Raw genomic sequence first — 45,032 nt, 5'->3', positions numbered from 1 at the left:
CCCGCCGCATCGCGCCTCCCGCGCTCGCCGGGTACCTGGCGGGCGCGGTGGTCTACGTCGCACAGCATGCCGCGCTGCATTGACCCGCGCTCGGGATCCAAAATTAACGCCCGGTTAACGCAATTCTTTAGCTCCTTAAGGCACCTCTTAAGGATTTGTTGCCAGAGATAGACAATGCAGAAGGCTCGCCTCGCGTGGGCAGGAATCGTTGTTGTTCGATGAGTAACCCCGCTGAAAAGCCCGAGGTTGTGCAGCTTCCGGCCGAGCCGGTCAGCGTGCCATCGGCGGCCAGTCGCCGGGCTGCCTTGCAGCGGGTGCGCGAGGCGCGCGACAAGTTAACGTCGACCAGCGGAACCCGGCCGGCCTTCGACGCCGAGCTGCTCCGCCAATATGCCCAGACACGGCTATCGGCCTCCTATGTCGTGATGCTGCTGGTGGTGGCGACCGGCGTGCTGTTCGGGCTGTGGATGCAGCCGATCCCGGCCGCGGCCTGGACCTGCGGCATGCTCTGCATCCACGCCGCGATGATCCGCAGCTGCCGGCGGTTTTTGGCCGAGCCCACCTCGCCTGCCGCGACGCGCACCTGGCGGACGCGCTTCGTCGTGCTCGACCTGCTCTACGGCCTGTGCTGGATGGCAATCCTGATCCATCCCGTGCTCGACATGGTCACTGAAACGCTGATGATGTTCCTGATGCTGCTGGTGATCGCAGTGTCGAGCATGCTGGCCGCCTATTTGCCGATCGCAGCACTTGCCGCCACCGCGCCCGTCGCGGTCGCGATGGCGCTGAGCTTCGCGATGAGCGGCTCGCTGGACAATTTCATCCTGGCGGCGCTCGCGATCGCAGCCGAAGGCTATTTCGTGCTGCTGGCGCATCGGCTGCACTCCTCGACCTTCGCCACGCTGGAAGCGCGCGCGGAGAAGGACGCGCTGATCGGCGAGCTCGAACAGGCCAAGGCGATCTCGGACGAGGCGCGCCACCGCGCCGAATCCGCCAACGTCGCAAAATCGCGCTTCCTCGCGCAGATGAGCCACGAGCTGCGTACGCCGCTGAACGCGATCCTCGGCTTCTCCGAGGTGATGAAGAGCGAGATCTTCGGCGCGCACCAGGTCGCGGTCTACAAGGAGTATTCCGCCGACATCCATAATTCCGGCGTGCACCTGCTCAACCTCATCAACGAGATCCTCGATTTGTCGCGGATCGAGGCGGGCCGCTACGAATTGAACGAGGAAGCGGTGTCGCTGGTCGGCATCGTCGCCGACTGCCATCACCTGATGAAGCTGCGCGCCTCGAGCCGCGGCATCACCATCCACGAGGTGTTCGAGCAGGCGATGCCGCGCCTCTGGGCCGACGAGCGCGCGATCCGTCAGGTCGTGCTCAACCTGCTCTCCAACTCGATCAAATTCACCCCGCAGGGCGGCGAGATCTGGCTCAAGGCCGGCTGGACCGCTTCGGGCGGACAGTATCTCTCGGTGAAGGACTCCGGCTCCGGCATCCCCGAGGACGAGATCCCGGTGGTGCTCGCCTCGTTCGGCCAGGGCTCCAACTCGATCAAGTCGGCCGAACAGGGCGCAGGCCTCGGCCTGCCCATCGCCAAGAACCTGATCGACCTGCACGGCGGCACGTTCACGCTGAAATCGAAGCTGCGCATCGGCACTGAGGTGATCGTCACCTTTCCGCCGGAGCGCGTGATGAGCGCGCTGGCACCGATGTCGGAGGATTCGCCGCCGCTGCAGCCGGAGAGTTCCGTCATACCCGACGAGAAGCGCCGGCCGCGCCACAAACCGATCATGAGCGCCGGCACGGGCTCTTAAACAGATGCTTGCAGAAATGCCCGACGATCCCCCACTATGTCCGAATGAGCAAAGACACGCCGTGCGTCGCCGTCTGTATGATCGATCCCAAGACGAAACTGTGCTTCGGCTGCGGCCGCACGCTGCCGGAGATCGCGCGCTGGCACGCGATGGAGGGCACCGAGCGGCGCGCGGTGATGGCGCTGTTACCGGCGCGCATGGCGGAGGCCGGACTGCAGCCGATCGCGGGATCGTCGCGGCGCACCTGACCGGCGTGCGGGCTTCTGGAGGCGCGCAATGATCCGGTTCCTGCTCGTTCTCATCATGCTCGCGGGCACGGCGGGTGCCGTCGTCGCCTATGGCGATCCCGATCAGATCGTGCGCGCCAGCCACAAGGTCTCGCACATGTTCCGCGGGCAGACCGCCTCGCCCGCCCCCGCCGTGCAGATTCAGCGCGGCCAGGGCGGCGAATTCGCGCTGCGGGCGAAGATCAACGGCGTGACCGCACCGATGGTGATCGATACCGGTGCGACCTCCGTGGTGCTGACCTGGGAAACCGCAAGGGCGATCGGGCTGCCGCTCGAGATGCTCGAATATGACGTCGACCTGGAAACCGCAGGCGGTCACACCAAGGCGGCCCGGCTCACGCTCGACCGTCTCGCGGTCGGACATCTCGTCGAGAAGTCGGTGCCGGCGCTGGTCGTGCAGCGCGGGCAGATGAAAACCAACCTGCTCGGCATGAGCTTCCTCGATCGCCTCGAGAGCTGGGGCGTGCGCGCCGACAAGCTGATGCTCACCGGCTACCCGGATCTCCAGAGCAGTCACCGCCGCGCGCGCACGGCGGTCGACTAGCGCCGAAAAACGGCCCACACCGCAGTCGCCGGCCTGCGCCTGCCGACACGCACGATCGCAGCCGCTCGGCGATCCATAAGCCTCAACGTCCATTCGCCAGCGCCGCGAAATAGCGCGGTGTTGCATTTCTGCTATTTACAAACCGTCCGGTCGGTTTATAGATGAGATCATCCCGGATCGGGGTTGGACCAGTGCTGCGTCCTTACGGGAAGCGGCCGAGTGGGAGATTGAGAGTCATGATTGCCAGAGCCGCCTTACGTCGCACGATGTGCGCCCTGCCCTTCGCGGCATTCACCGCAGGCAGTGCCAGCGCCGCGGACCTGACGCCGCGCCAGACGGCACCCGCCTACACGGCGCCGCAGCCCGTCTATTCGTGGACGGGCCTCTATGCCGGTCTCAATGCGGGCTATGGCACGAGCACCGACGATGCCTTCAACGACCTCGTCGGGACGAGCGGCGGCAAGGTCAAGGGCGCCTTCGGCGGCGTGCAGATCGGCTACAATTATCAGCTCTCGCCGATGTTCGTGGTCGGCATCGAGAACGATTTCGAGGGCGGCGACCTGAAGAACCACGACGCCGTGAGCAGCGCCGCCGTGAGCCTCCCCTGGTACATGACCGGACGCGCCCGCGCCGGCATTGCGACGATGGATTCACGCCTGTTGTTCTTCGGGACCGCGGGCCTTGCCACGGGCGAATTGAAGGACGGCGGCCTCAACAAGATGAAGATGGGCTGGACGGCCGGCGGCGGTGTCGAATGGGCGTTCCTGCCCAAATGGTCGGCCAAGGCCGAGTATCTCTACACCGAGTTCAAGCACGACAATCTGCCGGACTGGAACGCCGCGAAATTCCACACCTTCCGCGTCGGCGTGAACTATCACTTCGACTTGTTTCGCTGATCGATGACACGACGAAGAGCCGGGCTCGCGCTCCGGCTCTTCGCGAAAATTACGCAGCCGCCTCGGCCGGCACACCGCCACCGATGCGCGCGATGGCATCGCGCAGCACACCGATGCCCGCGCCCGGCTTCACCCCCTGCTCGGCAAGATGGCGGCGGAAGGCTCGCGCGCCGGGCACGGCGTGGAATGCGCCGACGAAATGCCGCGTGATCGCGTGCAGCCGCGCGCCGCGCGCGAGCTGCTCTTCGATATAGGGCATCATCGCTTCGAGCGCGTCCTGCATCGTCGCATGCGGCACGACTTCGCCGAAGATCTCGGGATCGACGGCGAGAAGCCGCCACGGCTCCTGATAGGCGGCGCGGCCGAGCATCACGCCATCGACATGATCAAGATGCGCCCTCGCCTCGTCGATGCCCAAAATGCCGCCATTGATGATCACGGGCACATCCGGCATCGCGCGCTTCAGCCGATAGACGCGATCGTAGTCGAGCGGCGGGATGTCGCGGTTCTCCTTCGGCGACAAGCCGTTGAGCCAGGCCTTGCGGGCGTGCACAATCAGCGCATCGGCGCCTGCCGCAACGACGGCACGCGCAAGCACATCGAGCGCGACTTCGGGATCCTGGTCGTCGATGCCGATGCGGCATTTCACGGTGACGGGAACGGCGACCGCGCGCTTCATCGCATCGACGCATGATGCCACGAGCTCCGGCTCCGCCATCAGGCAGGCGCCGAAGCGGCCGTCTTTCACGCGATCGGAGGGACAGCCGACGTTGAGATTGATCTCGTCATAGCCAAAGTCCTCGCCGATCCGCGCGGCCAGCGCGAGATCGCGCGGATCCGAGCCGCCAAGCTGAAGCGCCACCGGATGCTCGACCGCGTCGAACCTGAGCAGCCGTTCCCGGTCGCCGTGAATAATAGCGCCGGTCGTCAGCATCTCCGTATAGAGCAGCGCCCGCCGGGTCAGGTGACGGTGGAACACCCGGCAGTGCCGGTCGGTCCAATCCATCATGGGCGCCACGGAAAAGCGATAGTCTTGCGAATTCAAATGGCTATTCTTTCATCGAACCGACAGCATGGAGGTGCCCTCGCACCAGAACCAGCATTTTGCGGGGCACTACCGCATATCCTTCGCCTGAATGGGCGTCTGGTGCAACCGCAACAATAAAGTGGTGCGGACAAGAGAAAGCAACAATGATCCCGCATGACATCGTCCGAGGCAGCTCTGTCGAATGTGGACACGGCTGGTCCAACGCCTCAATTGTCGGTGAATAACCGGCCCAAATTGGACAAGGGTGCCGTCCAGGAGCCGCATCGGAGTAATTATGGTTGAGAATGCTCATTCGACAGGTCGGCCGCTCGATCCTCGTTCCGCATGGTCCGGGCTGTCCCAGGCAGAACGCGACGCCGCCTATGACAACAACGCGGCCGTCAAGAACAGCACGGCCCTGATTGCCGAACGGAACGAAGCCTCCAGCCGGCTGCGAGACACGCTGAAATCCCATCTCGATCTGGCTTACGGTCAGCGGGCGAACAACAAGATCGATCTCTACCCGGCCGCTAGGCCTGAGGCGCCATGCCTGGTGTTCCTGCATGGCGGCTATTGGCAGCGCAATTCGCGCGAATTGTTCGCAATGCTCGTCGAAGGCATCGCCACCCATGGCTGGTCGGTCGCCATTCCCGGCTATTCGCTGGCGCCGGAGGTGTCCCTCACCGACATCGTCGCCGAAGTCCCGCGCGCCCTCGACTGGCTTGCCGCAAACGGCGCGTCCTATGGCGTTGCCGGACCGGTCGTCTTGTCGGGTTGGTCCGCCGGCGCCCATCTCGTAGCGATGGCGCTGGACCATCCGAGTGTCCATGCGGGACTGGCGATCTCAGGCGTCTACGAGCTAGCACCCATCCGCGATACCGGCCTCAACAACGCGCTGAAGCTGACGGATGAGGAAATCGCCGCGCTGTCGCCGCTGCGCCTGCCCGTCACACCGAAGCGGCTCGACATCGCCTATGGCAGCAACGAGCTACCGGCGCTCGTGTGCGATTCCATCAATCTCCACGACAAGCGCGCGGCGGCGAAGGCGCCCGGCAAGCTCATTCCGGTCGACGGCGCCGACCATTTCACCATTCTCGAGGCCCTGCGCGGGCCAAACGGTGTCCTCGTCGACGCTGTCCGCCGCTTGCTGGACTAAAAACGCGAAAACAACCCCATGCACAGTAGAATGCCGTTGTTTTCAAAGATGAATTTTGCAGGCAAGTCCACACCATCGATCCTTTTGACTCGTCGGGCAAAACAGGGGCATGATGCCATCATCGCCGCGCTTGCTACTCTCGCGCTTCCACGCAGATTTGTGCGCCCGTGATCCGTATTGCGTAAAGCCGCAACGGCGGGCTCGGCCATCCCGGATTGATTGCCCCGTCGCGCAAATCGAACGATGCCGCGTGACGCGGACAGAACAGCCGGCCGGCTCTCACCTCTCCGAGAGCCAGATCCGCCTGTTCATGCGGACACGCGCGGTCGCATGCGACGACATCGCCTTCGTTCCAGATCACCAGCAGGTCGAGGCCGGCGGAATGTACGCGAATGATCGTCTCGGCTCTCAGGCGGTCGAGATTGCAGACCGGCGTCCAGCCGAAGCCAGCTGAACCGACAGCATCGTCATCCACCGAGATAGGCCTTGCGCACATGCTCGTTCTCGATCAGCTCGGAGCCCGCGCCTGACAGCACGATGCGGCCGTTCTCGAGCAGATAGGCGTGGTCGCACATCTCGAGCGCGTCGAACGCATTCTGCTCGACCAGCAGCACCGTCGTGCCGGCATCGCGGATGCCGCGGATGATCGCAAAGGTGCGCTCGACGATGTTGGGCGCGAGCCCGAGCGACGGCTCGTCGAACATGATCAACCGCGGCCGCGACATCAGGGCCCGCCCGATCGCGAGCATCTGCTGCTCGCCGCCCGACAGCGTGCCCGCGGCCTGCCGGCGCCGCTCGGCGAGCCGCGGAAACTCCGCGTAGATGCGGTCGCGGTCGGCCGAGATCTCGCCCGAACCACGACGGAGGTAAGCCCCCATGTCGAGATTTTCCTCGACGCTCATGTGCGGAAATACGCGCCGGCCTTCCGGACAATGTGCGATCCCGCTGGCGAGAACGCGCGGCGGTCTCGCCCCGGTGATGTCGATGCCCTCGAACCGCATTCGCCCTGCGCGCGGCGGCACGAGGCCGGAAATCGCGCGCAGCGTCGTGCTCTTGCCGGCGCCGTTGGCCCCGATCAGGGCGACGAGCTGACCGGCCTTCACGTCGAGCGAGATGCCGCGCAGCGCGGTGACGCCGCCATAGCCGCACACCATGTCGCGAATCTCAAGCACGTCCCGCTCCATGTCCGAGATAGGCCTCGATGACCGCCGGATCGTTGCGGATCACATCCGGGGTTCCCTCGGCAATGATCCGGCCATAGTTCAGCACCACGATGCGGTCCGAGACGGTCATCACCATCGGCATGTCGTGCTCCACCAGCAGGATGGTGATGCCGCGGTCGCGGATGCTGCGGATCAGCTCGACGAAGCGGTGGGTTTCCGAGGCGTTCATGCCCGAGACGGGCTCGTCGAGCAGCAGCATCGAGGGCTCTGCCGCCAGCGCCAGCGCGACGCCGACAAGACGCTGCTCGCCATAGGACAGCGAGCCGGCCGCATCATGGGCGCGGCGTTCGAGGCCGACCCATTCGATCAACTCACTCGCGCGCTGCCGCAGCCTGCGCTCCGAGGCGCGCGCGCCCGGCAGCCCGAGGATGGCATCGAGCAGCCGGACCCGGCCCTGACGATGCAGGCCGATCAGGAGATTGTCATAGACGGTGTCGTTGGGAAACACGCCGGTGCGCTGAAAGGTGCGTATCAGGCCGAGATCGGCGATCTCGTGCGGCTTCAACCCGGTCAGCGTCGTACCCTGATAGGTGACCTGGCCTGCGCTCGGCGTCAGGAAACCGGTCATGACGTTGAAGGCGGTGGTCTTGCCGGCGCCATTCGGCCCAATCAGGCTGACGATCTCGCCCTCGCCGACCGTGAAGCTCATGTCGGAGATCGCGACCAGCCCGCCGAAGCGGACGGCGACCTGCTCGATGTTCATGGCAATGCTGCGCGCGGTCATCACGCCGGCTCCTTTGCACCGGTTTCGGTGAGCGCAACTGGTGCCAGCGCCGGCGCGCCGCTGCGCGGTCGGATGAAGCGCTGTGCGAGCGACGGCACGATGCCGCGCGGCAGCACGAACAGGATGGCGATCAGCACGCCGCCATAGGCGATCCACTGCGCCTCCGGCGCCATGACCGGCCGCAGCGCAACCGGCAGCAGCCCGAAGATCAGGCCTCCGATCACGGGCCCGGCCAGCGAGCCCTTGCCGCCGCTGATCACCATGATGACCATGGTGACGGTGTTGATGAAGGCGAACACTTCGGGGTCGATGATCCGGATGTAGTGCGCATAGAGGCTGCCGGCCGCGCCCGCGATCGCGGCCGAGATCACGGCTGCCAGCGTCAGCGTCCTGGTGACGTCGATGCCGACGGAGACGGCGAGCGTTTCGTTCTCCATCAGCCCCCGCATCGCACGGCCGAAATGGGAATGAACGAGGCGTGCGATCAAGAGATAGGCGACCAGCGCTACGACCAGCACGAGATAGTAGTTCTGCATCTTGGTGCGCAGCGTCAGCTCACCAATGCCAGGCAAGGGCAGCGCGATGGATGGAATGTTGGTCAGCGCCAGCGGTCCTTGCGTCAGCTCGACCCAGTTCAGCGCGACCAGCCGGACCACCTCGGCAAAGGAGATCGTCACGATGACGAAATAGGCGCCGCGGACGCGGAAGGAGAGCAATCCGACGAAATAGCCGCACAATCCGGCGACCAGGATTGCCAGCAAAAAGCCTGCAATCGGCGGCCATGGCGCGTGAACCAGGCGGACGCCTCCGGGCAGGCCGACGTCGAAGCCGAGCGATGTCAGCGCGCTGACATAGGCACCGATACCGAAGAAGGCGATGTGGCCGAGGCTGAGCTGGCCGGTGAAGCCGAGCAGCAGGTTGAGGCTCATCGCGCCGACGACGAAAATGCCGGTCGTGATCAGCGCGTTGAGGAGATAGGGATCGCGCAGCCAGAGCGGCACCGAGGCAAGCGCAGCGACCACGAGGATGGTGACGGCTGCTCTCATCCAACCCGCTCCGCGCGCGCAAACAGGCCGGTCGGCCGGAAGATCAGGACCGCGATGATGATCACGAATCCCATGGCATCGCGGTAGCCTGACGAGACGTAGCCCGCACCCAGTTCCTCGGCCAGCGCCAGGATGAAGCCGCCGATCACCGCGCCCGTGATGTTGCCGAGGCCCCCGAGGATGACGATGGCGAAGGCCTTGACGGCGGCAAGATCGCCCATTTGCGGGAAGATCACGTAGACAGGCCCGAGCAGAGCGCCGGCGGCGGCGGCAAGGCTGGAGCCGATCGCGAAGGTCGAGGTGTAGATCATGTCCACGTTGACACCCATCAGCGACGCCGTGTCGTGGTCCTGGAACGTCGCCCGCATCGCGCGTCCGAGGCTGGTCTTGTTGATAAGTAGATACGTCACCAGGATCAGCAGCGCCGCTGCGGCGAGCACGAACAGGCGCAGCCATGACACCGACACCGGCCCGAGCACCAGTGGCGCCTCGGGCAACGGTGTCGCCACCGATTTGGCGACGCCGCCCCAGATCCACAGCGTGCCCGACTGCATCGCGATCCAGGCGCCGATCATGACCAGCATCGTGGTGTCGATGTCGGAGCCGCGCAGCGGTCGCAGCAATGTCAGCTCGATAGCTGCCCCGAGCAGCCACCCGGCAAGCACCGCGACGGGCAATGCCAGGAAGAAATTCAGCCCGAGCTGCTGCACCACGATGAACATGATGTAGGCGCCGAACGTGTAGAGCACGCCGTGCGTGAAGTTCACGACGTTCATGATGCCGAAGATCAACGTCAGCCCGATGCCCAGCAGCGCATAGGTGCCGCCGAGCACGAGCATGTTGACAAGATGTTGGAAAAATTCGCTCAAGACCGTTCCCGAATGATCCGTAATCCGGCGAGAGCGGCGCCGCACCGCCCTCGCCTTACGTGATGTCAGAGCGTCTTCATCTCGACCTTGCCGTCGTTGATTTCGATGAGATAGACGTTCGGCTGGCTCTGCCCGCTCTCCTTGCCCTCCGGACCGGACTTGCGGAACACGACATCGCCGTTCAGTCCCTTGATATTGATGTCCCAGAGCGCCGCCTTGATTGCGGCGGGCTCGGCCTTGCCGGCCTTCTCGATCGCCGCCGCCGCAGTGCGGATGCCGTCATAGCCGCGAAAACTCTCCGTGCAGCCGGCGAACTCGAAACCGCGCTTCTTCCATTCCGTGATGAAATAGTTGGTGGCTTCCGGGTTCGGCGTCTTGTCCGGGAACCAGGGCAGGAAGGTCGTCAGATGCATGGTGCCATTGGCCGCGGCGCCCGCCTGGGCGATGATCTGGTCCGGGTTCTGCGAGCCGCCGGTGGTGATGATGCGCTTCTTCAGGCCCAACGCGGCCGCCTGCTTGAAAATCAACGTCAATTGATCGACCGCTGTCGTCACGATCACCGTCTCGGAATCCGAGCTCTTGATCTTGGAAAGCTGCGCGCTCATGTCCTGCGCGCCCTGGTCCATGGTCTCGACCAGGCCGATGCTGATGCCCTTGTCCTTCATCATCTTGCTGAAGTCCTCGGCGGTGCCCCGGCCCCAGTCGTTGTTGATGACGAGGAAATCGACCTTCTTGAGCGCGAGCTTGTCGACGATGCCCTTGAACGCCGCGGCCTCGACCGCCGAGGGCGGCGAGATGCGGAAGATGAAGGGGTTGCCCGTCGTCGTGATCTTGCCGGATGACGAAGTCTCCACCACCATCGGCGTCTCGTATTCGATCAGCTTCGGCATCACCGCGAGCGTCAGGCTCGAGCCCCAGGCGCCCATCAGCACCGGCACCTTGTCGCTGGTGATGAGCTTTTCGGCGACGGCGGCAGCTTCCGTCGGGTTGCTCTTGTTGTCCTCGATGACGAGCTCGATCTTCTTGCCTAGGATGCCGCCTTTGGCATTGATCTCGTCGGCTGCGATCTTCGCGCCGTTGACGACATAGGTGCCGGAGGCCGCGAAGGCGCCGGTGAGCGGCTCGTTGACGCCGATCTTGATGGTCTGCGCCTGTGCGGCGGCGCCGACCAAGGCCGTTGCCAGCGCAATTGCCGGAACCAGTCCGAGTGCTCGTGTCATATCATCTCTCCAAATCCAACGCTGTTGATCGTTATGGCAGTCCAGGCTTCGTCACTCCGCGGCGCCGGCGCGCCGATCACTCCGCGCCACTTTTTCCGGTGACACGGCTAAACATGCGCGCGAGCCGCGCTCGCAAAACATCCGATGCAACCGACCGGAAGCTGAGCTCCGCCGGAGCTGCCCGCCCCGACGACGCGCCGGACATGTGGCGGTCGAGATTTGCGGCGAACTCCGCAACCAGACGTTTGGCGAGATCCCGCACGAGGCCTGGCCGGCCGACTTGCGCGAGCAACCCGGTGAGCGTGTAGCCGATCGAAAGTTCGACCACGGTCGCCGCGCCGCCTTCGAGTGGAAGCAGACGATAGCGGATCTCGCCCTGCGTCGCCGAATGGCTGCGCTGATCGGTGCCGATGCCGAGAATGCGGCCGGAGAGCGTCGCAGGATCACGTTCGACGCGTGCCGCCCCCTGGAACGCCGCCGAGATCGGCCCGAGCCTGACACGAAACTCGCCTTCGACGCGTTCGGAGCTGGGTATCCCCGTCAGCGACACGCCCGGAAGGCAGGATGCAACACCCGCAATATCGTCGAACATCGCGAACACCTTGGCCAGCGGGTGTGCCAGCGTAAAGCTCTGGTCGAGGACAGTGGCCGGGGTGAAGTCGGGAATGATGCCGCGTGCGACGCTGTCAGGCGCCGGAGCCGACACCGTGCGCGCAGGTCGCGGCTCACTTCCGCCGGGCGCAGCTCGCCCCGAGCCGGCGGGGCCAAGAATGGTCCGGCCGCCGTCGGCCAGCGGTGCGATGTTGCGCGCGCGCCTCGCTTCGATCACGGACTGCACCGCCCGCACGATCCCGACATAGCCGGTGCAGCGGCAAAGATTGCCGCTGAGGCCGACGCGGATGCGTTGCTCGTCAGCGTCGGGCAGACGCAGCACCAGGTCGCGCGCCGAGACCAGCATGCCGGGCGTACAATATCCGCATTGGAGCGCATGCTCCCGGGTGAACGCCGCGCGCAGCTCGGTCGTGACCTCATCGTCGTCGAGGCCCTCGATGGTGGTGACGTCGGCGCCCTGGCAGGCCGCCGCATAGGTGATACAGGAGCGCGCCGGAACGCCATCGAGCAGGACGGTGCAGGCACCGCAGACGCCGTGCTCGCAGCCGAGATGAGTGCCGGTCAAATCGAGCCTGTCGCGGACGAAATCGGCAAGGCTGGTGCGGGGTTCGGCCGATGCCTCCACTGCACGTCGATTGATCTGAAGCGCGATCGTATTCATGCCGCGGCCTCCAGAACCGCGCGCTTCAACACGCTGACATGGATGTGCCGCTGCGCAGCGTCGTCGATGCCGGCCTTGGCAAGAAGCGCATCGGCCACGCGCACGTCGAAACGCTGCTTGTAGTCGGCAGCAATCTGTCCGCCGAACAGCTCCCTGGCGTCGGTCACCACGATCGGCGCCGTGTCGATCGCGCCGATCACGACGCGCGCCGAAGCGTCGGCGGGATCGACCAGCACCGCGCCGATGGCGCGCGCAAACTCGCCCGTCTTGCGGCAGCTCTTGGCGTAACCCCAATGGGACGATGCCGTGCGCGTCGGCACGTGAATCGCCTCGACGATCTCACCGACATGCAGCGCCGGCTCCAGCGCGCCGACGACGAATGCCTCGACGGCCAACGTGCGCGCACCGGCAAGGGTCCGCAGCTTGACCCGGGCGCCCAAAGCAGCGAGCGCCGAAACCCAGTCCGCGGCGGGATCAGCGTGGCTGAGCGAGCCGCCGATCGTGCCGCGGTTGCGCACCGCGCGATAGGCGATGTTGGCGGCGACGTTGCGCATGGCGCCGCGGGTCACGTCGGCGGTTCGCCCGTCCTCGATATCGGCATGGGTGACGAGAGCGCCGAGCACGAGCTCGTTGCCCGAGACCTGCGCGAGCTTGAGCTCGGCAAGGCCGGAGATGTCGACGATCAGCTCCGGCTGCACCAGCCGCAGATTGAGCATCGGCCCAAGCGACTGGCCGCCGGCGATGATCTTTGTCGAGCCGCGGCTTGCGGCCAGCAGCGACAGTGCCGCATCGAGATCGCGCGGGCGTTCGTAAGCGAAGGGCGCCGGTTTCATGCCGCACTCCTTTCGGCCGCACGCGCGGCCAGCACGGCCTCGACGATCCGATGTGGCGTGAGCGGCGATTGCATCAACGCGACGCCGAGCGGGCGTAGCGCGTCGTTGACGGCATTGGCGATCGCTGCGGGCGGCGCAATCGCACCGCCCTCGCCGATGCCCTTCACCCCGAACTGTGTATAAGGTGACGGCGTCTCCATGTGATCGAGGCGCGCTGCCGGAACTTCGGTCGGGCCAGGAAGCAGATAGTCGGCAAGTGTCGTCGCCAACGGCTGGCCGGACGCGTCGAAGAGCATTTCTTCGTAGAGCGCGGTGCCGATGCCTTGCGCGAGGCCGCCATAGATCTGGCCGTCGACCACCAGCGGATTGACCAGCACGCCGCCGTCCTCGACGATCACATAGTCGAGGATTTCCACCTCGCCGAGATCAGGATCGACCGCGACCACGGCCGCGTGCGCGGCATAGCTGAAGCTCCCGCTGTCGCGCACGGGCTTGTAGCCTTGCGTCACCTCGAGCCCGCCGGGATCGACATCGGCCGGCAGATCCTGCGGGCGGCGATACCAGGTATGGGCGATCGCCCCCAGGCTGACGCTGCCATTGACGCCGCGCACTTCGCCATTCTGCAACACCACGGCGGCCGGATCGTGCTGCAACAGCTTGGCGCCGATGCGCCGCGCACGCTCGCCGAGCTCGCGGCAGGCGGAGGCAACGGCGCCGCCTGCCATCACCATCGAGCGCGAGCCCCAGGTGCCGGTCGAATAAGGCGTCATCGCGGTGTCGCCGAGGATAATCCGGACCTTCGCGACGTCAACGCCAAGGATCTCGTGCGCGACCTGGGCGAGCGTCGTCTCCATGCCCTGCCCGTGCGAATGCACGCCGACGCGCAGCTCGAGGCCGCCATCCGGCGTGAGCCGTGCCGACGCCTGTTCATGACCCGGCACCATCGGGATGCCCCACCCGGAATAGACCGAGGTGCCGTGCGCGGCCTGCTCGCAATAGATGGAGACGCCGACACCGATGCGGCGGGCGTCGGCCTCGCCCCGCTTTTGCCTGGCGCGGATGGCGTCGAGGTCGATCGCAGCGAGCGCGCGACGCATGGCTTGCGGATAGTCGCCGCTGTCGAAGTGTTTCTTGGTGATGTTGTCGAACGGCATCTGCTCCGGCAGCACCAGATTGCGCAACCGCACCTCGCCCGGTTCGAGCCCTGCCTCGGCTGCCACGAGATCGAGCATCAGCTCCAGTGCAAAGCAGACGCCTGTGCGCGCCACGCCGCGATAAGGCAGGATCGGACATTTGTTGGTGGCGACCGAGAAGGTGCGGCAGCGATAGGCCGGCATCTTGTAGGGACCCGGCAGGATGCTGGCGACCTGCGCGGCTTCGAGACAGGCCGAGAACGGATAGGACGAGTAGGCACCGGAATCCACGGTGGCCTCGCAATCGATGCCGCGCAGCATGCCGTCACTGTTGGCGTAGACCGTGATCTTGTAATGGTGCTCGCGGCAGTTGGAGCTGGCGACGAGGTGCTCGCGGCGATCTTCCAGCCAGCGCACCGGATGGCCACAGCGCATGGTCAGCCAGGACAGGCAGACCTCTTCGGGCAGCAAAATGCCCTTGTGACCGAAACCGCCGCCGACATCGGGCGAGATGACGCGAATCTGGCCCTCCTCCATGCCGAGGCATTCGGCAAGGCCGCTGCGCGTGATGTGCGGCATCTGCGCCGCCGAATGCAGCGTGAGCTGGTCGAGCCTGGGATCGAAGGTCGCGACCACGCCGCGGCCCTCGAGCGGCGACATGCATTGCCGTGCTGTCGAGATCTCGCGCGTCACCTTGATCGGCGCGTCGAGCGCGGCGGAGATGTCGACCTCGTAGCTGGTTTCGAGAAAGACGTTGTCGCCCCAATGCTCATGCACCAGCGCCGAGCCGGGCTCGCGCGCCTTCAGCATGTCGGTGATCGCGGGCAACTCCTCCAGATCGAGCGTCACGGAGGCCGCGATGTCCTCCGCCTCGGCCCGCGTCGGCGCGAGGCACATCGCGACGAGCTCGCCGACCTGGCGCACCTTGCCTGTCGCCAGCACCGGCTGCTCGGAGATCTTGAAGCCCGGAAGCCCCGACACCGCGCGGATCGGCTTGATGCCGACGAGGTCCGCCGCCGTGAACACGCTGCCGCGATAGGCTTCAGGCACGTGGATGCCGCGGATGCGCGCATGCGCGAGCGGGCTGCGCACGAAGGCGACATCCTGAAGACCGGCGAGCCTGATGTCACCGACGTACTGGCCACGGCCGCGCATCAGGCGGTCGTCCTCCTTCCGCGGCAGCCGTGCACCCACGCCCTGCCCGGACTTGCCAGAAGGAAACTCTCGCTCGTTGCGCAACTCGGCGTTCTCCTTCACCGCCCGGCCCTACGCCGCAACGGCCTGCGGCAGGATCGGGGCGACCGCGTCGAAGCGCGTGCCGGCGCGCAAGCAGAAGGCCGGCTGCAGCAAACGCTCGGCGATCACCTCGTTCTTCTCGTTGTCCTTGAGGACGAAGCGGCCGTTCTGCTCCGTGAGCACGGAGACGTCGGCATCCATGCCGACCTTGAGGGCCCCGATCTCGGAGCTTCGGCCGAGCATCTTGGCGGGATTGGAGGTGACCATCGGCACCACCTGCTCCAGCGACAGGCCGAGCGCCATCATCGAGCTCATCGCCTGAACCAGGCTGAACTTGGCCTGCCCGGCGAACGGATGGTTCTCGTCATCCTCATGCTGGCCCGGCGTTCCCGCCGGCGCGGGAACATGGGTGTTATAGCCGTGAATGTCGGCACCCAGCGTGTTCGGAATGATGCCGGCAGCGATCGCCTTCTTCGCGAGTCGGTACGAAAAATGACTGCCGTGCCCGACATCGACCTTCAGGCCGCGATCGAGCGCCGCCTGGATCACCGGATGCACCTCGCCGTCGCGGTTGACGAAGCCGCCGGGATGACGCGTGAAGGGATGAGCGAGAATGTCGCCCTCGCGCAGCAGTGGAATGACGCGCGTGAGGATGGTGTCGGCATCCTCGCCATTGGCGCCGCTCTCGGGCAGGCCCCAGAGCTGGCCGAAATGCACATAAACCGGCAGGTCGGCGCGCTTGCCGATCTCCGCCGCCATCTCGATGACGCGGATGCCCCAGCGCGCGAAGCCGCCGATCTCGGCATGCGCCTTGATGCCGCGCACGATGTCGAGATTGGCCGTCGCCGCCTTGACCGTGGCGTCGATGTCGACGCCATCGGGACTGTAGAGCTGCGGATAGAAGTGCCCTTCGAGGCCGCCGACGAGGTAGGCGGACAGAAAGGCATAAACTCGTGAGGCCGCGGGCTCCGCGATGAAGTGACGAAAGCCGGGCAACGTCATGCAGGACGGGCCGCCCTGGTCGACCAGCGTCGTCACGCCCGACTGCACGCCGACCATGTCGGGATTCATGCCGAAGCGGCCGGAGACATATTGATAGACATGTGCATGGGTGTCGATCAGCCCGGGCAGCACCAGCTTGCCGCTGAGGTCAACGACCTCCTTGGCGCTGGTCGGCAGAATGTCGGGCGCGACGGCTGCAATCCTGCCGTTGCGGATGGCGACGTCCTTGATGCCATCAACGCCCGAGGCCGGACAGATCACGCGACCGCCTCGCAGCAGAAGGTCGAAGCTGGCAGTAACGGACATGGGCGCTCTCCTCTCCTTGAACGAGCGACAGCATCGCCCGAATTACGAAGCATGCTTCGCATTTCGACCGAAGCAAGCTCCGTGCCATGATCCGGAGGTGGCGGGCGGGTTCGAATCGAGCTAAGCGCGGCAGGGGTTTGGATTGGGAGAGTGTGCATTGCGGCAGGCGAAGACACGTCGCGGCGGGAGCAGGCACCGCCCCTGGCCCTTGTCGCAACGACCCGGATATCTGATCCGCCGGCTGCACCAGATTCACGTCGCACTGTTTCAGGAAGCCTGCGGCGCGTTCGAGGTCACGCCGCTGCAATACAGCCTCCTCTCGGCCCTGGCGGTGCGCGAAACCGCCGATCAGACCACTCTGGCGGCCGATATAGCCCTCGATCGCACCACCACGACCGGCGCATTGAAGCGTCTCGCGGCACGAAACCTGGTCGAGCGCGCGGTCAACAAGGACGATCGCCGGGCGCGCCTGTGCCGATTGACGCCGGCCGGCGCAGCCTTGCTGGTCAAGATCGAGGGCGCGGCGCGACGGGCGCATCGCGCAACGCTGGGGGATCTCAGCGAGCGGGAACAGGCGCAGTTCATCGAAATGATGCAGCGCATCGTGGCCGGCCACCCCAGTCGCGACAGTGCCACTGCCTTATTCGACTAGACGCAGCTGCTGCGCTTTTGAGTTGGGCTGCTCAATTTATCATCGTACCGCTGCTCAGCCATGCAACGTCCTTTGCCTCTCGCCACCGGCTCGCGGAGAGGATCGCCACCTCGTGGTTGCGGCGGCCAGTTCACACGCGAGGTCGAAGCGCGCTTGAGAATCCAACGGCAATCCGACGCAAGCGGCGCTGCATCCGGCATCGATGCAGGCCCTGCTCCGGCCGGCCACAACCGATGGCACGATTTATGCTGCGATGATGCGAAGCGTGCTTCGTATTGGGGGATGTCATGACAGATTCCGAGCTTCGCACTGATCTTCACAGCATCGAGCCAATTCCCGATGCGGACCGGGACTCAACCGGGCCACAGCAGATGTGGATCTGGGCCGGCGCAAACATCGCGCCGGTGAACTGGGCGCTCGGCGCGCTCGGCATCATCCTCAAGCTCGGCCTGATGGAAACAATCGCGGTCATCGTGCTCGGCAATATCGTCGGCTGCGCGATCTTCGCGACCTTCACGGTGATGGGACACAAGACCGGCGTCAACCAGATGGTGTTGAGCCGGTCCGCGTTCGGCGTCCGCGGCGCCTACCTGCCCAGCATCCTGATGTTCCTGATGACGCTGGGCTGGATCGGCGTGAACACCTACTTCCCGGTGAAGGTGTCAATGGGCATCCTCGGCCAGTTCGGCGTGCCCGATACCTGGTTCATCGAGATCGTCGTCATCACGCTGGTGATGGCCGTGCAGGTGCTGATCGGCATCTACGGCTTCTACGCGATCCGCACCTTCGAGAAATACACGGTGCCGCCGACCATCGCCATCATGGTGCTGATGAGCGTGCTCGCGTGGACGCGACCCGGCGTCGTCAACTGGAGCCTGACGACCTCGCTGCCGCCGGGCGCGCATCTGGCGATGCTGACGTTGCTGATGACCGCGATCGGCGTCGGCTGGGGCATCTCCTGGGTGACCTGGGCCTCCGACTATTCGCGCTTCGTGCCGAAAAGTGTGCCGTCGAAATCAGTGTTCTGGTACAGCTATGTCGGCATGTTCGTGCCGACGGTCTGGCTCGGCATTCTCGGCGCGACCATCGCCTCGACGACGCTGGATACCGATCCCGCCAAGATGGTCAGCGCGGTGTTCGGCGGACCGGTCAGCATCCTCGTGCTCTTGATGGTGCTGCACGGCCCGATCGCGACCAACATCCTCAACGTCTACTCAGCGACGCTGGCGGCGCTGAGCGCGGGACTGAAATTCTCGCGCTTCTGGCTCACCGTCATCGTCGGCATCGCCGGCTATCTGGTTACGCTGTATTTCATCTTCGCGCCGTCTTTCGCGAAAGCGTTCGACAACTGGATGATCAGCCTGTTGCTGTGGATGAGCCCGTGGGCCGGCGTCGTGCTCGCGGACTACTTCATCAAGCGCAAAGGCAAGATCGACGTCGCCGAGCTCTATCGCTCGCCGGAGACCAGCGCTTATGGCGACGTCAACTGGGCCGGCATGGTCGCGTTCTTCGCGGGCCTCGTTGCGGGATGGCTGGTGGAGGACGGCCTCGTCGGCGCGCTCCAGGGTCCGATCTCGATCAACCTGCTCGGCGGCGCAGATCTGAGCTGGCTGTTTGGCATCGGGGTTGCGGGCCTCGTCTATCTTGGGCTCGGCAAGCTCGTGACGTCGCCCTCCTCGATCGTCGCGAGCAGCGCAGGCAGCTAGCGGCGAGCAAATCGATGGACCACGTTCTGCGATCCACGCCCGGCAACGTCCAGTGGGGACTGTGGGATGGACGACTGAAACCGGTGCTCCGGATCACATCCGGAGACCGGGTGACCATCGAGACGCTCTCAGGCGAGCCGGACGATCTGCCCGATCCGTCGCTCGGCTACGACATCGTTCCCGGACATGCGGAGGTGCTGGCAAGCGCCTTCCGCGGTCCGGGACCGCATCTTCTCACCGGGCCTGTCTACATCGAGGGCACGGAGCCCGGCGACGTCCTTGAAGTGCGCGTCCTCGATATCGAGCTGCGCTGCAATTGGGGCTGGAATCTCCAGGTACCGACGCTCGGCACGCTGCCGGAAGACTTTCCGGAGTTCCGCCGCATCCACATTCCGCTCGACCGTGCGCGCAACTTTGCAAAGCTGCCGTGGGGACAGGAGCTGCCGCTCAGCCCCTTCTTCGGCAATTTTGGCGTAGCACCGCCGCTGGGCTGGGGCCGGCTGTCCTCGAAGGAGCCGCGGGCGTTCGGCGGCAACATGGACAACAAGGAGCTCGGCGCTGGCAGCACGCTCTATTTTCCCGTCTTTGTGGCGGGCGCGCTCTTCTCCGCCGGCGACGGCCATGCGCTCCAGGGCGATGGCGAGGTCTGCCTGACGGCGATCGAGGCCGCGCTCACCGGCACCTTCGAATTCCACGTCCGGCGCGATCTTCGCCTCGCCTCCCCGCGCGCGGAAACGGCGGCCGACTGGATCACGATGGGATTCGATGAAGACCTCGACGATGCGGCCAAGGCGGCGCTGCGCGACATGATCACGCTGATCCGCGAGAGGAGCGGCCTCAGCGCGCAGGACGCCTATACGCTTTGCTCGATTGCCGCCGACCTCAGGGTTACGCAGATGGTCGACGGCAACAAGGGCGTCCACTGCGTCCTGGCAAAATCCCGCATGCCGCAGCGAACGTAAGGTTCAAGCCCCCAACCGTTGGGCGACCTCTTCGCAGGTCAGGAAAGCAACACCATCGAGACCGCGCAGCCAGCTCAGCAGGCCGTCGAGCGCGGCAACGCGGCTGGCCCGCGCGCTGCCGTAGTCGCCGCGCGGATGCAGCGTCGGCCAGCGCTCGCTCGTCAATCCGTAGAGCGTCGAGGGCACGCTGTGCCGCGTGAACACGTCGACGAATCGATGCCGTAGAGCGCTTCCCAGACCATCGCGGCCGCATTGCGCACGACATATTGGGTGCCCCAGATCGGATCGAAATTGGCGAGATTAGCTTGGGGCGCAAAGCGCAGGGTGCGCGCAGCGGCTGCCTCGGCGATCGCCGGGACCGAGAGGCCGCCCGTCAATACCAGACTGCCCGCGCCAGCCAGTCCCTTCAACCGACTTTTTGGCTGACCCACGTTGACTTGCACGGCATTAGAGGGCCGCCGCGAGCACCTCGCCCGTCTCGATATGCGGAATCGCCTCGACCAGCTTGCGGGTGTAGTCGGTCTTCGGATTATCGAACAGCGCCCGGCTCTCCCCCTGCTCCACGATGCCGCCATTGCGCAGCACGATGGTGCGGTCGCACAGCATGCGCACCACGTTGAGATCGTGGCTGACAAACAGCAGCGCGATGTCATTTTCGCGCCTGAGGCGATCGAGCAGCTGCAGCACAACCGCCTGTACCGAGACGTCGAGCGCAGCGGTCGGCTCGTCCAGCACGAGGAGCCGCGGCCGGCAGGCGACGGCACGGGCAATGCCGACGCGGGCCTTCTGGCCGCCGGAGAGCTGATGAGGGAAACGCGGCAAGAGATCGAGCGGCAACCCGACGCGCTCGGCGCATTCCTCGACGCGCTGGCGCAGCGCGTCGCCCGCCCGCATGCCATCGAGCCGCATCAAGGGATGGGCGATGCAGTCGAAGGCGGTGAAGCGCGGGTTGAGGCTCTCGTTCGGGTCCTGGAATACCATCTGGATGTCTTTACGCAGGGGCGAGCGGTGAAAGTCGCGCGACGCCACATGGCCGATCGACTGCCCGTCGAACACGATGTCGCCTTCGCTCGGATCGATCAGGCGGCAGATCATGCGCGAGGTCGTGCTCTTGCCTGAGCCGGATTCGCCGACGAGCCCGACACTCTCGCCGCCGGCCATCGTCATGGAGAAGTCGGCGACCGCAGCAGAGCCCTGGTCGAAACGCTTCGCGAGCTTGCGCACCTCGAGCAGCGGCGGCGTCCCGTGTGCGGGTTCCTGCCTGGGCTTGCTGACGACAGTCGCGTAACGCTCCCGCTCCTCCTCGGTCACGAGATCCTCGATCCGGGACGTCGCGGTCGGCGATGCCGCGACGAGGCGCTTCGTATAGGCGTGCTTCGGCGCGCTGAAGAGTGTCCTCGCGCTCGCCTCCTCGACGATGCGGCCGCGCTCCATCACCGCGATGCGGCGGCAATAGCGCGCCGCGAGCCCGAGATCATGCGTGATCAGGATCGTCGCCATGCCGCGCGCGGCGGCGATGTCCGCCAGGAGATCCATCACCACCTTCTGCGTGGTAACGTCGAGACCGGTGGTCGGCTCGTCCGCAATCAGGAGCGCGGGATTGCAGGAGATCGCGATCGCGATCATGACGCGCTGGCACATGCCGCCCGAGAGCTCGTGCGGATAGGCATTCATCCGCGCCTCGGGATCGCGGATATGAACCGCACGCAGCAGATCGAGCGCTTCGGCGCGCGCAGCGTCCTTCGATATCCGCTTGTGAGTGAGGATCGCATCCGCGATCTGCAGACCGATCGCGCGGATGGGATTCAGCGCCGCCCGCGGGTTCTGAAAGATCATCGACATCGCGGCGCCCTGGAGATGACGGAGGTCATCGCCCCGGAGCTTCGTCACGTCCTGGCCGCGAAACAGGACCTTGCCGCCGGTAACGCGCCCGGCGGCATCGAGCAGCCGCGTCGTTGCAAAGCCGGTCACCGACTTGCCCGAGCCGCTCTCGCCGACGAGACCGAGCATCTCGCCGGCCTCCACCGTGAGCGTCAGGCCGCGCACGGCCTCGACCATGCCACGCCGCGTCGAGAACGCGACGTGGAGGTCGTCGATCCTGAGCAGTTCCTTGCTCATGTGCGCATGCGGGGATCGAGAATATCCCGCATCCCATCCCCGAGGAGATTGAAGCACAGCACGGCCAGCATCAGTGCGAGGCCTGGAAAGGCCACCAGCCACCACCGTCCGGTCGAGATGAAGCGCGCGCCCTCCGCGACCATGATGCCCCATTCCGGCGTCGGCGGCTTGACGCCAAGGCCGATGAAGGACAGGCCGGCCGCGTTCAATATGGCCCAGCCGAGATTGAGCGAGATCTGCACCGCCATCGCCGGCAGGATGTTCGGCAGCAGGAAACGCAGCACCACCGAGAAATGGCTCTCGCCGCAGGCGCGCGCGGCCTCGACCCAGCCGACATTGCGGCGGACATTCACTTCGGCGCGCGCGAAGCGGATGTAGAAGGGAAGATTGATGATCGCGGTCGCGATCACGATGTTCTCGATGCGGTTGCCGAGGGCCGCGACCATCGCCATCGCCAGCACGAACAGCGGAAAGGCCATCATCACGTCGACGAAGCGGCCGACGGCGCGATCGAGCCGGCCGCCGGCATAGCCGCAGAACGAGCCGACGACGGCGCCGATCACGAAGGAGATGCCGACCGCAGACACCGCAATGGCGAGATCGAGCCGCGCGGCGATGATGAGGCGGCTGAACACGTCGCGCCCGAGCTGGTCGGTGCCGGCGAGATGGGCCGCGCTCGGCGGCTGCAACGCCTCCGACACGTTGGAGACCACGGGATCATAGGGCACGATCCAGGGCCCGAAGATCGCGAGCAGGATGAACAGCGTCACCCCGGCCGCCGCCACCGCCGTGAGCGGATTGCCGCGCAAAATCCAGACCGAATGGCGGAGGGTTGCGCTGGTCATTCGATGGAGACCCTGGGATCGGCGATGCCGTAGCAGATATCGACCATGAGATTGACCAGCACGAACAGGCTCGCCATCAGCAGCACGAAGCCTTGTACCGGGGCATAGTCTGACGACAGCAGCGCATCGAGCGCATAGGAGGCGACGCCCGGCCAGGAGAACACCTTCTCCACCAGCACATTGGCGCCCAGCATGGTCGAGAACACGATGCCGGCGATGGTGATGACGGGCAGGATCGCGTTCCGTAGCGCATAGGTGACGACGACCTTGCGCCAGGACAAACCGACGGAACGTGCAGTGCGCACGAAATCGCTGCCGAGCGACACCAGCATCGAGGCGCGCGTGATCCGCGCCAGCGGCGCGATTACGAACAGCGCCATGCTCACCGCCGGCAGGATCAGCTGCTTGCAGGCCGCCCACCAGCCCTCGAAGTCGCCGGCAAGCAGGAAATCGATGGAGAGGAAGCCGGTACGCTGCAGCGGCAATGACGTGAACACATCAATCCGCCCCGTGGGATCGGGCGCAAGCCCGAGCAGATAATAGAAGACGTAGATCAAGAGCAGGCCCGAGACGAAGGTCGGCACGCAGACGCCGAGGGCGCAGAACAGCCGCACCCCGTGATCGACGACTGACCCCGGCCGCAGCGCCGCGATCACGCCGAGCGGCACCGCCGCGATCAGCGCGATCAGGAGCGCGGTGAAGGTGAGCTCCAGCGACGCCGGCAGCCGCTCGCGCAGATCCTTCAGCACCGGCTGCCCGGTCATCATGGAGCGGCCGAGATTGCCGTGGCCGATGTCGGAGAGATGGAACACGAGCTGCTCCGGCACCGACTTGTCGAGCCCCATCTGCTTGCGGATCAGCTCGATCTCCTCCTTGCCCGCATTGGGCCCCGAGGCGAAAAACACCGCGGGGTCCCCGGGCAGGACGCGCATCAGCAGGAAGGTGAAGACCAGGACACCGAACAGCGCCGGCAGCGACGACAGCAGCCGCCTGCCCGCCCGCACCATCGTTGCGCCAAGACCGGTCGTCACCTTTCAGAGCCTCCCTCGCTTCCCGATATCACTTGCGGCTGACGTCGCGATAGTCGACCTGGCGGTGGAACTCGTAGGTGTAGCCTTCGATCGATGGCGCCATGACGGCATCCTGGTTCGGCTGCCACAACATGATCTGCGGCATCAGATCAAAGTGCATCGCGTTGAGCTTGCGGCCGGCTTCCTCATATTTGGCCTTATCCGGCTCGAAGCGGGCTTCCTGCGCGATCGCGGCAAGGTCCGGGTTGTTGATCGAGCTGTAGTTCCAGCGCTGATTGCCGGTGTAGAAGTTGCGGTAGAAGTAATCAGTCGACGGCAGCCAGGCGACGATGCCTTCGGTGTAGAAAGGAAGCTTCTTCTCGTTGATCTGCGTCGACATCTGCGCGTCCGGCAGCTTCTGGATGTCGACCTTGATTCCGATCTTGCCGAGCGATTCCTTCACGAGAGCCGCCATCGGCTCCGCGGTCGAGGCCTGGCCGACGTTGAAGCTGAAGGTGGTCGAGAAACCCTCCGGGAGACCGGCGGCCTTCAGATATTCCCTGGCCTTGTCGAGGTCGAGCTTCACCGGCTGCTGGAACGGATAGATTCCATTCGCCGGCTTGCCGTCCGGCCAGCTCGCGCCGAACAGCGGCGAACCGCGGCCGAACAGAGCGGCCTTGAACATGTCCTCATAGGGCAGCGCGTAAGCGATGGCGCGGCGGACATTGACGTTGTCGAAGGGCGGGATCTGGTTGTTCATCGAGACGAAGGTGATCGCATTGTATTGCGGTGTCGAGATCACCTTGAGCTTGCCCTTGCCCTCCAGCGATTGCACGTCGCTGGCCTGCAGATCGAGCACGAGATCAGCATCGCCGCGCTCGACGAGGTTGGCGCGGGTCGCGGGCTCCGGCACCGATTGCACGATCACGCGCTTGAAGAACGCGGGCTTGTTGGCCGAGCCGCGGTTCCAGCTCTCGTCGCGCTTGAGGATCACCTGCTCGCCGGGCTTGAAGCTCTCGACCACATAGGCGCCGCTGCCGGCGGCGTGCTCCTTCAGCCAGGCTGTTGCCCAGGGATCGTCCGCGGTCGCGTGCTCTTTTGCCACTTTCGAGTTGATGATCATCGGGTAGACGGTGGCGAGATTGGGCAGCGCAAGCTTGTCAGGTTTTGGAAGTGTCACCTCGATCGTGAGGGGATCGATCACCTGGAACTGATCGGCGGACGTCAACGAGCCGGTGAGCAGCTGCGCTTTGCCGAGGATCGGCGCGGTGACGCAGCGATCGAGCGACCATTTGACGTCCTCGGCGGTCACCGGCGAGCCGTCCTGGAATTTTGCATCCTTACGCAGGCGGAAGGTGAGCTTCAAGCCGTCGGGGCTGACCTCGTAGGATTCGGCGAGCTCGCCCGTGATCGTGTCGAGATCGAACACCCATTTGCCGTTGAGCTGCTTGCGGCCGAACGCCACCAGGCGGTCATAGGTGCTCATGCTCAGCGCGAAGGACTCGCGGGTCGAGCCGGGGATGTTGGGATCGAGCGTGTTGACGGATGCGCCCGTCACATAGCGCAATGTCTCCGCCCTGGTCTGCGCTTGCGACGGCGCGGTGGCGATGAGCAACAGCGCAGTGGTAGCGAGGACGCAGGTCGCCGGCCTGAAAGACACAAAACGCATTGGTTTTTCCCTGAATTTCGAACGAGAACGCCAGCAAGGCAGGTTAAGAAAGAAGCAAGTTGCGCGCCAGTCTCATGGGGCGTTTTCGGGGACGCATCGTCGCGGCGGCGCATGGATGATCACGGCGATTCCTCCGTCTTTCGCGCCGGCCGCGTGACCACGGCCTGCGGCACATCATAGGCGCTGAGCGAGGCCCAGTGGCGCGCGATATCGGCGCGGAACAGGCCGCGCGTCAGGCCATGGACCAGCTTTGGAACGGCGGTCGTCATCGCATTGATCGACGATCCGGACGGCCCGAAGCTCATGGTGGAGGCGATGGCGAAGAGATGGATGTCGGAGATCCAGGGCGTCTTTCCGGGCACACGTTCGGTGAAGGCATAGTCGTCGGCGAGATAGGGAAAGCGGCCGAGCCGTTCGTTGCGCTCGTTTTCCGGCGGATGATAGCGGTCGGCCCAGGTGGCGATGTTGCCGGCGAACCTGGAGAGTTCGCTGCGTCCGGCAAAGTCCATGTCGATGCCGGTGCCACAGATGACGACATCGGCGGAGACGGCGCCGCGTGGCGTCAGCAATTCAACGCCGTCAACCGTCTGACGCGCGGCTTCGACCGGCGCGCCCTCGTGCAATTTGAAATTGGCGTGACGCGCGCAGCGATCGTAGGTCGGTTGCGGAAATCCCTCGCGCATTTCGAGGATTTTTCGCATGAACCGCCAACGCCAGGCGTCGTCGAGGTCGCTGAGATGGCGCAGGAAGCCGCGAAACGTTAGCCAGCGATAGGGCTGGATCACCTGAATCTGGGCACGGCGGCACAGCAGGTGCACCTCGGCGGCCCCCGCCTCCAGCGCGGTCGCCGCATTATCGAAAGCGGATGCGCCGGCACCGATCACGGCGACGCGCTTGCCGCGAAGGCCTTCGAAATCGATGTCGTCGGCGACGGTCGCGACCGAACGCGCCGGCAGATCGCGCAACTGCTCCGGGATCACCCAGTCGCCCATGCCCTCCTGCCCCGTCGCGAGCACGATCTTGCGGGCGTAGAGCGTGTCGACCTCGCCTGCCCGTTTCACGCGCGCGGCGAGCAGGCCGTCAGATGCAGGCGCGATCTCCAGGAGCTCGCAAGCGTTGCGCACCGGCAAGCCGATCGTGCGTCGCAGCCACAGCAGATACTCCGCCCAACGGCCGCGTTCGATCAGGCCGAGCTGTTGCCAGCTGTCCTTGCCGAAGCGGGCTTCGTGCCAGGACTGGTAGGTCAGGCTCGGGATATCGAGGTCCGGGCCGGTGTAGTCCTTCGGGCTGCGCAGCGTCGGCATCCTGGCATAGGTGAGCCACGGGCCCTCCTGCCCCTCCTCGGCCTTGTCGAGCAGCAGGAAGTTGCTGACGCGGGAGCGCGTCAGACCAAAGCCGATCGCGATGCCGGATTGGCCGGCGCCGACGATGAGGACATCCAGCGCCGGCTTGCCGTCGGGTCCCGTTTTCGGTTCGAGCCACGCGGCGCAGGGATGCGCGATCATCGCGAGATCGGCGCGAATATCGGCTTCAAGCTGGGTGAGCGCCTCACTCATGCCGCGAGCCAGCCTCCGTCGACCACCATCACGGTGCCGGTCGTGAACGAGGACGCATCGCTGGCGAGATGCAGCGCGGTCTGCGCGATCTCTTCCGCCCGGCCGAACCGCTTCATGGCGTGGCGGTTGCGGGAGGCTTCGCGCACCTCGTCCGAATTGGCGTGACGGGCAAAGCTGCGGCGAAGCATCGGCGTGTCGATCGCGCCCGGCGCAATCGCGTTGACGCGAATGCCGTCGGTGGCGAAATCCACCGCCATCGTCCGCGTCAGGCTGACTATCGCGCCCTTGGCGGCGATATAGGCGCTGTTGCCCTTGCCGCCGGCCATCGCGAGCTGCGATGCCAACGTGATGATCGAGCCGCTGTTCTGCCGCTGCATGTGAGGCACGGCAGCCCGCGCCCACAGCCAGGTGCCGCCGACATTGGTGCGAAACACCGCGTCCCAGTCGTCCGGGCTCGTCGTCAGCACCGTCCCGCCGCAGGAGAAGCCCGCCGCCGTCATCAGGATATCGAGCCGGCCATGCCGCTCCAAGAGGTCATTGACGACAGCGTCGGCGAAGGCAGCGTCGCCGACGTCACCGACATGCGTCGTTCCTTCGCCCACCAGCTTCAATATTTCCTGGAGACCCGCAGCGTCCCGATCGACGAGCGCGACATGCGCGCCCTCCTCTGCAAAGAGCTTTGCACTGGCGCGGCCAATGCCCGAGCCCGCTCCCGTGATGATGGCTGTGCGCCCCTGCAGCCGCATATCAGACGTTCTCCCGGTGTTTCATCCACCAACCGCTCATGGCAGCAGCGGACTCGGCACAGCCGAACCGTGCGCGCCAGCCGAACTCGTTCGCCATCCGTGCGACCGCGAGCGGCGCGCGATCCGGCCCATGCAGCTTGATCGATGTCGTCTCTCCGGGCGCAGCCGACCGGCATTGCAGGCCGGGATGCAACGCCGCGAAGGCCTCGCCCCATTTCAGCGCCGACCAGGCTGCGCCACAGGAGATGTTGTAGAGTCGATGTCGCGGTCGCTCGGCTTCGAGCAGTACCGCCACAGCCTCGGCGGCGTCCGGCGCGTAGATCCAGTCCTTCATGCCCGAACCCGGCACGGTCGCCGGTTCACCGCGGCCAAATGCGGCCAAAATCTGAAACTGAAGGCTCGGCGTATCGCGCACCGAACCGGTCCGTTCCCACGGACCGAACACGGCGCTCAGCCGCACACTCAAAAAGTCGCCGCCAAAGAGCTCGGCGTGGCGCGCGACCGATCGCTCGGAGGTGAACTTGCTGATCGCGTAGAACGAGACGGGATCGCAGGGTGTTTCCTCGTCGAGGATCTCGAACCGCTGGCCCGCGGCGCCATAGGCCGACGCCGACGACAGATTGACGACACGGCGCACACCATGACGGATCGCGGCCAGCAAAATCGGGATCTGCGCCATCACGTTGACTTCGAGAACGCGCGCGGTCGACACCCGCTCGAGCTCGTCTCCGGCGGTGATCGCGGCGCCGAGCACGATCGCATCAACGCCTTTGGCGATGAGGGCGTCGATGCCCATCGCATCGGTAATGTCGCCCCGCACGACCTTGAGCCGTGCCCCATGATCCGCCAGCGCGCGCCCCGCGGACGGAGGCAGATCAGCGCGGTCATACAGTGTCACGTCATGGCCACGCGCGAGCAGCACCTCGGCGAGATTGAGGCCGACAAAGCCGGTGCCGCCGAAGATGATGATCTTCATCGCGCGCAATCCACCATCACAGCAGTTTTGCTCCGAAATTCCGTTCCGGATCCATGTCCGCGACCAGTCGGCCGGTGGGCTTTGCCGCCTCTCCGCCGCTGCGCGCCAGGAATTTTCCGCTGCCCGCGCTCGCGAGACACTTGTCGCCGTCGACGATCACCCGGCCGCGCGAGAGCACCGAAACCGGCCAGCCCTTCAGCTTGCGGCCTGCGAACGGCGTGTAGCCGGCGAGATCGTGCATCATCTCGTCGGCGATCGTGACCTCGCGGTTGAGATCCCAGATCGCAATATCGGCGTCCGCCCCGACCGCGATTGATCCCTTGCGCGGATGCAGATTGTAGATCTTTGCCGGCGCCGTCGCCGTGAGCTCGACGAACTTTTCGAGTCCCAGCCGGCCCCTCGACACCATCGCATCGAACAGCAGCGGCAGCCGCAACTCCAGCCCCGGCAGGCCGTTCGCGACCTGCTTGAAGTTCGGATTGGGACCAGCGCGCAGCTTGCCGGCCTCATCAAGGCGATAGGGCGCGTGATCCGACGAGATGGTCTGGAGATCGCCGAGCGACAGCGCCTGCCACAGCGCCTCCTGGTCCGAATGCGTGCGCGGCGGCGGGCTGCACATCCACTTGGCGCCTTCCGCACCCGGCTTGTCGAGATCGGCGGCGGTCAGGAACAGATATTGCGGACAGGTCTCGGCGAAGACCTTCAACCCCTGTCCGCGCGCGTCGCGGATCACCTTGGCGCCTTCGGCGGTCGAGACATGGAAGATCATGATCGGCTGGTCGATCAGCGCAGCCATGCCGATCAGCCGGGTGAAGGCTTCGGCTTCCGACACGCGGGCGTGGCTGACGGCATGATATTTCGGCATCGTGTAACCACGCGCGAGCAGACGCTTCACCATCCAGGCGATGATGCCGTGGTTCTCGGCATGGGCGCACAGCATCGCGCCGGACTGGCGCGCGGCGAGGAGGATGTCGAGCAGCGGCTCGTCATCGACCTTGAGCCTGTCATAGGTCATGAAGATCTTGATCGAGGCATGCCCCTGCTTCACCAGCGCGGGAATGTGCTCCTCGACCGTCTCCTCGGTCGCATCCGCGATGATCATGTGAAAGGCGTAGTCGATCACCGCGCCCTTCTTCGCCAGCGCGTGATAGTCCTCCACCACCTGCGGCAGCTTCATGCCGACATGCTGAGCCGCGAACGGGATCACCGTGGTGGTGCCGCCGAACGCCGCCGAGACGGTCGCGCTCTCGAACGTGTCGGCGTTCATGATGCCAGCCGCGGAGAGCTGCTCAATATGGGCGTGGCTGTCGACGCCGCCGGGCAGCAGCAGCTTGCCGCGCGCGTCGATCTCGCGCTTGGCTGCCGGAAGGCCGCGGCCGACGGCTGCGATGGTCTCGCCGGATATGGCGACGTCGGCCTCGAAGACGTCGGTGGTGGTGGCGACGCGGCCGCCGCGGATGATCAGGTCGTAAGCGGGTTCAGTCATGAGGCACTCCGTGATAGGCTCAAGGCACGTAATCGTCGTTTCGCAGGAAGACCACCATGTCCCGGCCGCGCATTCTCGTCATCAACCCGAACTCCAACCACAAAGTCACGCAAGGGCTGGAGGACGCGTTGAAGCCGCTCGGTTTCGAGGGCGGGCCGGAGCTGGTCTGCCAGACGCTGACCGAGGGTCCGTTCGGCATTGAAAGTCAGGCGGATGTCGATAGCGTCGCAATGCCGCTGCGCCGGCTGGTCGAAAGCGACAACAGCTCGGCCGCCTTCGTCATCGCCTGCTACAGCGATCCCGGGCTTCAGGTCTGCCGCGAAGGCACCGACCGTCCCGTGTTCGGCATTGCCGAGTGCGGCGTGCTGACGGCGCTCGCGCGCGCCGAGACCTTCGGCGTGATTGCGATTGCCCAGCGCTCGATCCCGCGGCATATGCGCTATCTCAGGCAGATGGGGCTGACCGACCGCCTCGCCGGCGAAAGGCCGCTGAACATGAGCGTTGCGGAGACGGCGTCCGGCGAAGGGACGCTCGCCAAGATGATCGAGGTCGGCCGCGCGCTGCGCGACGAGGACGGCGCCCGCGCCATTGTGATGGGCTGCGCCGGCATGGCGCGCCACCGCCGCCCGTTGGAGGACGCGCTGCGCATTCCCGTGATCGACCCGACACAGGCGGCCGTCACCATGGCGCTGGGTACGGTGCAGTTCTCGGCTCACTAGGCGTCCTTCAGCTCTTTCTTGTCCTGACGAGCGAGCCATTGCGCATGGCTCTCGCGCGTCAAAGCAAACCTATCCCGCTGGGTGGTGTAGAGATTGCCGAACATGCGGCCGATCGGCCGGTAGACCTCTAGATCGACGTACATGTTGGCGGTGTCGACGAGGCCCTCGCGGGCGTGCACCCTGAGCACTTCGCCGACCAGAATCTCGCGATCCGGTGAGAAGTTCAGCACGACATGGCGGCGACATTCCAGCGCGAACGGCGCCGCGGCGAGGCGCGGCACTTTCACGTCGACGGAGGAAAGCGTCGCAAGCCCGGTCGCGGTGACCTCGCTGTCGCCGGAGGGAAAATCGACCGCGCAGTCGTTCATCGCCACCGACAACGCTTCGTCCACCATGTGCACCACGAACTCGCCGTCGCGATGGATGTTGCGGGTGGTGTCCTTCGGCGAGTGATCCGGCTTGTGCTGGAGCCCGAGCACGATCAGCGCGGGACTTTCCGAAAACACGTTGAAGAAGCTGAAGGGCGCGGCATTGACCGCGCCGTTCTCATCCAGCGTCGTCACCAGCGCGATCGGCCGCGGCACCACCACGCCGCAGAGCAGCTTGTAGCGATCGCGCGGATCCAGCTCACGCAGTGATATGCCTTTGTCCGCCATCGGCGTCACTTCTCCGGCGGCGGCACCGCGCCGGTCTGGCTGGTGATCAGGCCATAGTGCTCGATGCGGCGGTGCCGGGCGAAATCGAAGATCGTGGTCTTGCCGAAGGTGGTGGCATCGAGGTCGCAGGCGTGAACCAGAACCTCGTCGTCCTCGGTCTTGGCCTCGGCGACGATTTCGCCATTGGGATCGACGATCAGGCTGCCGCCGAACAGCGGGTGGCCGTCCTCGACGCCGGCCTTGGCAACCGCGACCACCCAGGTCGCGTTCTGATAGGCGCCGGCCTGCACCGAGAGGCGATTGTGGAACAGGCGCTTCTCGACGCCCTCCTCGCTCTTCTCCGCGTTGACCGACGGCGTGTTGTAGCCGATCAGCACCATCTCGACGCCCTGCAGGCCCATGACGCGATAGGTCTCCGGCCAGCGGCGATCGTTGCAGATCGCCATGCCGATGATGCCGCCGAGCTCGCGCCAGACGTTGAAGCCGAGATCGCCCGGCTCGAAATAGCGCTTCTCCAGGTGCTGGTGCGAACGCTTGGTGTCGTATTCCACATGGCCGGGCAGATGGACCTTTCGGTATTTGCCGACGATCTTACCGGACTTGTCCGTGAGAATGGCGGTGTTGAAATGATGACCGTCCGGCGTCAGCTCGGCATAGCCGAAGTTCATCGCCATCCGGTGCTGCGCCGCGCGCTCGAACAGCGGCTTGGTCGCTGCGTTCGGCATTTCACGCTCGAACCAGATGTCGAACTCGGAGCGGTCCTCGACGTACCAGCGCGGGAAGAACGTCGTCAGCGCCAGCTCGGGATAGACGATCAGGTCGGCGCCCTTGCTCTTGGCCTCGTCCATCAGCTCGATCATGCGCTTGACCACGGCCTCGCGGCTGTCGGCTTTCTGGATCGGGCCCATCTGGGCGGCGGCGACATTGACGATGCGCATCAGCGAATTCCTGGTGATCTCTCGGGGGAACCGGCGGCTTCAAGGATGTTCCGGCGCGTGCAGCATATCGCAGCCTCGCACCGCTTTTCCAGCCAAGCACCTTTCATGCCGTCCGCCCCCATTCGGCGTCCTGCAAAAGCCGCCAGTTGATCTTGTTGCTGGCGGTGCGCGGCAGGGACTCGACGAAGACGACCGCGCGCGGCGCCTTGTAGCTCGCCATCGCGCCGCGTGCCCAGCCGACGATGTCGGCGGCGGACGTCGTCGCGCGCGCGGCCTCATCGAGCACCACCAGCGCCTTGACGGTCTCGCCGCGGTATTCGTCCGGCGCCGAAACGATGCAGCACTCCCGGACGGCCCGGTTCTGGTACATCGCCGCCTCGACCTCGGCCGGCCACACCTTGAAGCCGCTGACATTGATCATCCGCTTCAAGCGGTCGACGGCGAAGAAATAGCCTTCAGCATCGCGGTAACCGAGATCGCCCGTGCGCAGGAACCGCTTGCCATCGAGCTGGATGAAGGCATCGGCATCCGCCTGCGGCCTGTTCCAATAACCCTGCAGCACTTGCGGCCCGTGCACGACGATCTCGCCGACAACATTGTCGTCGAGCTCGATCAGGCTCTCGGAATCGACCACCCGCGCATCGGTCTCCTGCACAGCGATGCCAAGGCACTGCCGCTTCGGCGCTGCCATCGGGTTGAGATGCGTCGGCGACATCGTCTCGGTCATGCCGTAGCCCTCGACAAAATCGAGGCCGAAGCGCGCCTTCAGCCGTTCAGCGACCGCCGTCGGCATCGCCGCGCCGCCGCCGGTCAGCACCTTGAGTTTCGCAAAGCATTTGTCGCGGAAGCTGGCGCTGGCGAGCACATCCACGATCATGGTCGGCGCGGCGTTCCAGAACGTCACGCCGTAGGTCTCGAACAGGTCCGGGAGCAGATCCTTGTCCCAGCGCGCCATCAGCAGCAGCGTAGCGCCGGTGACGATGGCGGCATTCATCGAACCCTGCATGCCCGCGACGTGGAACAGCGGCATGAAGCCGGTCATCACGTCGCTGCCGTCGAGCCCGTACCAGCGTGCCTGCAACACGGCGGTGAACAGCGCGCTGCGATGCGTATGCATGCAGGCCTTGGGCTTGCCTGTGGTCCCCGAGGTATAGGGCAGAATCATGAGATCGTCCGGCCCTGCCTCCATGGCATCCGGCTGCAAGCCTTGCGCGATCGCGGCCGGCCAGGAATGCCAGCCCGGCGACGACGGCACCTCCGACGGCGCTTCGGTCACGCATGACGGCAGCGTGTAGGGCGTCGCGGCTGGAACCTCGTCGCGATATTGCGCGACGATCGTATGGGTGATCGCCTCGCCCGCCAGCGGAGCAAACACATCGCTCAGCTCGCAGCCGATGATCGCGACCCTGGCGCCGCTATCTGCGGCGAGATATGCGATCTCCGCCGTCTTGTTCATGGGATTGACGGGCACGATCACGGCGTCCGCCCGCATCACCGCATAGTAAGCGATGACATATTGCGGCGAGTTCTGCAGCGCGATCATCACGCGGTCGCCGCGCGCAACGCCGCAAACGCCTTGCAGGAAACCGGCCATGGCATCGACACGGTCGCGCAGCCCGGCGTAACTCAGGCTCGCGCCATAAAACACCGTCGCCGGATGAGAAGGCTTTGCGTGTGCAGCCCGCGCCAGTGCGTCGTACAGCGTCCCCTCCGGCATCGCGAGATACCAGGGCTCGTTCGCCGGCCAAACCGGCGAGCGACGAGGTGCTGCGTAGTCGGCGGTCACCCGTGCTCCCTGTCGGCGATGTCGAGGCCGTGGTCGAGCGCATCGAGCAGCAGCGTAGCCTCGCGCTCGGAGATCACCAGCGGCGGCGCCAGAAACAGCGAGGTCTGCTCGCCGCTGGTGCCGATCACCGCGCCGGCCTCCAGCGCGCGCTCCGCGACGCGCGAAGCGATTGGCACCTCGGTCGTGTCGGCGTGCCAGGTGCGCCAGTCAGGGCCATGCAACTCCACCGTCCAGTGCAGCCCCTGGCCGGCCACGCGCTGCACGCTCGGATGCTTTTGCGCGATCGCCAGCAGGCGGCGGGCAAACAGCCCCTCCAGATTTTGCACGTGCTCCAGAATCTTGTCGCCGGTGACGACCTTCAGATAGGCGCTGACGGCGGCCATGCTGATCGGATGACCGCGCAGCGTGCCGTAGTTCTGCCAGCTCGTGCCCTTGAGCCGCTCGACGATGTTCTTGGACACCACGACCGCGGCCACCGCCGCTGCGCCGCCGCCGAGCGACTTGCCGAGGGTCACGATGTCTGGCCGGCTCTCTGCGCCCTGAAACGCGAGCCAGCGGCCCGCGCGGCCCGCGCCGGTGACGACCTCGTCCGCGATCCAGTACGAGCCCGCCTGCCGCGCACAACGCGCCACCTCGTCCTGATAGGCGCCGTCGTAGTAGATGCCGCCCTGAGTGTAGTCGATGATCGTCGCCGCGGTGTCCGACAGCAGGCGCGTGGCATCGGCGAGATATTCGCTGGGCGGCGTATTGTTGGCCGGCGCGCCATAGATCGCGCCATCCGGCGCCGGCAAGATCCGCACCGGTGCCATCGGCGCCGGCAGTTTTGAGCCGCCGGCGTGCACGGCGAGACCGCCGTGCCATTGCGGCTGCACTGTCATGCTGCGCGACAGGCCGGTGATGCCGTGATAGGCGCGCTCGCGCGTCGCCAGCGCGGAACGCTGCGTCAGTGCCTGGCAGAGTGACAGCGCCATGTCATTGGCTTCGCTGCCGCTGATGCAGAAGCGCACCGCGCCGACCCAGTCCTCCTCGCCTTTGAATGCGGTGGCCGTCAGATCGTCGGCCGCCTGCTCGCGGCCGATCCAGGTCCAGCCCTCGTTGACGACGGGCGTATCCGCCGCACGGCGGATCGCCTCCACCATTGCGGGATGGCGATGGCCGAGACCGCCGCCGGTGTTGCTGCCGTCAATGAGCTTGCGGCCATCGGACAGGTGAAAATAGACGCCCTCGCCGCCGACCACGACCATCGGCGCGGCCTCGCCCGCATTCAGTCCGGTTCGCAACAATCTGCTCATCGCAATGCCCTCACCTTGCGGCCGCGGCGCCGTAGCCGCCGCCGCCACACATTTCGATCGTGACGAGATCGCCCTGCTGCAACACCAGGTTCGACTTGCCGTCGATCACGACGTTCGCGCCCTGCCTAACCAGCGAGATGCGGCAGGCCTTGCCGGACTGGCCGCCCTGCATGCCCCAGGGCCCAATCACCATCCGTTCGATGCAGGTGGTCAGGTGCATCGATGGCGCCAGGATACGATAGGTGCGGACGGAACCGTCACCGCCGCGATGGACGCCCACGCCGCCGGAATTCCGGCGAATGGCCTGCTGCTCGAGGCGAATCGCGTAATTCGCCTCGATCACCTCGACCGGCGTGTTCGACGTGTTGGAAAGATGTACGCGGGTCGCGGAAGTCCCAGCCCGATCGTGACGCGCGCCTTCGCCGCCGCCATGGACCTCGTAGAGCATCTTCCAGGAACCGTTCGGCCGCGGCTCGGCGAAGAACAGAACGCCCGCGGTGGTGGCGCCGCCGGCCGACAGACGCTCGGGGATGGTGTCCTGCATCGCACGGAAGATTGCGTCGACGATACGCATGGACGTCTCGTGGTTGCCGGCGGCAACCGATGCGGTCCAGCCCGGCTCCAGGATCGAGCCCGGGCGCGTGATGATGGTCAGAGGCCGCAGCGCGCCGGCGTTCTGCTGCATGTCGCGTCCGCTCATGATGCGCGCGGCATAGGCCACCGCCGAGCGCGCCATGAACGGCGTCGTGTTGCAGAAATTGGAGACCCGGTCGCAGCTTCCGGAGAGGTCGAAGGTCGCTTCGTCGCCGCGAATGGTGATCTTCACATGGATGCGCGCCGGCGCGTTGTTTTCGCTGCCGTCGTCGAGGTGGTCCTCGCCCTCATAGACGCCGTCCGGAAGGTCGCGCAGCGCCTCGCGCATCTCGATTTCGGAGAGATCGTGCAAGCGCGACTGCGCCGCCATGAAGACCGCCTTGCCGTGTTCGCGGCAGAGCTCGACGATGCGCTTCTTGCCGGCTTTGGTCGCCGCGATTTGCGCCAGAAGATCGCCCTCGCAGGACTCGGCATCGCGAACGTTGGCCTTGAGCAGCTGCACGATCGGCGTGTTGAGGCCGGCTGCGGTTGCGATCAGCACCGGCGGAATGCGCAACGCCTCCTGGAACGTGTCGACGGCCTTGGCGAAATAGCTGCCGGGCCAGGTGCCGCCGATATCGGGCCAGTGCGCGAGGCTGACCGCGAAGGCCACGATCTCGCCGTCGACGAAGACGGGACGCACAACCTTCACGTCGTTGAGATGGTTGCCGCCGAGCGCGCCGACATTATAGATCACCACGTCGCCGTCGTTCAGGCTGTCGCATGGCATCACCTTCAGCAACTCGGGGATGGTGTAGGCCATCGCGCCGAGATGGATCGGAATGTCGCGGCCCTGCCCGACCAGGCCGCCGTGGCCGTCCGTGATCGCGGACGACAGGTCGCCCGCTTCGCGCAAGAGCGGCGAGCGCGCCGAGCGCGTCATCACAAGGCTCATCTCCTCGGCCGCGGCGGAAAGCCCATGCCGGATAACCTCGACGACGAACGGATCGAGCTTCATGCGGCCCTCCGCGTCAGGAACAGGTTTCCGGCCTCGTCTGGCTTCGCCTGCCAGCCGGGCGGTACCACGACGGTCGACCACGCGTCCTCGATGACGGCGGGCCCGTTGACGGTCTCCGTGAGTGCGGCGCGGTCGATGATTGCGGTTGCGATGTCGTGGCAACCGTCGAACGAGCAGATACGCGTACCTGACGACACGGCCCTCACCGCGGTCGCCGGCCGACTGACGACGGTTGTCGACGGGCGGCGGGCCTGCACACGCACGGACTCGATGACGCAGGGCTCGCCGGTCGCATAGCCGAACAGCTCCTGATGCCGCGTCAGGAAATCCTGCTTCAGCCTGGCGACGTCGAGCGGCAGCGTGAAGGATACCGGGATGGCATCGTTCTGGGCCGCGTAGCGCATCAAGGCCACCAGCTCGACCTGGATCTCCGCCTTCGCAACGCCATTGGCGATCAGCGGCGCAGATGCATCGGCGATCAACGCCTCGATCCGCTCCGAGACGCGAGCAAGGTCAATCCCGTCGAGCGCAGCGCGAAGAGTCTGCTGCTGGAGGAAGCTGAAATCGGCTGTGAGGCAGCCCAGCGCCGAGAACGCGCTCGATGCGCTGGGCACGACGACCTCTGCGATCCCATAGAGATCGGCGAGACCCGCAGCGTGCATCGGGCCGCCACCGCCGAAGGCAAGCAGCGTGCAGTCGCGCCCGTCGATGCCGCGCTCGACCGTGACGCGGCGGAGCGCGCGGGCCATGGTCGCATTCGCGACCTTGATGATGCCTAGCGCTGTTTCGGTGAGGCTCAGTCCGAGCGCGCGCGCGATCGGTTCGATCACGCGCTTTGTAGCCTCGATGTCGATGCCGATGCGGTCGCCGAGTTTCGTCGCGGGATTGAGATAGCCGAGCACGGCATTGGCATCGGTGATCGTCGGCTCATGGCCGCCGCGGCCGTAGCAGGCCGGCCCCGGCTCGGAGCCGGCACTCTCAGGGCCGACCGTGAGGCCGCCGGGGCCGCTGCGTACGATTGATCCACCGCCCGCGCCGATCGAATGCACCGCGAGCATCGGCTGGCGCAACGGCTTGTCGCCGAGCATGCGGCCGTCCGTCATCTCGGCCTGGCCGTCCACGATCAGGCAGACATCCGTGGTGGTGCCGCCCATGTCGAAGGTCAGCATGCGCGAGGCGCCCAGCTGGCGCGCGATGGTGACGGAAGCGGAGACGCCGGCGGCAGGCCCCGACATCGCCATCACCAGCGGCCGCCGTTTCACCGCCGAAATCGGGATCATGGCGCCGGCGGAATGAAACACCTGCAGGCCGGGGCCGATTGGCAGCCGCTGCTCCAGCTCGCTGAGATATTCCACCGCGATCGGCATCGCGGCCGCGTTGAACACGGTTGCCGAGGTCCGCTCATATTCGCGCGCCTCGGGATTGACCTCGTGCGAGAGCGAGACATGAGCGACGACTTCCTTGAGCCGCTCGCCGAGCATTTTTTCGTGCACGGGATTGGCATAGGCGTGAAGCAAGGCCACGGCGACGCTCTGCACGCCGGTCTGCTTGAGCCAGGCCACCAGACGCTCGATCTCCGCTTCCTCCAGCGCCTTCAGCACCCGGCCCTCGTGATCGAGGCGCTCGGCGAGCCCAAAGCATCGTTCCGGCGGCACCAAGGACGGCGATTTCGGCGGGATGTCGAGACGATAGAGATCGCGGCGGCGATAGCGCGCGATCTCCAGCACGTCGGCAAAGCCCTCGGTCGCGACCAGCGCCGCCTTCGGCAACCGGCCCTCGACGATGGCGTTGGTGACGCGCGTGGTGCCGTGGACGAAGCGTTTGACCTCGCTTTTGCGCAGGCCAACCGCCTCGATGGCCTCCAGCATCGCCTGAACGGGTGCTTCGGGGCGCGACGGCACCTTCGCGATCCGCGCTTCCGCGGAATCGCGCCGGATCGCGATGATGTCGGTGAAGGTACCACCGATATCGGTGCCGACCTCCCAGTGATCGCCGGAATCGCTCATCTGCACAGTCAGCTACGCGTGACGTGCAGACCGGACGCCGGGTGCTTCCCGTCCATCGCAAGGTCCAATGCCAAACCGAGAGCGCTCATTATGCATCCTCTGTCATGCCACCGACCGGGAGCGTGCGACAGAGCGATGGGCGCAGGATAGGGCCAGAGTTGTCGCAATCCGCTAGACCAGCGCGACCCTAGCCGCGCGCCGCGCCACCTGCTGCACGTTTTGGTGCAGCGCTGCCCGCGCTGACGGCACGCGAGCGCGGACCGTTCCACGGGGGAAAAGTGCAGCGCACCACGGATTTCTCCGCGCAAATCGCGATATCCGCTGCACTGCAATCCGAACCCTTCAAATCGTCTGTCTAATTTGCAGGCGATCGATCGGCACTGCGGGATATTCGCCCTATGAGCTATGCATGGCGATCGGCTCAGCCTCTCTTTATTGTACGAGCCGTAAGGGAGGAGATTGCCGGTTTGGATGGTGCGTTGCGGGAGCCGCTGCCGATGCAAGCTGCGATTCTCGCAAGCAGCGGCGAGGCATCCTCGACGTGCAGACGTCCGTAGCCGAACACCAGGCCCTGTCGCGTCGGTTGCTCCAGAAAATTCTGCGACAGCGGCTGGACGTGGATGCCGGCCTGTTTCAGGGTAGCCGCCGCTTCGCGATCACTCATCCGCGCTTGCATCGACTCGGTGAACAGCGCGACGAGATGCAGCCCGGTGACGGCGGAGGACACGGTCAGATCATCCGGCGTCTGCGCTGCGATCGCTTCGATCAGCGCCTTTCGCCTGCTCGTATAGACCCGGCGCATCGCACGGAGATGTCGCAGCAGGTGCCCTTCCCGCATGAACTCGGCCAAAGCGAGCTGTCCGATGCCGGAGGTGTGCACGTCGATCCGCGCGCGGCCCTTGGAAAATCCTGCGATGAAATGCCTGTTGGCGACCATGTAGCCGAGCCGCAGGTTCGGCATCATGATCTTGGAGAAGGTGCCGAAATAGATCACCCGTCCCTCGCGATCGAGCGAACGCAAGGAGGCGATCATGCTGTCCTGATGCCTGAACTCCGAATTGTAATCGTCCTCGATCACCCAGACATCGTTCCTGTTGGCCCAGTCGAGCAGCTCGAGGCGCCGCTCCAGGCCCATGCTGACGCCGAGCGGATATTGATGCGACGGCGTGACCACGATCAACTTCGCGCGTGGTGCACGCCGGATGCCTTCCGAAACGACGAGGCCCTTGTCATCGACGGGAATTGGAACGAGCTTCGCGCCGGCCGCCGTCAGCGCCCATCGGGCCTCGACGAAGCCGGGCTCCTCGACCCAGACCTCGTCTCCGGGATCGAGGATCATCCGGCTGCAGAAATCCAGCGCACCCGATGTGCCTGGCGTGACAACGACCTCCTCCGGCGAGCAGACCAGCCCGCGCACCGAGCCGAGAAAGTTCGCGATCTCGCTCCGCAGCCGCGGGTGGCCTTCGGCGGGAAGGTCGAGGCACTCCTGCTCCCTCGGATTTTGCCAGGTCTGGCGCAGCAGGCGTGACCATTCCTTGAAGGGAAACGTCGAGATGTCGGGCGCGCCGGGTGCGAACATGGACGGCCAATTGGTCTCGTAATCCAGACCAAGCAGCGATCGCCAGCGCTTCGACATATGGGCGGGCGCAGCCCCGGGCGACGCAGCCGGCGGCGGCTCCGCATGCGACGTCGCGACGGACGCCACCATCACGCTGCCGCGTGGCGTCGATTCCAGATAGCCCTCGGCGTAAAGCAGATCCCACGCGGTCAGCACCACCGTGCGCGAGCAGCCCAATTCCCGCGCGATCTCCCGCGAGCCCAGGAATTGCGTTCCGGCCGGAAAGGTACCGCGCAGAATGCAGCCGCGGATGTGGGCCGCAATCTGCAAATGCAGCGACACGGCCGACGTCCGGTCGATATGCATTCCCGCAAGGGATACGCGCTTGCTCGGGTGATGATCTCTGTCCATCGCGTGGAGGCGGCTGTTGGAACGGCCGGCGATGGCCGCCAGCGTCCCTTCAGGATGGGCCAGAAGCGGATTCGGGTCCAGCCTCGGCGGGATCGGTCACCCCGACCGTGTGATAGGCGCGGCCGAAATAGATCAGATTGTCGGTGCAGCCGGATCTCTGCAGCGCGACCACGCGGCAGAACAGCACATCATGGCTGCCGACATTGACGACATGGGCAATCCGGCAGTCGAACGCGGCGGTACAGTCGGCCAGCACCGGCGCGCCGGTCGCGAGTGTCGACCACGCCGCGGCGGCAAACCGCTCTTCGGCAGGCACCTTGCCGCCGAACAGGCGGGATAGCTGCTCGTGCCGCGCCGAGAGCACGTTGACGCACACCACCTTGTTGCGTGTTACGCTGCCATAGGCGGACGAGCTGCGATTGATGCAGACCAGAAGCGTCGGCGGATCATCAGTGACGCTGCAAATCGCGGAGGCCGTAAATCCCGCGCGGCCCGCAGCGCCGTCGGTCGTGACGATGTTGACCGCCGCGCCGAGACAGGCCATCGCGTCGCGGTAGTCCCGAGGGGCCACATCCTGCATCGATGTCCTCACGCCTCGATGCCAGGGGCGAAGGCGAGTTCGCGCAGCACCTGTGCCAGCACGGCGGCGCCGGCACCGACATGATCGGGTTCAGCCCATTCGTGTTCGACATGGCTCGCCCCGTCGCGGCACGGGATGAAGATCATCGCGGCCGGGCAGACCTTGGCGAGATGACGCGCGTCGTGCCCCGCTGCGGAGAGGATCGCCATGGCGGCATGCCCCTGCTCACGCGCGGCCTTCGCGATGCTCGCACGCAGGCGCGGATCGAAGACGTTTGACGGCGCATCCACGAGCGGCGTCACCGTAACCGAGCACGGCGGCGCATTCTCCTGGCAAAGAGCCTTGATGCGTGCGCCCGCTACATCGAGCACGGTATTATCAGGATGACGCAGATCGATGCTGAAGCTGACGCGCGACGGCACCACCGACGGCGCGTTCGGCACGACGGCAACTCGGCCGATGGTGAACTTGATGTCGGCATCGATGGCGCCGATCTCGGCATGGAGTGCGTTCGCGACCTGCGCAAAGGCCGCGAGCGCATCGCGCCGCTCCCGCTGCGCCAGGGTGCCGGCATGGCCCTCGGCGCCCTCGACCACGACCTGAAAGGTCTTCTTGCCCTGGATGCCGGTGACGACGCCGATGGTGCAGCCGGCGGCCTCGAGCAATGGTCCCTGCTCGATGTGCAATTCGAGATAGGCCCCGGCCGCAAAGCCGAGCGGCCTGTGCGGCATATCAGGGAAAGCCTGATGAAGGCGATCGAGCGCTTCGCCGACGTTGACGCCGTCTGCATCGCGCACAGCGCGGATCGCGTCCATGCCGCGCCCCCCGGTAAAGGCCTCGGAGCCCATCATGCCCGGCGCGAAACGCGAGCCCTCCTCGTTCATCCAGGCGACGACGATGACGTCCCGCGCGGGCTTGTCGCTTTGCTCGACCAGTGAAACGACCGCTTCGAGCGCGGCCATCACGCCGGCCGCGCCGTCGAATTTGCCACCGGTCGGCTGGCTATCAAGATGACTGCCAAGGAGAAGCGGCGGCGCGGCGCGGTCGCGCCCGGCCAGCGTCAGGAACAGGTTTCCCGCGGCATCCGTCGACGGCGTCAATCCCACCTCGCGCGCCCAGCCGATGACTCGTCGCCACGCCGCGATCTCGCCATCGCTCAGCGCCTGGCGGTTGACCCCGCCGGCCGGCGTCGCGCCGATCTCGGCGAGCGCCATCAAGCGGATCCAGAGCCGATCGGCATTGATCAGGGGCTGGCGCGTCATCGGCCTACGTCGTGCGCATGATCTGGCCCGGCAGCGCGCGCGGATCGCGCGGCAGCCAGCGTCCGGCTTCGACCTGGGCGATGAACTCGGCGAGCAACGCGTTGAACGCCGCCGGCTCTTCCAGATTGAGCGTGTGGCCGGTCTTGGGAAAGACCGAGAGGCCGCAGGCCGGAATGGTCTTCTTCAGGAAGATGCCGGGCTGGAGGCAGTGATCGTCCTCATCGCCGACGACGACCAGAGTCGGCACCATCATCTTTTTCAGGCCGTCCTCGATATCGTAGAAAGAAGGACGCCGCGCCTGGACGCCGCGCATGGTGTTGGCGGCGCCGCGGTCGGAGTGCGTGGCGAGCCGATCGGCGAATTCCTGCCAGCCGCGCGGATCCTTGTTCTGGAACTGCACCCGGCTCGCGCCGAGCGCATAGATCTTGGAAAACTCCTTCGCGCCCTGCTTCTCGAAATTGTCAGCGACTTCGAGCGAGACGCCGCGAAAATACTCCTCGAATTCCTTCTCGCAGCCATAGCCGGCACCGGCCACCGTGAGCGACAGCGAGCGCTCCGGCGTGCGCAGGCCGAAATGCACCGTGCAGAAGCCGCCCATGGAGAGGCCGACGATATGCGCCTTGTCGATCTTCAGTGCGTCGAGCACGGCAATCGCATCATCAGCGGCAATCGCCTGCGAATAGGCCTCCAGGCTGTCGGGCACATCCGACGGCGGATAGCCGCGCGCGGCGTAGCTGATGCAATGGTGGCGCCGGCTGAAATAGCGCAGCTGCGGCTCCCAGCTTGCGTGATTGCCGCCGAATTCATGGATGAACAGGATCGGCGTGCCCTCACCCGCCTCCTCCACATGGAGCTTCACGCCGTCCTTCGTCGTGATCATCGTCATCGGCATCGTCCCTTAGAATTGCGGCGGCAGGTCGTTGAGCGTGCGCGCCTGTGCGACCATGTCGGGCAGCAGCGTGCAGAGCTTTTCGACCCAGACTTGCGGCACGGAGGTGCTGATCTTCACAAAGCGGTCACCGAAGCGCTGGGTGTGGTAGGTGCCCTGGCGGATCATGATGCCCTGGCGGCGGTAGCACTCGACCAACGCCTCGGGACGGATGCCCGCCGCGATGGTTTCCAGCACCAGGAAGTTGCCGTGCGAGGGCATGATGGGCAGCGCCAATCCGTCGATCGCGGCCGCCGCCTCCTGGATCATCGCCTTGTTGGCGCGGTCGGTGCTGCGGACCTTCTTCATCCATTCGGCCTTGACCGACAAGCCCGCCTGCGCCGCGCGCTGGGCGATGACGCTGGCGCCGAGCACGCTGGTAGAGGTCTGCGCCAGTTCCTCGAACAGATCGGGCGCGGCGACGAGCGCACCGATGCGCAGGCCTGCGAGCCCGAGCCATTTCGAGAAGCTGGTCGAGACCACAGAGCCCTTCGGCGCCACATGAAGCGCCGGCGTGTGGCCGTCGGCGAAATCGCGATAGGTGCAGTCGTGCACCAGCATGGCGCCGCAATCGCGCGCGATCTCGGCAAAGCTCTCGATCTCCTCGCGGGAATAGCGAATGCCGAGCGGATTGTTGGGATCTACAAGATAGATGATCGCGGCGCGCTCATCGACATTTGCCTTCAAGGCCTCAGGCGCCAGACGGTAGTTGCAGGCGGGATCGTAGATCGGGATCTCGATCACCTCGGCCCCCTGCTGGCGCGCGAACAGGCACGGCCATTTCCAGGTCGGATCGGTGGTGACCAGCGTGGTGCCGGGCTTGCAGCGTGCACGGCAGATCATCGCCAGCGCGTTGACGCCTCCCTCGGTCACCAGCGCCTCCGCGTCCGGCGTGCCGAGATCGGCGACGATCGCCGCGCGCAACGCCTCGAAGCCGAGCGGCGGGGCATAGGCGTTGAACTCGCCCGCCTCGATCGAGCGCAGCATGGC

40 protein-coding genes and 1 pseudogene are annotated in these 45,032 nt (G+C 65.7%); 9 read left to right on the top strand and 32 right to left on the bottom strand.

The features are described from left to right. Positions 1-218: 218 nt before the first annotated feature. The 4 genes from AYJ54_RS42860 to AYJ54_RS42845 all read left to right on the top strand — a co-directional run bounded on the left by AYJ54_RS42860 (position 219) and on the right by AYJ54_RS42845 (position 3,541). Positions 219-1,814, top strand: coding sequence for a sensor histidine kinase (locus AYJ54_RS42860; protein ID WP_063708500.1), 1,596 nt, complete (start codon positions 219-221; stop codon positions 1,812-1,814). A 44-nt stretch (positions 1,815-1,858) separates the two neighbouring features. After that, positions 1,859-2,062 (top strand): DUF1289 domain-containing protein, encoded by a 204-nt coding sequence (locus tag AYJ54_RS42855; RefSeq protein ID WP_063708499.1) that lies wholly within the window; start codon positions 1,859-1,861, stop codon positions 2,060-2,062. Positions 2,063-2,090: 28 nt separating this feature from the next. After that, positions 2,091-2,645: a TIGR02281 family clan AA aspartic protease gene (locus AYJ54_RS42850; RefSeq protein ID WP_063708498.1), complete on the top strand. Its 555-nt coding sequence runs from the start codon at positions 2,091-2,093 to the stop codon at positions 2,643-2,645. A gap of 236 nt (positions 2,646-2,881) precedes the next feature. After that, positions 2,882-3,541, top strand: a complete 660-nt coding sequence (locus AYJ54_RS42845; protein WP_063708497.1) for an outer membrane protein — start codon at positions 2,882-2,884, stop codon at positions 3,539-3,541. 49 nt (positions 3,542-3,590) lie between these two features. Here AYJ54_RS42845 and dusA read toward each other — a convergent pair whose 3' ends face one another. Next, a complete protein-coding gene (gene dusA, locus AYJ54_RS42840) occupies positions 3,591-4,586 on the bottom strand; it encodes a tRNA dihydrouridine(20/20a) synthase DusA (RefSeq protein ID WP_082906118.1) in 996 nt (331 codons plus the stop codon). Between the two features lie 277 nt (positions 4,587-4,863). Between dusA and AYJ54_RS42835 the strand changes: the two genes are divergently transcribed. Then, entirely contained in the window at positions 4,864-5,724 is an 861-nt protein-coding gene (locus AYJ54_RS42835; RefSeq protein WP_063708495.1) for an alpha/beta hydrolase, read from the top strand. Positions 5,725-5,857: 133 nt separating this feature from the next. Here AYJ54_RS42835 and AYJ54_RS42830 read toward each other — a convergent pair whose 3' ends face one another. From AYJ54_RS42830 to AYJ54_RS42785, 10 genes are all read right to left on the bottom strand, one after another. Continuing rightward, positions 5,858-6,220: a Rieske (2Fe-2S) protein gene (locus AYJ54_RS42830; protein ID WP_082906117.1), complete on the bottom strand. Its 363-nt coding sequence runs from the start codon at positions 6,218-6,220 to the stop codon at positions 5,858-5,860. After that, entirely contained in the window at positions 6,192-6,896 is a 705-nt protein-coding gene (locus tag AYJ54_RS42825; protein WP_063708528.1) for an ABC transporter ATP-binding protein, read from the bottom strand. Before AYJ54_RS42825 ends, AYJ54_RS42830 begins: the two co-directional genes overlap by 29 nt. Beyond that, on the bottom strand, positions 6,889-7,671 hold the full coding sequence (locus AYJ54_RS42820) for an ABC transporter ATP-binding protein (protein WP_063708493.1): 783 nt from the start codon (positions 7,669-7,671) through the stop codon (positions 6,889-6,891). The genes AYJ54_RS42825 and AYJ54_RS42820 overlap by 8 nt, the downstream gene beginning before the upstream one ends. Then, a complete protein-coding gene (locus AYJ54_RS42815) occupies positions 7,671-8,717 on the bottom strand; it encodes a branched-chain amino acid ABC transporter permease (RefSeq protein ID WP_063708492.1) in 1,047 nt (348 codons plus the stop codon). Before AYJ54_RS42815 ends, AYJ54_RS42820 begins: the two co-directional genes overlap by 1 nt. Then, complete coding sequence (locus AYJ54_RS42810) at positions 8,714-9,586, bottom strand: branched-chain amino acid ABC transporter permease (protein WP_063708491.1); 873 nt, start codon at positions 9,584-9,586, stop codon at positions 8,714-8,716. The genes AYJ54_RS42815 and AYJ54_RS42810 overlap by 4 nt, the downstream gene beginning before the upstream one ends. 65 nt (positions 9,587-9,651) lie before the next feature. Further along, positions 9,652-10,806: an ABC transporter substrate-binding protein gene (locus AYJ54_RS42805; protein WP_063708490.1), complete on the bottom strand. Its 1,155-nt coding sequence runs from the start codon at positions 10,804-10,806 to the stop codon at positions 9,652-9,654. Between the two features lie 76 nt (positions 10,807-10,882). After that, positions 10,883-12,079 (bottom strand): xanthine dehydrogenase family Fe-S subunit, encoded by a 1,197-nt coding sequence (locus tag AYJ54_RS42800; protein ID WP_063708489.1) that lies wholly within the window; start codon positions 12,077-12,079, stop codon positions 10,883-10,885. Beyond that, the gene (locus AYJ54_RS42795; protein WP_063708488.1) at positions 12,076-12,912 is read right to left on the bottom strand and encodes an FAD binding domain-containing protein; all 837 of its coding nucleotides are present in this window, start codon (positions 12,910-12,912) and stop codon (positions 12,076-12,078) included. The genes AYJ54_RS42800 and AYJ54_RS42795 overlap by 4 nt, the downstream gene beginning before the upstream one ends. Next, positions 12,909-15,302 (bottom strand): xanthine dehydrogenase family protein molybdopterin-binding subunit, encoded by a 2,394-nt coding sequence (locus tag AYJ54_RS42790; RefSeq protein ID WP_063708487.1) that lies wholly within the window; start codon positions 15,300-15,302, stop codon positions 12,909-12,911. The genes AYJ54_RS42795 and AYJ54_RS42790 overlap by 4 nt, the downstream gene beginning before the upstream one ends. Positions 15,303-15,311: 9 nt before the next feature. Then, positions 15,312-16,589, bottom strand: a complete 1,278-nt coding sequence (locus tag AYJ54_RS42785) for an amidohydrolase/deacetylase family metallohydrolase (RefSeq protein WP_063708486.1) — start codon at positions 16,587-16,589, stop codon at positions 15,312-15,314. 157 nt (positions 16,590-16,746) lie between these two features. Here AYJ54_RS42785 and AYJ54_RS42780 point away from each other — a divergent pair, with 157 nt between their 5' ends. The 3 genes from AYJ54_RS42780 (at position 16,747) to AYJ54_RS42770 (ending at position 19,909) form a co-directional block, all read left to right on the top strand. Beyond that, positions 16,747-17,241 carry a MarR family winged helix-turn-helix transcriptional regulator gene (locus AYJ54_RS42780; RefSeq protein WP_063708485.1) on the top strand — a complete coding sequence of 165 codons (495 nt, stop codon included), beginning with the start codon at positions 16,747-16,749 and terminating at the stop codon, positions 17,239-17,241. Between the two features lie 287 nt (positions 17,242-17,528). Beyond that, on the top strand, positions 17,529-18,947 hold the full coding sequence (locus tag AYJ54_RS42775; protein ID WP_063708484.1) for a cytosine permease: 1,419 nt from the start codon (positions 17,529-17,531) through the stop codon (positions 18,945-18,947). 14 nt (positions 18,948-18,961) lie between these two features. Continuing rightward, positions 18,962-19,909, top strand: a complete 948-nt coding sequence (locus AYJ54_RS42770) for an acetamidase/formamidase family protein (RefSeq protein ID WP_063708483.1) — start codon at positions 18,962-18,964, stop codon at positions 19,907-19,909. A 3-nt stretch (positions 19,910-19,912) separates the two neighbouring features. Here the strand turns inward: AYJ54_RS42770 and AYJ54_RS48550 are convergent, their stop codons facing one another. The 10 genes and pseudogenes from AYJ54_RS48550 to hydA form a co-directional block, all read right to left on the bottom strand. Then, positions 19,913-20,113: a hypothetical protein gene (locus AYJ54_RS48550; RefSeq protein WP_245329308.1), complete on the bottom strand. Its 201-nt coding sequence runs from the start codon at positions 20,111-20,113 to the stop codon at positions 19,913-19,915. 5 nt (positions 20,114-20,118) lie between these two features. Beyond that, positions 20,119-20,340: pseudogene (locus AYJ54_RS53245) on the bottom strand (ABC transporter substrate-binding protein); the annotation flags it as partial. Positions 20,341-20,356: 16 nt separating this feature from the next. Beyond that, positions 20,357-22,027: a nickel ABC transporter ATP-binding protein NikE gene (gene nikE, locus AYJ54_RS42760; protein WP_063708481.1), complete on the bottom strand. Its 1,671-nt coding sequence runs from the start codon at positions 22,025-22,027 to the stop codon at positions 20,357-20,359. After that, the gene (locus AYJ54_RS42755) at positions 22,024-22,872 is read right to left on the bottom strand and encodes an ABC transporter permease (protein WP_063708480.1); all 849 of its coding nucleotides are present in this window, start codon (positions 22,870-22,872) and stop codon (positions 22,024-22,026) included. Before AYJ54_RS42755 ends, nikE begins: the two co-directional genes overlap by 4 nt. Then, the gene (locus tag AYJ54_RS42750) at positions 22,869-23,903 is read right to left on the bottom strand and encodes an ABC transporter permease (protein ID WP_063708479.1); all 1,035 of its coding nucleotides are present in this window, start codon (positions 23,901-23,903) and stop codon (positions 22,869-22,871) included. The genes AYJ54_RS42755 and AYJ54_RS42750 overlap by 4 nt, the downstream gene beginning before the upstream one ends. Before the next feature lie 28 nt (positions 23,904-23,931). Beyond that, on the bottom strand, positions 23,932-25,551 hold the full coding sequence (locus AYJ54_RS42745) for an ABC transporter substrate-binding protein (protein WP_063708478.1): 1,620 nt from the start codon (positions 25,549-25,551) through the stop codon (positions 23,932-23,934). Positions 25,552-25,670: 119 nt separating this feature from the next. Next, a complete protein-coding gene (locus AYJ54_RS42740; RefSeq protein ID WP_063708477.1) occupies positions 25,671-27,107 on the bottom strand; it encodes an NAD(P)-binding domain-containing protein in 1,437 nt (478 codons plus the stop codon). Beyond that, positions 27,104-27,853 carry an SDR family oxidoreductase gene (locus AYJ54_RS42735; RefSeq protein ID WP_063708476.1) on the bottom strand — a complete coding sequence of 250 codons (750 nt, stop codon included), beginning with the start codon at positions 27,851-27,853 and terminating at the stop codon, positions 27,104-27,106. The genes AYJ54_RS42740 and AYJ54_RS42735 overlap by 4 nt, the downstream gene beginning before the upstream one ends. A 1-nt stretch (position 27,854) precedes the next feature. After that, complete coding sequence (locus AYJ54_RS42730; protein ID WP_063708475.1) at positions 27,855-28,829, bottom strand: NAD-dependent epimerase/dehydratase family protein; 975 nt, start codon at positions 28,827-28,829, stop codon at positions 27,855-27,857. A 16-nt stretch (positions 28,830-28,845) separates the two neighbouring features. After that, positions 28,846-30,315 (bottom strand): dihydropyrimidinase, encoded by a 1,470-nt coding sequence (gene hydA / locus AYJ54_RS42725; RefSeq protein WP_063708474.1) that lies wholly within the window; start codon positions 30,313-30,315, stop codon positions 28,846-28,848. A 56-nt stretch (positions 30,316-30,371) separates the two neighbouring features. On the opposite strand from hydA, the gene AYJ54_RS42720 reads away from it, so the two are divergent. After that, on the top strand, positions 30,372-31,034 hold the full coding sequence (locus AYJ54_RS42720; protein ID WP_063708473.1) for an aspartate/glutamate racemase family protein: 663 nt from the start codon (positions 30,372-30,374) through the stop codon (positions 31,032-31,034). On the opposite strand, the gene AYJ54_RS42715 is transcribed toward AYJ54_RS42720, so the two are convergent. From AYJ54_RS42715 to AYJ54_RS42665, 11 genes are all read right to left on the bottom strand, one after another. Then, positions 31,031-31,690: a flavin reductase family protein gene (locus AYJ54_RS42715; RefSeq protein WP_201724330.1), complete on the bottom strand. Its 660-nt coding sequence runs from the start codon at positions 31,688-31,690 to the stop codon at positions 31,031-31,033. The two genes, AYJ54_RS42720 and AYJ54_RS42715, sit on opposite strands and share 4 nt — an antisense overlap. Positions 31,691-31,695: 5 nt before the next feature. Next, positions 31,696-32,628 (bottom strand): N-carbamoyl-D-amino-acid hydrolase, encoded by a 933-nt coding sequence (locus AYJ54_RS42710; protein WP_063708471.1) that lies wholly within the window; start codon positions 32,626-32,628, stop codon positions 31,696-31,698. Between the two features lie 103 nt (positions 32,629-32,731). After that, the gene (locus AYJ54_RS42705; RefSeq protein WP_063708470.1) at positions 32,732-34,414 is read right to left on the bottom strand and encodes a long-chain-fatty-acid--CoA ligase; all 1,683 of its coding nucleotides are present in this window, start codon (positions 34,412-34,414) and stop codon (positions 32,732-32,734) included. Next, complete coding sequence (locus AYJ54_RS42700) at positions 34,411-35,706, bottom strand: aminotransferase class III-fold pyridoxal phosphate-dependent enzyme (protein ID WP_063708527.1); 1,296 nt, start codon at positions 35,704-35,706, stop codon at positions 34,411-34,413. The genes AYJ54_RS42705 and AYJ54_RS42700 overlap by 4 nt, the downstream gene beginning before the upstream one ends. A gap of 10 nt (positions 35,707-35,716) precedes the next feature. Next, positions 35,717-37,297 (bottom strand): hydantoinase B/oxoprolinase family protein, encoded by a 1,581-nt coding sequence (locus tag AYJ54_RS42695; RefSeq protein ID WP_063708469.1) that lies wholly within the window; start codon positions 37,295-37,297, stop codon positions 35,717-35,719. Next, positions 37,294-39,303 (bottom strand): hydantoinase/oxoprolinase family protein, encoded by a 2,010-nt coding sequence (locus tag AYJ54_RS42690; RefSeq protein ID WP_063708468.1) that lies wholly within the window; start codon positions 39,301-39,303, stop codon positions 37,294-37,296. The genes AYJ54_RS42695 and AYJ54_RS42690 overlap by 4 nt, the downstream gene beginning before the upstream one ends. A gap of 421 nt (positions 39,304-39,724) precedes the next feature. After that, positions 39,725-41,203, bottom strand: coding sequence for a MocR-like pyridoxine biosynthesis transcription factor PdxR (gene pdxR / locus AYJ54_RS42685; RefSeq protein WP_245329301.1), 1,479 nt, complete (start codon positions 41,201-41,203; stop codon positions 39,725-39,727). Positions 41,204-41,321: 118 nt separating this feature from the next. Continuing rightward, positions 41,322-41,852 (bottom strand): flavin reductase, encoded by a 531-nt coding sequence (locus AYJ54_RS42680; RefSeq protein WP_063708466.1) that lies wholly within the window; start codon positions 41,850-41,852, stop codon positions 41,322-41,324. Between the two features lie 8 nt (positions 41,853-41,860). Next, entirely contained in the window at positions 41,861-43,114 is a 1,254-nt protein-coding gene (locus tag AYJ54_RS42675; protein WP_063708465.1) for a Zn-dependent hydrolase, read from the bottom strand. A 4-nt stretch (positions 43,115-43,118) separates the two neighbouring features. Continuing rightward, positions 43,119-44,000: an alpha/beta fold hydrolase gene (locus AYJ54_RS42670; RefSeq protein ID WP_063708526.1), complete on the bottom strand. Its 882-nt coding sequence runs from the start codon at positions 43,998-44,000 to the stop codon at positions 43,119-43,121. Positions 44,001-44,012: 12 nt separating this feature from the next. Next, on the bottom strand, positions 44,013-45,032 hold a 1,020-nt coding region (locus AYJ54_RS42665; RefSeq protein ID WP_245329300.1), incomplete at its 5' end, for a pyridoxal phosphate-dependent aminotransferase.

It is taken from the genome of Bradyrhizobium centrolobii (assembly GCF_001641635.1).
Lineage (GTDB): Bacteria > Pseudomonadota > Alphaproteobacteria > Rhizobiales > Xanthobacteraceae > Bradyrhizobium > Bradyrhizobium centrolobii.
The sequence above is the reverse complement of the archived record's forward strand: the minus strand, read 5'-3'. Positions and strand labels throughout refer to the sequence as shown.

Excerpts from the sequence above, each read along its gene's own strand:
- AYJ54_RS42700 (WP_063708527.1), bottom strand. The coding sequence starts at position 35,706 with ATGAGCAGATTGTTGCGAACCGGACTGAATGCGGGCGAGGCCGCGCCG.
- AYJ54_RS42850 (WP_063708498.1), top strand. The coding sequence starts at position 2,091 with ATGATCCGGTTCCTGCTCGTTCTCATCATGCTCGCGGGCACGGCGGGT.
- AYJ54_RS42730 (WP_063708475.1), bottom strand. The coding sequence starts at position 28,829 with ATGAAGATCATCATCTTCGGCGGCACCGGCTTTGTCGGCCTCAATCTC.
- AYJ54_RS42855 (WP_063708499.1), top strand. The coding sequence starts at position 1,859 with ATGAGCAAAGACACGCCGTGCGTCGCCGTCTGTATGATCGATCCCAAG.
- AYJ54_RS42835 (WP_063708495.1), top strand. The coding sequence starts at position 4,864 with ATGGTTGAGAATGCTCATTCGACAGGTCGGCCGCTCGATCCTCGTTCC.
- AYJ54_RS42690 (WP_063708468.1), bottom strand. The coding sequence starts at position 39,303 with ATGAGCGATTCCGGCGATCACTGGGAGGTCGGCACCGATATCGGTGGT.
- AYJ54_RS42755 (WP_063708480.1), bottom strand. The coding sequence starts at position 22,872 with ATGACCAGCGCAACCCTCCGCCATTCGGTCTGGATTTTGCGCGGCAAT.
- nikE (WP_063708481.1), bottom strand. The coding sequence starts at position 22,027 with ATGAGCAAGGAACTGCTCAGGATCGACGACCTCCACGTCGCGTTCTCG.
- AYJ54_RS42845 (WP_063708497.1), top strand. The coding sequence starts at position 2,882 with ATGATTGCCAGAGCCGCCTTACGTCGCACGATGTGCGCCCTGCCCTTC.
- AYJ54_RS42745 (WP_063708478.1), bottom strand. The coding sequence starts at position 25,551 with ATGCGTTTTGTGTCTTTCAGGCCGGCGACCTGCGTCCTCGCTACCACT.
- AYJ54_RS42805 (WP_063708490.1), bottom strand. The coding sequence starts at position 10,806 with ATGACACGAGCACTCGGACTGGTTCCGGCAATTGCGCTGGCAACGGCC.
- AYJ54_RS42830 (WP_082906117.1), bottom strand. The coding sequence starts at position 6,220 with ATGTGCGCAAGGCCTATCTCGGTGGATGACGATGCTGTCGGTTCAGCT.
- AYJ54_RS42735 (WP_063708476.1), bottom strand. The coding sequence starts at position 27,853 with ATGCGGCTGCAGGGGCGCACAGCCATCATCACGGGAGCGGGCTCGGGC.
- AYJ54_RS42670 (WP_063708526.1), bottom strand. The coding sequence starts at position 44,000 with ATGACGATGATCACGACGAAGGACGGCGTGAAGCTCCATGTGGAGGAG.
- AYJ54_RS42680 (WP_063708466.1), bottom strand. The coding sequence starts at position 41,852 with ATGCAGGATGTGGCCCCTCGGGACTACCGCGACGCGATGGCCTGTCTC.
- AYJ54_RS42785 (WP_063708486.1), bottom strand. The coding sequence starts at position 16,589 with ATGTCCGTTACTGCCAGCTTCGACCTTCTGCTGCGAGGCGGTCGCGTG.
- AYJ54_RS42720 (WP_063708473.1), top strand. The coding sequence starts at position 30,372 with ATGTCCCGGCCGCGCATTCTCGTCATCAACCCGAACTCCAACCACAAA.
- AYJ54_RS42775 (WP_063708484.1), top strand. The coding sequence starts at position 17,529 with ATGACAGATTCCGAGCTTCGCACTGATCTTCACAGCATCGAGCCAATT.
- AYJ54_RS42710 (WP_063708471.1), bottom strand. The coding sequence starts at position 32,628 with ATGCGCATCGTCAATGTCGCCGCCGCCCAGATGGGCCCGATCCAGAAA.
- AYJ54_RS42675 (WP_063708465.1), bottom strand. The coding sequence starts at position 43,114 with ATGACGCGCCAGCCCCTGATCAATGCCGATCGGCTCTGGATCCGCTTG.
- AYJ54_RS42860 (WP_063708500.1), top strand. The coding sequence starts at position 219 with ATGAGTAACCCCGCTGAAAAGCCCGAGGTTGTGCAGCTTCCGGCCGAG.
- AYJ54_RS42715 (WP_201724330.1), bottom strand. The coding sequence starts at position 31,690 with ATGGCGGACAAAGGCATATCACTGCGTGAGCTGGATCCGCGCGATCGC.
- AYJ54_RS42695 (WP_063708469.1), bottom strand. The coding sequence starts at position 37,297 with ATGAAGCTCGATCCGTTCGTCGTCGAGGTTATCCGGCATGGGCTTTCC.
- hydA (WP_063708474.1), bottom strand. The coding sequence starts at position 30,315 with ATGACTGAACCCGCTTACGACCTGATCATCCGCGGCGGCCGCGTCGCC.
- AYJ54_RS42800 (WP_063708489.1), bottom strand. The coding sequence starts at position 12,079 with ATGAATACGATCGCGCTTCAGATCAATCGACGTGCAGTGGAGGCATCG.
- AYJ54_RS42820 (WP_063708493.1), bottom strand. The coding sequence starts at position 7,671 with ATGACCGCGCGCAGCATTGCCATGAACATCGAGCAGGTCGCCGTCCGC.
- AYJ54_RS42770 (WP_063708483.1), top strand. The coding sequence starts at position 18,962 with ATGGACCACGTTCTGCGATCCACGCCCGGCAACGTCCAGTGGGGACTG.
- AYJ54_RS42815 (WP_063708492.1), bottom strand. The coding sequence starts at position 8,717 with ATGAGAGCAGCCGTCACCATCCTCGTGGTCGCTGCGCTTGCCTCGGTG.
- AYJ54_RS42740 (WP_063708477.1), bottom strand. The coding sequence starts at position 27,107 with ATGAGTGAGGCGCTCACCCAGCTTGAAGCCGATATTCGCGCCGATCTC.
- AYJ54_RS42795 (WP_063708488.1), bottom strand. The coding sequence starts at position 12,912 with ATGAAACCGGCGCCCTTCGCTTACGAACGCCCGCGCGATCTCGATGCG.